The organism is Aliiroseovarius sp. xm-d-517 (assembly GCF_013283135.1).
GTDB lineage: Bacteria > Pseudomonadota > Alphaproteobacteria > Rhodobacterales > Rhodobacteraceae > Aliiroseovarius > Aliiroseovarius crassostreae.
Genome location: NZ_WBXT01000001.1, coordinates 2,948,288 through 3,005,291 on the forward strand (window position 1 = coordinate 2,948,288; position 57,004 = coordinate 3,005,291).

51 protein-coding genes (2 of these 51 cut by a window edge) are annotated in these 57,004 nt (G+C 61.3%); 26 read left to right on the forward strand and 25 right to left on the reverse strand.

Annotated elements, in window-relative coordinates:
* The 3 genes in view from XMD517_RS14055 to oppF are tightly spaced (at most 12 nt apart) and all read left to right on the forward strand, a layout consistent with a single transcriptional unit that may run on beyond the window.
* Positions 1-580, forward strand: partial view of an ABC transporter permease subunit gene (locus XMD517_RS14055; protein ID WP_173485208.1) — the 3' portion only. Its footprint begins 365 nt before the window's first position; 580 of the gene's 945 nt are visible here — the last part of the coding sequence; the start codon falls outside the window, past its left edge; the stop codon is at positions 578-580.
* Between the two features lie 12 nt (positions 581-592).
* Positions 593-1,567 (forward strand): oligopeptide/dipeptide ABC transporter ATP-binding protein, encoded by a 975-nt coding sequence (locus XMD517_RS14060; protein WP_173485209.1) that lies wholly within the window; start codon positions 593-595, stop codon positions 1,565-1,567.
* On the forward strand, positions 1,564-2,559 hold the full coding sequence (gene oppF, locus XMD517_RS14065; protein ID WP_371732366.1) for a murein tripeptide/oligopeptide ABC transporter ATP binding protein OppF: 996 nt from the start codon (positions 1,564-1,566) through the stop codon (positions 2,557-2,559). Before XMD517_RS14060 ends, oppF begins: the two co-directional genes overlap by 4 nt.
* A 230-nt stretch (positions 2,560-2,789) precedes the next feature.
* Here the strand turns inward: oppF and XMD517_RS14070 are convergent, their stop codons facing one another.
* Positions 2,790-2,984, reverse strand: coding sequence for a heavy-metal-associated domain-containing protein (locus XMD517_RS14070; RefSeq protein WP_173485210.1), 195 nt, complete (start codon positions 2,982-2,984; stop codon positions 2,790-2,792).
* Between the two features lie 340 nt (positions 2,985-3,324).
* Between XMD517_RS14070 and XMD517_RS14075 the strand changes: the two genes are divergently transcribed.
* The 3 genes from XMD517_RS14075 to XMD517_RS14085 all read left to right on the forward strand — a co-directional run bounded on the left by XMD517_RS14075 (position 3,325) and on the right by XMD517_RS14085 (position 8,361).
* The gene (locus tag XMD517_RS14075; protein ID WP_173485211.1) at positions 3,325-6,015 is read left to right on the forward strand and encodes a bifunctional acetate--CoA ligase family protein/GNAT family N-acetyltransferase; all 2,691 of its coding nucleotides are present in this window, start codon (positions 3,325-3,327) and stop codon (positions 6,013-6,015) included.
* A gap of 67 nt (positions 6,016-6,082) precedes the next feature.
* Positions 6,083-7,006, forward strand: a complete 924-nt coding sequence (locus XMD517_RS14080; RefSeq protein ID WP_173485212.1) for a histone deacetylase family protein — start codon at positions 6,083-6,085, stop codon at positions 7,004-7,006.
* A gap of 56 nt (positions 7,007-7,062) precedes the next feature.
* Entirely contained in the window at positions 7,063-8,361 is a 1,299-nt protein-coding gene (locus tag XMD517_RS14085) for a hypothetical protein (protein ID WP_173485213.1), read from the forward strand.
* Positions 8,362-8,427: 66 nt separating this feature from the next.
* Here XMD517_RS14085 and XMD517_RS14090 read toward each other — a convergent pair whose 3' ends face one another.
* From XMD517_RS14090 to xdhA, 12 genes are all read right to left on the reverse strand, one after another.
* Positions 8,428-9,495 carry an FAD-binding oxidoreductase gene (locus tag XMD517_RS14090; protein ID WP_173485214.1) on the reverse strand — a complete coding sequence of 356 codons (1,068 nt, stop codon included), beginning with the start codon at positions 9,493-9,495 and terminating at the stop codon, positions 8,428-8,430.
* A complete protein-coding gene (locus tag XMD517_RS14095; RefSeq protein ID WP_173485215.1) occupies positions 9,488-10,423 on the reverse strand; it encodes an aldo/keto reductase in 936 nt (311 codons plus the stop codon). The genes XMD517_RS14090 and XMD517_RS14095 overlap by 8 nt, the downstream gene beginning before the upstream one ends.
* Positions 10,424-10,556: 133 nt before the next feature.
* Complete coding sequence (locus XMD517_RS14100; protein WP_173485216.1) at positions 10,557-10,697, reverse strand: hypothetical protein; 141 nt, start codon at positions 10,695-10,697, stop codon at positions 10,557-10,559.
* Positions 10,698-10,875: 178 nt separating this feature from the next.
* The gene (locus tag XMD517_RS14105; protein WP_173485217.1) at positions 10,876-11,457 is read right to left on the reverse strand and encodes a hypothetical protein; all 582 of its coding nucleotides are present in this window, start codon (positions 11,455-11,457) and stop codon (positions 10,876-10,878) included.
* Between the two features lie 121 nt (positions 11,458-11,578).
* Complete coding sequence (locus XMD517_RS14110; RefSeq protein WP_173485218.1) at positions 11,579-12,658, reverse strand: BMP family ABC transporter substrate-binding protein; 1,080 nt, start codon at positions 12,656-12,658, stop codon at positions 11,579-11,581.
* 1 nt (position 12,659) lies between these two features.
* Positions 12,660-13,442, reverse strand: coding sequence for an ion transporter (locus XMD517_RS14115; RefSeq protein WP_173485219.1), 783 nt, complete (start codon positions 13,440-13,442; stop codon positions 12,660-12,662).
* 15 nt (positions 13,443-13,457) lie between these two features.
* On the reverse strand, positions 13,458-14,381 hold the full coding sequence (locus XMD517_RS14120) for an ABC transporter permease (RefSeq protein WP_055188214.1): 924 nt from the start codon (positions 14,379-14,381) through the stop codon (positions 13,458-13,460).
* 12 nt (positions 14,382-14,393) lie between these two features.
* On the reverse strand, positions 14,394-15,476 hold the full coding sequence (locus XMD517_RS14125; RefSeq protein ID WP_173485220.1) for an ABC transporter permease: 1,083 nt from the start codon (positions 15,474-15,476) through the stop codon (positions 14,394-14,396).
* Positions 15,473-17,011, reverse strand: coding sequence for an ABC transporter ATP-binding protein (locus XMD517_RS14130; RefSeq protein WP_254450036.1), 1,539 nt, complete (start codon positions 17,009-17,011; stop codon positions 15,473-15,475). Before XMD517_RS14130 ends, XMD517_RS14125 begins: the two co-directional genes overlap by 4 nt.
* Positions 16,971-17,966: a xanthine dehydrogenase accessory protein XdhC gene (gene xdhC / locus XMD517_RS14135; protein WP_173485221.1), complete on the reverse strand. Its 996-nt coding sequence runs from the start codon at positions 17,964-17,966 to the stop codon at positions 16,971-16,973. Before xdhC ends, XMD517_RS14130 begins: the two co-directional genes overlap by 41 nt.
* Positions 17,963-20,236, reverse strand: a complete 2,274-nt coding sequence (gene xdhB / locus XMD517_RS14140; RefSeq protein ID WP_173487948.1) for a xanthine dehydrogenase molybdopterin binding subunit — start codon at positions 20,234-20,236, stop codon at positions 17,963-17,965. The genes xdhC and xdhB overlap by 4 nt, the downstream gene beginning before the upstream one ends.
* The gene (xdhA, locus tag XMD517_RS14145) at positions 20,233-21,597 is read right to left on the reverse strand and encodes a xanthine dehydrogenase small subunit (RefSeq protein ID WP_173487949.1); all 1,365 of its coding nucleotides are present in this window, start codon (positions 21,595-21,597) and stop codon (positions 20,233-20,235) included. The genes xdhB and xdhA overlap by 4 nt, the downstream gene beginning before the upstream one ends.
* Before the next feature lie 177 nt (positions 21,598-21,774).
* On the opposite strand from xdhA, the gene XMD517_RS14150 reads away from it, so the two are divergent.
* Positions 21,775-22,137: a VOC family protein gene (locus XMD517_RS14150; protein WP_217360414.1), complete on the forward strand. Its 363-nt coding sequence runs from the start codon at positions 21,775-21,777 to the stop codon at positions 22,135-22,137.
* A gap of 36 nt (positions 22,138-22,173) precedes the next feature.
* Positions 22,174-25,695 (forward strand): DNA polymerase III subunit alpha, encoded by a 3,522-nt coding sequence (dnaE, locus tag XMD517_RS14155; protein WP_173487950.1) that lies wholly within the window; start codon positions 22,174-22,176, stop codon positions 25,693-25,695.
* A 117-nt stretch (positions 25,696-25,812) separates the two neighbouring features.
* On the opposite strand, the gene XMD517_RS14160 is transcribed toward dnaE, so the two are convergent.
* On the reverse strand, positions 25,813-26,022 hold the full coding sequence (locus tag XMD517_RS14160) for a SlyX family protein (protein ID WP_055188226.1): 210 nt from the start codon (positions 26,020-26,022) through the stop codon (positions 25,813-25,815).
* Between the two features lie 177 nt (positions 26,023-26,199).
* On the opposite strand from XMD517_RS14160, the gene hisS reads away from it, so the two are divergent.
* The 3 genes from hisS to hisG are packed head-to-tail and all read left to right on the forward strand — an operon-like array spanning position 26,200 to position 29,469.
* The gene (hisS, locus tag XMD517_RS14165; RefSeq protein WP_173485225.1) at positions 26,200-27,687 is read left to right on the forward strand and encodes a histidine--tRNA ligase; all 1,488 of its coding nucleotides are present in this window, start codon (positions 26,200-26,202) and stop codon (positions 27,685-27,687) included.
* Positions 27,680-28,774, forward strand: a complete 1,095-nt coding sequence (locus XMD517_RS14170; RefSeq protein WP_173485226.1) for an ATP phosphoribosyltransferase regulatory subunit — start codon at positions 27,680-27,682, stop codon at positions 28,772-28,774. The genes hisS and XMD517_RS14170 overlap by 8 nt, the downstream gene beginning before the upstream one ends.
* Complete coding sequence (hisG, locus tag XMD517_RS14175; protein ID WP_173485227.1) at positions 28,771-29,469, forward strand: ATP phosphoribosyltransferase; 699 nt, start codon at positions 28,771-28,773, stop codon at positions 29,467-29,469. Before XMD517_RS14170 ends, hisG begins: the two co-directional genes overlap by 4 nt.
* Before the next feature lie 251 nt (positions 29,470-29,720).
* Here hisG and trpS read toward each other — a convergent pair whose 3' ends face one another.
* Positions 29,721-30,746, reverse strand: a complete 1,026-nt coding sequence (trpS, locus tag XMD517_RS14180; RefSeq protein ID WP_173485228.1) for a tryptophan--tRNA ligase — start codon at positions 30,744-30,746, stop codon at positions 29,721-29,723.
* 111 nt (positions 30,747-30,857) lie between these two features.
* Between trpS and XMD517_RS14185 the strand changes: the two genes are divergently transcribed.
* Positions 30,858-31,586: a rhomboid family intramembrane serine protease gene (locus XMD517_RS14185; RefSeq protein ID WP_173485229.1), complete on the forward strand. Its 729-nt coding sequence runs from the start codon at positions 30,858-30,860 to the stop codon at positions 31,584-31,586.
* Positions 31,587-31,705: 119 nt separating this feature from the next.
* Here the strand turns inward: XMD517_RS14185 and murJ are convergent, their stop codons facing one another.
* The 3 genes from murJ to XMD517_RS14200 form a co-directional block, all read right to left on the reverse strand.
* A complete protein-coding gene (gene murJ, locus XMD517_RS14190; protein WP_173485230.1) occupies positions 31,706-33,250 on the reverse strand; it encodes a murein biosynthesis integral membrane protein MurJ in 1,545 nt (514 codons plus the stop codon).
* Between the two features lie 67 nt (positions 33,251-33,317).
* The gene (locus tag XMD517_RS14195; protein ID WP_173487963.1) at positions 33,318-36,179 is read right to left on the reverse strand and encodes a [protein-PII] uridylyltransferase; all 2,862 of its coding nucleotides are present in this window, start codon (positions 36,177-36,179) and stop codon (positions 33,318-33,320) included.
* Positions 36,088-37,263: a penicillin-binding protein activator gene (locus XMD517_RS14200; protein WP_173487951.1), complete on the reverse strand. Its 1,176-nt coding sequence runs from the start codon at positions 37,261-37,263 to the stop codon at positions 36,088-36,090. The genes XMD517_RS14195 and XMD517_RS14200 overlap by 92 nt, the downstream gene beginning before the upstream one ends.
* On the opposite strand from XMD517_RS14200, the gene rsmI reads away from it, so the two are divergent.
* From rsmI to XMD517_RS14220, 4 genes are all read left to right on the forward strand, one after another.
* The gene (gene rsmI, locus XMD517_RS14205; RefSeq protein ID WP_173485232.1) at positions 37,262-38,209 is read left to right on the forward strand and encodes a 16S rRNA (cytidine(1402)-2'-O)-methyltransferase; all 948 of its coding nucleotides are present in this window, start codon (positions 37,262-37,264) and stop codon (positions 38,207-38,209) included. The two genes, XMD517_RS14200 and rsmI, sit on opposite strands and share 2 nt — an antisense overlap.
* On the forward strand, positions 38,206-38,559 hold the full coding sequence (locus XMD517_RS14210) for a YraN family protein (RefSeq protein WP_055188240.1): 354 nt from the start codon (positions 38,206-38,208) through the stop codon (positions 38,557-38,559). The genes rsmI and XMD517_RS14210 overlap by 4 nt, the downstream gene beginning before the upstream one ends.
* A gap of 112 nt (positions 38,560-38,671) precedes the next feature.
* Positions 38,672-39,619 carry a glutathione synthase gene (gene gshB / locus XMD517_RS14215; RefSeq protein WP_254449645.1) on the forward strand — a complete coding sequence of 316 codons (948 nt, stop codon included), beginning with the start codon at positions 38,672-38,674 and terminating at the stop codon, positions 39,617-39,619.
* Positions 39,620-39,635: 16 nt separating this feature from the next.
* On the forward strand, positions 39,636-40,589 hold the full coding sequence (locus XMD517_RS14220) for an alpha/beta hydrolase fold domain-containing protein (RefSeq protein ID WP_173485234.1): 954 nt from the start codon (positions 39,636-39,638) through the stop codon (positions 40,587-40,589).
* On the opposite strand, the gene XMD517_RS14225 is transcribed toward XMD517_RS14220, so the two are convergent.
* The 4 genes from XMD517_RS14225 to cobU all read right to left on the reverse strand — a co-directional run bounded on the left by XMD517_RS14225 (position 40,559) and on the right by cobU (position 44,306).
* Positions 40,559-42,073, reverse strand: coding sequence for a YifB family Mg chelatase-like AAA ATPase (locus XMD517_RS14225; RefSeq protein ID WP_173485235.1), 1,515 nt, complete (start codon positions 42,071-42,073; stop codon positions 40,559-40,561). The genes XMD517_RS14220 and XMD517_RS14225 overlap by 31 nt on opposite strands.
* Before the next feature lie 157 nt (positions 42,074-42,230).
* Positions 42,231-43,106 carry a glutathione S-transferase gene (locus XMD517_RS14230; RefSeq protein WP_173485601.1) on the reverse strand — a complete coding sequence of 292 codons (876 nt, stop codon included), beginning with the start codon at positions 43,104-43,106 and terminating at the stop codon, positions 42,231-42,233.
* 67 nt (positions 43,107-43,173) lie between these two features.
* Positions 43,174-43,746 (reverse strand): histidine phosphatase family protein, encoded by a 573-nt coding sequence (locus XMD517_RS14235; RefSeq protein ID WP_173485602.1) that lies wholly within the window; start codon positions 43,744-43,746, stop codon positions 43,174-43,176.
* Entirely contained in the window at positions 43,743-44,306 is a 564-nt protein-coding gene (cobU, locus tag XMD517_RS14240) for a bifunctional adenosylcobinamide kinase/adenosylcobinamide-phosphate guanylyltransferase (RefSeq protein WP_173485236.1), read from the reverse strand. Before cobU ends, XMD517_RS14235 begins: the two co-directional genes overlap by 4 nt.
* A gap of 214 nt (positions 44,307-44,520) precedes the next feature.
* Between cobU and XMD517_RS14245 the strand changes: the two genes are divergently transcribed.
* The 8 genes from XMD517_RS14245 (at position 44,521) to XMD517_RS14280 (ending at position 52,757) form a co-directional block, all read left to right on the forward strand.
* A complete protein-coding gene (locus XMD517_RS14245; protein WP_254449622.1) occupies positions 44,521-45,285 on the forward strand; it encodes a ChaN family lipoprotein in 765 nt (254 codons plus the stop codon).
* Between the two features lie 137 nt (positions 45,286-45,422).
* A complete protein-coding gene (coaBC, locus tag XMD517_RS14250) occupies positions 45,423-46,622 on the forward strand; it encodes a bifunctional phosphopantothenoylcysteine decarboxylase/phosphopantothenate--cysteine ligase CoaBC (RefSeq protein WP_173485237.1) in 1,200 nt (399 codons plus the stop codon).
* Positions 46,623-46,672: 50 nt separating this feature from the next.
* On the forward strand, positions 46,673-47,143 hold the full coding sequence (dut, locus tag XMD517_RS14255) for a dUTP diphosphatase (protein WP_173485238.1): 471 nt from the start codon (positions 46,673-46,675) through the stop codon (positions 47,141-47,143).
* Positions 47,144-47,192: 49 nt separating this feature from the next.
* Entirely contained in the window at positions 47,193-48,221 is a 1,029-nt protein-coding gene (locus tag XMD517_RS14260) for a molybdopterin-synthase adenylyltransferase MoeB (protein WP_173485239.1), read from the forward strand.
* Positions 48,214-48,690 carry a GNAT family N-acetyltransferase gene (locus tag XMD517_RS14265; protein ID WP_173485240.1) on the forward strand — a complete coding sequence of 159 codons (477 nt, stop codon included), beginning with the start codon at positions 48,214-48,216 and terminating at the stop codon, positions 48,688-48,690. The genes XMD517_RS14260 and XMD517_RS14265 overlap by 8 nt, the downstream gene beginning before the upstream one ends.
* Before the next feature lie 217 nt (positions 48,691-48,907).
* On the forward strand, positions 48,908-49,699 hold the full coding sequence (locus XMD517_RS14270; RefSeq protein ID WP_173485241.1) for a transporter substrate-binding domain-containing protein: 792 nt from the start codon (positions 48,908-48,910) through the stop codon (positions 49,697-49,699).
* A gap of 51 nt (positions 49,700-49,750) precedes the next feature.
* Complete coding sequence (locus XMD517_RS14275; RefSeq protein ID WP_173485242.1) at positions 49,751-50,554, forward strand: amino acid ABC transporter permease; 804 nt, start codon at positions 49,751-49,753, stop codon at positions 50,552-50,554.
* 184 nt (positions 50,555-50,738) lie between these two features.
* Positions 50,739-52,757 carry a M3 family metallopeptidase gene (locus XMD517_RS14280; RefSeq protein ID WP_173485243.1) on the forward strand — a complete coding sequence of 673 codons (2,019 nt, stop codon included), beginning with the start codon at positions 50,739-50,741 and terminating at the stop codon, positions 52,755-52,757.
* A gap of 260 nt (positions 52,758-53,017) precedes the next feature.
* Here the strand turns inward: XMD517_RS14280 and XMD517_RS14285 are convergent, their stop codons facing one another.
* The 3 genes from XMD517_RS14285 to XMD517_RS14295 are packed head-to-tail and all read right to left on the reverse strand — an operon-like array spanning position 53,018 to position 55,481.
* Complete coding sequence (locus XMD517_RS14285) at positions 53,018-53,935, reverse strand: cation diffusion facilitator family transporter (protein ID WP_055188264.1); 918 nt, start codon at positions 53,933-53,935, stop codon at positions 53,018-53,020.
* A 59-nt stretch (positions 53,936-53,994) separates the two neighbouring features.
* A complete protein-coding gene (locus XMD517_RS14290) occupies positions 53,995-54,984 on the reverse strand; it encodes a hypothetical protein (RefSeq protein ID WP_173485244.1) in 990 nt (329 codons plus the stop codon).
* Positions 54,981-55,481 carry an SH3 domain-containing protein gene (locus tag XMD517_RS14295; RefSeq protein ID WP_173485245.1) on the reverse strand — a complete coding sequence of 167 codons (501 nt, stop codon included), beginning with the start codon at positions 55,479-55,481 and terminating at the stop codon, positions 54,981-54,983. Before XMD517_RS14295 ends, XMD517_RS14290 begins: the two co-directional genes overlap by 4 nt.
* 139 nt (positions 55,482-55,620) lie before the next feature.
* Between XMD517_RS14295 and XMD517_RS14300 the strand changes: the two genes are divergently transcribed.
* Together XMD517_RS14300 and XMD517_RS14305 are read left to right on the forward strand one after the other, a co-directional pair.
* Positions 55,621-56,607, forward strand: a complete 987-nt coding sequence (locus XMD517_RS14300; RefSeq protein WP_173485246.1) for a D-glycerate dehydrogenase — start codon at positions 55,621-55,623, stop codon at positions 56,605-56,607.
* 114 nt (positions 56,608-56,721) lie between these two features.
* Positions 56,722-57,004, forward strand: the 5' portion of a protein-coding gene (locus tag XMD517_RS14305) for a hypothetical protein (protein ID WP_173485247.1). Its footprint extends 227 nt past the window's final position; the window shows 283 of its 510 coding nt (coding positions 1-283); it begins with the start codon at positions 56,722-56,724; the stop codon falls past the right edge of the window.

Sequence of the window (57,004 nt, forward strand, 5' to 3'; positions counted from 1 at the left end):
TGCCTTTGTGGCAGTGATTGTCGGCACGGTTTACGGTGCTACCGCCGGGTTCATCGGCGGACGCACCGACAGCATCATGATGCGCCTCGTCGATATCTTTATGTCGATCCCCTACATGTTTGTGCTGATCCTGCTCTTGGTTGTCGCCGGTCGTTCGATCACCATGATCTTTGTCGGCATCGGCCTGACGGCGTGGCTCGATATGAGCCGCATCGTGCGCGGCCAGACGCTCTCGATCAAGAACCGTGAATTCGTCGAAGCCGCCGTGGCGATTGGCGTTCCCACCTGGCAGATCATTTTCCGCCACATCGTGCCCAACCTGCTGGGGGTTGTGGTGGTCTATGCCACGCTTCTGGTGCCGCAGATGATCCTGACCGAAAGCTTCATCTCGTTCCTGGGTCTTGGCGTGCAAGAGCCGCTGACCTCTTGGGGGGCTCTGATCTCGGAAGGGGTGAAAAGCATGAACTATGGCACGCTTTGGCAGCTGGGTTTCCCGCTGACTTTCTTTGTGATCACCATCTTCTGTTTCTTCTTCATCGGTGACGGTCTGCGCGATGCGCTGGATCCGAAAGATCGCTAAGGGGGCCGCGACATGACACTTCTAGAAGTACGTGACCTGAAGGTCCAGTTTGACACCCCCGATGGCACCGTGACCGCTGTGGACGGGATCAGTTTTGACCTCAACAAAGGCGAGACGCTGGGGGTTGTGGGGGAAAGCGGATCCGGCAAATCGCAGACCGTTTTCGCGATCATGGGGCTTTTGGCTCAAAACGGTCGGGCTTCTGGCTCGGTCAAGCTGGACGGGCAGGAAATCCTGAACCTGCCCACAGCGCAACTTAACAAGATCCGCGCGGAAAAGATCGCAATGATCTTTCAGGATCCGATGACCTGTCTGAACCCGTTCCTGCGGGTTTCTGACCAGATGGCCGAGGTGCTGACCCACCACAAAGGGATCAGCAAACGCGAGGCTGTGAAACAGGCGGTCGACATGCTGGATGCGGTGCGCATTCCCGAGGCGAAAAAACGTGTGACAATGTATCCGCATGAGTTTTCCGGCGGGATGCGCCAACGGGTGATGATCGCCATGTCGCTTCTGTGCAAACCGGACGTGCTGGTGGCGGATGAACCCACAACCGCGCTTGATGTGACCGTGCAGGCACAAATCATGGACCTGCTGGCCGACCTGCAGCGCGACTTCAACATGGCGATCATTCTGATCACCCATGATCTGGGGGTCGTGGCAGGGTCGTGCAAGGAAACGCTGGTCATGTATGGCGGGCAGCAGATGGAATATGGCACCACCGAGGGCCTGTTTGAAATGCCGACCCACCCTTACACGATGGGCCTTCTGCAGGCGGTTCCCCGGCTAGATCTCGAAGGCGCACGTCTGGCTACCATCGCGGGCAGCCCCCCCAACATGATGAACATGCCCAAAGGGTGCCCGTTCTCGCCGCGGTGTGACTTTGCAGATGATCGCTGCGCCGTGGAACGCCCTGCACTGGACGGTGTCGCGGGCCGCAAGGTGCGTCGCCGCGCCTGCCTGAAATCGCTGGAGGACCTGGCATGAAGGACATGAACAGCAAAGACCCGCTCCTTACCGTTCGGGACCTGAAAGTCTGGTTTGATATCAAACGCGAGGGCGCCATGCCCTGGACGCCGTCTGATACGCTGAAGGCCGTGGATGGGGTGGATTTTGACCTGATGCCGGGGGAAACCCTTGGCATCGTTGGTGAAAGTGGGTGCGGCAAGTCGACCCTTGCCCGCGCCATCATGCGGATGGTGCCTGCCGAAGCGGGCACGGTGATGTGGCTGGGTGATGATCTTCTGTCATTGTCCAAACGCGAAATGAACCGCCACCGCAAAGAGATGCAGATGATCTTTCAAGATCCGCTGGCCTCTCTCAATCCACGCATGACGATCGGTCAGATCGTGGCCGAACCGCTCAAAACCCATTTCCCGAACCTGTCCACATCCGAGGTCAAGCAGCGGGTGCGAGAGGTGCTCGACCGGGTCGGCATTCTGCCCAACATGATCAACCGCTACCCGCATGAGTTTTCCGGTGGCCAGTGTCAGCGCATCGGCATCGCCCGCGCGCTGGTGGTGAAACCGCGGATGATCATCTGCGACGAACCGGTTTCGGCGCTGGATGTGTCGATCCAGGCGCAGGTGATCAACCTCCTGATGGACCTGCAGGAAGAAATGGGCCTTTCGCTCATCTTCATCGCCCATGACCTTTCCGTGGTGAAACATATCTCAACCCGCGTCATGGTGCTCTATCTGGGCAATGTGATGGAAGTTAGCGAGGCCGAGCAGCTCTATCGCGCGCCCGGTCACCCCTACACGCAGGCGCTGATCTCGGCGGTGCCGATCCCGGACCCAAAAGCCGAAGCCTCGAAAGAGGTGATGCTGCTGGATGCCGATCTGCCCTCACCACTCAACCCGCCGTCAGGCTGCGTGTTCCGCACCCGCTGCCCGCATGCAAAAGAGATCTGCGGCCAGGAAAAACCGCGCCTTACGGATCGCGGCAATCAACAGCAAGTGGCCTGCCATCTGCTTTGAGCCGCCTGAGAGCACACAATAAAGCCCCCACCTGACCGGTGGGGGCTTTTTCATGTCCCGCGCTTCGCTTGGGATCTGCCTCCGGCGGGGATATTTGTGACAAGAAAAAGACCGTTCTGGCAGCCTCTTTTTCTTGCTTCAAATACCTCGGGGTGAGCCTCGAAGAGGCGAGGGGCAGCGCCCCTTTCTGAATGAGCTCAGCTGGCCCGTCTTTGCCGATGCCGGGTCAGTCAGGCCGGGGCGGCGGGAAACCCGATTTCATTCAGCAGCTCAATCACCCGATCCGTTGACAGCCCCGATACGGCCACCTGACGATTTTCCAAGTCAAAGCTGACCTCAACCCCGTCACCAGCCCCCTCGAGTGCTTTGGTGATCGAGGCTTTGCAATGGCCGCAACTCATGTCGGGGACGTTGAATTTGGTCATGGTTCTGCTCCTACTGGCAGTTCGATAAAGTGAGAGAATTCCGCAATGGGAGTATCAGGTCAAGCTCAGCCTCGCCCTTTGACCTTTTGTCACATCAGCCCATCGTGGCCTGTTGCATACGTGTCGAACATGCACTGCCGTCTTAAGCTGCAGACACTGTTCCGACTGCGGGATACGCGTGGATAAGTCCGCGCTGAGGCCGGATTTTTTGATCTGTCACCACCACATAACGCCTTTTGGTTGATGAAGGTCAAAGCGGTTTTGTGTAGGTCAGTTATGACAAAATCATCCCCGTCACCATGGTGTTGGGCGGGGCAACCGGTTTCTTCAGGAGTGCGCAATGGACGCCCACCCGCTCAACCTGCTTTTCAACCCCCGTTCCGTTGCGGTGTACGGGGCCAGCGTGACCTCAAACTCCGTAGGGGCGCTCACCTATGCCAACCTTCGCGAAGGGGGATTTAAGGGCAGGATTTTCCCGGTAAACCCGAAACATGAGACGCTGGGGGAGGTGCCCTGTTACGCCCGCACAAGCGATCTGCCCGAAGAGGTGGATCTGGCCGTGATTGCCACTCCGGCCCGGGTGGTGCCCAGTATTCTGCGCGATCTTGGTGAAGAAGGGATCAAACATGCGGTTGTCCTGTCCGCGGGCTTTGGCGAAGGGGCGGCGGACAAGATGCAGGGCAAGCGGCTTGAGGCCGAAGCGATTGCCGCCGCGCGGAAATACGGGATCCGTTTCCTGGGGCCGAACTGTGTCGGGCTGACCCGTCCGTGGCTGGGGCTGAACGCGTCTTTCCTGCGCACCCAGGCCCCCGAAGGGCGGCTTGCGCTGGTGTCCCAGTCCGGGGCGCTTCTGTCTGCCATTGCGGATTGGGCCGGCCCGCACCATTCCGGGTTTTCGGCCATGGTCTCTTTGGGCAATTCGATCAATATCGACTTTGGCGATGTGGTGGAGTTTCTGGCGACCGACCCCAAGACCGATGCCATTTTGCTTTATGTCGAAGGGTTGCGGGATGCGCCCGGCTTCCTGTCCGCTGTGCGCCACGCTGCGCGGATGAAACCGGTGATTGTCGTGAAATCGGGCCGCCACGCGGTAAGTGCCGAAGCGGCCCATACCCATACCGGGGCGCTGATTGGGTCGGATGCGGTGTTTGATGCGGCCATCGAACGTGTCGGTGCTGTGCGGGCCGATACGCTGGGTCAGCTTTTTGCCGCCGCCGAAATCCTTGCCAACTCGAAAAAGGCCAGCGGAAAGCGGCTTTGCATTGTGACCAATGGTGGCGGGGCCGGGGTCTTGGCGGCTGACCGCGCGGTGGATCTGGGGCTCGAACTTCCGCCGCTGTCGGACAAGACGAAATCCGCGCTGGATCAGGTGCTGCCCCCGTTCTGGAGCCACGCCAACCCGGTCGATATCTTGGGCGATGCAAGCCCCGAGGCCTATCATGCGGCGGTCAAGGCCGCGATGGCGGATCCGGACAATGATGGCGTTCTCGTGCTCCTGACCCCGCAGGCGATGACCGACCCAACTGCCGTGGCCCATGCGGTGATTGATGCGTTGCCGAAGCGGCGCAAAAAGCCGGTTCTGGCCTGCTGGATGGGCGAAAGCTCGGTGCTGGAGGCACGCAAGCTGCTCAGCGAGAACGGGGTCTCTGATTTCCAGACGCCGGAACGCGCGGTCGAGGGGTTCAGCTATCTGGCTAAACACCATCGCAACCGCAAGCTGGCGCTGGAAATGCCGCGCGCGCTGCCGCCCGAAGCGCAGCCGGATTATGACGGGGCACGGATGATCATCGAAGGCGCCCTGTCCGAGGGGCGCAAGATGCTGTCGGATACGGAGAGCAAGGCGCTTTTGCGCGCGTTCCACGTCCCGGTAAATATCACGATCGAGGCCAGTGATCCGCGCGCCGCATTGGTGGCTGCGGAAACGGTGGGCTTCCCGGTGGCGATGAAAATCAATTCGCCCGATATCACCCACAAGACCGATGTGGGGGGGGTGAAAATCAATATCGCCCATGCGGCCAGCGTGAAACGGGCGTTTCATGAAATAGTCGCCAACGCGCGCAGGGCGCTGCCAGAGGCCGCCATTCACGGTGTCACGGTTGAGCCGATGGCGCAGTTGCGGCAGACCCGTGAGCTGGTGATCGGCGCCAGCCGTGACCCGGTATTTGGGCCAACCATCCTGTTTGGCGCGGGGGGCACCATGGTTGAGGTGATGCGCGACAGCGCGGTGGCGCTTCCTCCGATCAACTCGGTTGTGGCCAACCGTCTGATCAACCGGACCAAAGTGTCCAAGGCGCTGGACCGGTTCCGGGATTACGCCCCGGTGGACCGGGCGGCGGTGGTTGATGTGCTGAAACGCGTCTCGAAGATTGTCAGTGAGCTGCCAGAGGTGCTCTCGCTCGACATCAACCCGCTGATGGCTGGCCCGGATGGGGTGCTGGCTGTGGATGCACGTATCGAGGTGGCCCGCCCGCCGGCCAGTGACGGGATCTATGATCACCTGGCGATCCACCCCTATCCGCGCCACCTGATGCGCCAGACCTATCTGACCGATGGCACGCCGTTGATGATCCGCCCGATCCGCACCGATGATGCGGACCATGTGCAGGAGTTTACCCGCAACCTGTCTGAGGAAGCGCGACTGATGCGTTTCATGGGGCAGGTGAATGAGCTGAGCCCGGAAATGCTGGTGCAATTCACCCAGCTCGACTATCGCCGCGAAATGGCATTGGTCGCCATGGCCGAACTTGACGGGAACGAGGTGCAGGTTGGCGTGGCGCGCTATGTGATCAATCCCGATGGGCGCACCTGCGAATTTGCGGTCGTGGTCTCGGACCGGATCCAGCATCAGGGCCTTGGCACCAAACTGATGAAAGGCTTGTTCCATGCCGCCAGCCAGCATGGGCTGGAAGTGATCGAAGGCTCGGTTTTGAAGAAAAACGAACCGATGCTGCGGTTGATGAAAGAGCTGGGTTTCACCCAGCGCCCCGATCCCGATGACCGTGAACTGGTGATCGTTGAGAGGTGGATCTGACGGTCCGTAAAGGTGCCGTTGCACCGGACAGACCAAAAAGAATGAGGCAGAGGTAAGGGAGGACCAGATGCTGTCAATGATATCACACCCGGAATGCCGGGATCATGACGCGGGGGCGATGCACCCGGAAACCAAGGAACGGCTGGATGCGATCATGAACCAGCTGATCATGTCGGGGATGGATTACGTGATCCGGCACCGGGACGCGCCGCTGGTCACCCGTGAACAGCTCGAACGGGTGCATGCGGCTGAATATCTTGACCGGGTCTATGCGATTGCGCCGGGCGAGGGGATGCAGTCGATCGAAGTGGATGGCGACACGGTGATGAGCCCCGGCACGCTGCGCGCGGCCGAACGCGCCGCCGGGTCGGGGGTGATGGGGGTCGACCTGATCATGTCCGGCGAAGCCAACCCGATCTTCTGCGCCGTGCGCCCGCCCGGGCATCACGCCGAACGCGCCGAGGCGATGGGGTTTTGCCTGTTCAACAATATCGCCGTTGCCGCCGCCCATGCGCTTGAGGCCCACGGGCTTGAACGTGTCGCGATCATCGACTTCGACGTGCACCACGGCAATGGCACCGAGGAGATCTTCAAAGAAGAGCCGCGCGTGCTGTTCTGCTCCAGCTTCCAGCACCCGTTCTATCCGTTTACGGGGCACGAGAAGGAAACCGACAACCTTGTCGATATTCCCCTCTCCGCAGGCGCCGGCAGCACCGAGTTCCGCGAGGCCGTGAGCGACCACTGGTTGCCGCATCTGCATGATTTCAAACCGCAATTGGTGCTGATTTCAGCCGGGTTCGATGCCCATACCGCAGATGACATGTCGTCGGTCAATTTGGTGGATGCAGATTACGAATGGGTGACGCATCGCCTCAAGGAGGTGGCGGATCAACATGCTGACGGGCGGATCCTGTCGATGCTTGAAGGCGGGTATGAACCGGATGTGCTGGCGCGCTCCGTGGTCAAGCATCTGAACGTGTTGCTGGGCTGATCGCCCGGCGCATCCGCCCGAAGGGCGGGACACCAGCAAAGGAAAAGAGGCGCATTATGGCATTCCCGATCTCTCCCGGCGTGTTCCTGCAAGACAACCGTTGCCCGCCCGAATGGCTGGGGAAAGGGGTGGTCCTGTTTGTGGGGCCGTTTGCAAAGGGACCCGTGGGCGTGCCGGTCAGCGTGAAAACCGCGTTTCAGGCAGAGCTGATTTTTGGTGTCGATGACGGCACTTTCGTGACGGCTGCCGCGCTGCGCCAGTTTTTTGAACAGGGCGGGCGCACGGCCAAGGTGCTGCGCGTGGGCATCGGTCACCCAACCCCGGCACATTTGAAAGCCTCAGACAACAGCCGCGTGCAGGTGTTGCCGGCAGAGGATCTTGCTGCGGATCTGATCGCTGGTCAGGTCGGCGCAGTGGCGGAAAAGGGGGGCAGCGGGGGAACGGGCCAATCCGATTTCGACCCCGGCCCGGATCAAATTCTTCCCGGCCAGGCTGGGTGGGAACAGGCTCTGGCCACCCAGATGAAGGCCCCGTGGGGCATGCCTGAAGATGGGCTTTCTGTCCTGCGCGAACTTGCACCCGGACGGGTGGAAATGGTGGCCGCCCCCGTGCTGGCCTTCCTGCCGGCCGCAGACGCCCGTGCGATCTATCGCAAGCTGCATGCGCTTTGTGTTGAGAAAGATATCTTTCTGCTGCTTGATCCCCCGACCTGCGCGGATATTCCCGTGGATCGGTGGTTTGACGGGTTTGGGCTGGGGCGCAGCCAGCATGCGGTTGCACTGGGCAATCTGCTCACAGAAGGTCAGGCCCCCGCGCGGGTCCTGCCCCCCTCCGGGGCCGTGGCGGGCCTGCTTGATCGCGTTGCGCGGCAGCGTGGGGTCTGGGCGCCGGTTACCGGCAAACGCTGCTCTCTGACCGGGATGGGCGTGGCGCCGGGCGGATTGGATCCCCGCGCAGCACGGTGCAATATCAATGTGCTGCGCGATCTGGGAGAAGGCGTGGTTTTGCCTCCTGATGGAGTGTTCAGCCGGGCCGGGCATGACGCGCCACGGCTGCGGGTTCTGAGATTGCTGCGCAAAACCCGGCTGACCCTGCGGGCGGAACTGGTGCGCCTGATGGTTGCACGGGATATCGACAGCCGCCGATCTGAAGCGCGGTTGATTGCCGAGGCGTTGATGACGCAGCTTTGGGCGGATGGCGCCCTGAAAGGGGCCAAACCGTCCGAGGCCTTCCGCGTCTCAACCACGAAACCAGCCCCTGACAGTGACCTGTTTGAACTTTGCGTCGGGCTCGCACTGCAGAGCGCGGGAAAGTTTCACTGGGAGGCCATCAAAGTGGACGCACGGGGAAACTGAACGGCAGTGAGGGAAGCTGAGCGGCTTTGATAGGCATGGATGGGCGCTGATGCGCGGGAAGCGAACTCAGCTGAACCGATCCGGGGTCAGGGTGCGGACGATCTCCTCCGGCAGATCCGGCTGACGCCCCGCAACAAGGTCCGCCAGCAATTGTGACGCGGCAGGGGCGGATTGCATCCCGTATCCCCCTTGTCCGGCACACCAGATAAAGCCCTGATCCGCCGGGGCAGGGCCCAGCACCAGCGACCGATCCGGTGCAAATGTGCGCAACCCTGCCCAATTCGCCAGTATTCGTGTGACAGGTGTCGTGACATGCTCTTCGTAACGGGCAAGGCCCTCGGCCAGAACCATGTCATCCGCCCAGGCATCCTGCGGGGGCAGGGGATCTTCATCCGCGGGTGATACGATCAGCGCGCCCGCATCCGGCTTTGCATACCAGCTTTCCCCGGCTCCCATGAACATCGGCCAGTTGCTTACATCCTGCCCGTCCGGGGCGGGCAGGCGGGCCATGGAGCGGCGATAGGCCTGCAGCCCCACCGGAGCGACCCCGGCCATGTTGGCAATGTCATCCGCCCATGGACCGGCGGCATTGACCAGAATATGCCCGTCATGGCACCCGTTTGTGGTTTCGACCTGCCAGCCATGTGTCAGGCGGGTGATGCCGGTGACCCGCGCCCGTGTTTGGATCTCTCCGTTCTGGCGCAACTCACGGGCAAAGCCGTTCAACAGCAGGTCGGTGTCCAGATCCCACGCTTCGGGGTGATATCCTGCGCCGACAATCAGATCCGTGTTCAGGATCGGGACCAGATTACGGGCATCTTCTTTCGTGATCCGGGGCAGACGCAGTTCTGTCAGGTCGTTTTCAAACAGGCTTTCCTGTCCTTCGAGGGCAAGCACCATCAACCCGCGTGGGGTCAGCACATTTGCCGCCTCGTGATGGGGGCGTGAGGCCTGGCTGAGAAGTTTTACACCTGGCGCGCCGTAATTCTCTTCGAACATTGCCGCAGACCGGCCCGAGGCATGGTAGGCCAGCCCATCTTCCGCTTCGAGCACCAGAACGCGGCCCAATGTGGACAGGCGGGCGCCTGCGGAAATCCCGGCAATGCCGCCGCCGATAATGATAAAATCAAACATGTTCTTCCAAACGATCCGTTGCTGGGGGTGGGGATTGGGTGAGGGCGGACAGACGCGCATAAAGGGCCACGTCCATCGGGTATTTCAGCCCGTCAAGTGAGGGGCGCAGCTGTTCGGCTGAGCGGGCGGAGAGGATGGGGGCAGGGCGCGTCGGGTGGGCTGCGGCCCAGGCCACGGCCAGGGTGGCTGGATGGGTGCCGAGGGTTCTGGCGATCTCGCTCACCCGCTGTGCCGCTTGGTGCATCCAGCCCGGCCCATAACGGATGGCATAATCATCGTCTTCGGTCAGCCGTCCAGCCCCACCTTCGGCATATTTCCCGGTCAAAAGCCCGCCGCCAAGCGGTGAATAGGTCAGCGGCAGGATGCCTTCGGCGGCGCACATCGGCAGGATCTCTACCTCGGCCTGACGTTTGACCAGGGAATACATCGGTTGCAGCGCATCAAGTCTGGTGCCCATGGAATGCGCGATGCACTGGGCTTTCATCGCCTGCCATGCGGCATAGTTTGAGACGGCCAGATAGCGCACCGCCCCCTCCTGCTGCAACTCGGCCAGGGTTGCGATCTGCGCCTCGAGCGGCAGGTTCGGGTTGAACCGATGCAAATAGAGGAGGTCGATCACCTCCTGCCCCAGCCGCCTGCGTGACAGGTCAAATTCTTCGCGCAACGCGGCCAGATTGTCAGGGGTTCGGTAGCCGATCTTGGAGGCGATGATCAGGCGCTCGCGATGGGGTTTGATCAGGGCGCCAAGGATCTTTTCCGATGCGCCGCCAGTGTACAGATGGGCCGTGTCAAAATGGGTGATGCCCGCCCCAAGACAGGCGTCGAACATCGCCGCCGATGCAGCCTCGTCGGCCTTGGCGCCAAATTGCATCGTGCCAAAGGCGCAGCGCCCGGCGGGTGTGCCATCAAGAGAAATCAGCTTGGTCATGGCGCGACACTGCCTTGGAATTGTCGGAAGGGAAAGGGAAAAACCGCCCTCGTGCAAAGACGAGGGCGGCAAGCAGGCCACCGGGCGGGGACAGGTCAGGAAGACATCCGGCGGCCCAACTTGTTTCGAAGGGTCAGTCCCGCAGCAAGGCGGTGTCTGCGTTGTGGCTGTCGTGGCCAGATGTGCAATCCTGACCGGCGGGGGAAAACGCGCTGATCCCTTTCAGGGGCAGGGCGATGGCGATGAGGACGGATAGAAGCAGAGCTTTTTGCATGATGAAGGTCCTGTGTGTGCGTCTGAAACTGATACGCGGCACACAGATGTTTCCGTCTCTGAAACCTTGCGGGATAAACCTGGGACACTTGTTTGCCCGCTTGTTCTGGTCCCCATGCGCATTACGAGCAAAAAACACCCCCGCCGAGGGCGGGGATGTCGAGAGGCCTTATCAGGGGTCAACCGCGACCGAAATCGGATTGGGTGATGACACCGTCCTGATTGCGGTCCTGCCGGGTGAACCATGGCTCCAGCCCTTGCAGGAATTCCTCCCGCGTGACCAGACCGTCGCCATCCAGGTCGGCATTTTGGCGTTCCATCGAACGGGCGGCACCATGTTCACCCATTCCCTGTCCCATTCCAGAGCCATTCCGCTGACCGTTTCCCTGGCCTTTGCCCTGACCATTACCCTGGCCATTGCCTTGGCCATGCCCCATGCCTTTGCCCTGACCTTTGCCTTGACCCTGACCTTTGCCCATCCCCTGCCCAGCAGACAGGCCATGCTCCTGCATGTCCTGCGCGCGGGCCTGATCAAAAGGCTCATATTCCTCGGCGCTGAGGACGCCATCGTCATTGCTGTCAAAAGTGTAGAAAATGTCGCCGCGTCGCTCTCGGGCCTCGTCCAGCGTAACCTGCCCGTCTTCGTTCAGGTCCCACATTTCGATGAAATGGGCACCGGGCTGGTTCTGAGCCATAGCAGGGAGGGCGAGGGCTGCAAGAAAGGCGGCCGTTGCGGTGGTGGTGAGAAAGGCGCGTGTCATGGCAGGTCTCCGTTCATGTCCATATATTCATGATACGGAATGTCGGTGGGTTTCCGTCGCGCCCGGACCAAGAAAAAAGCCCCGCACAGGGCGGGGCTTTCGAGGATCCTGAAACAGGAGATCAGTTTGAGGGGATCTCTGCGTCAATGCCTTCGACGTAGAAGTTCATGCCAGCCAGCGTGCTGTCATCTGCGACCTCGCCATCAGCCAGCCATGCGCTGCCGTCCTGCTTGTTCAGCGGGCCGGTAAAGGCGTGGTATTCGCCCGAGGCGAGCTGGGCAACCAGTGCTTCGGCTTCTGCCTTCACCTCAGCCGGAACCGCATCGGTGATCTCACCAATGCCCACCATGCCAGCGCCAATGCCGTCCCAGGTGGCAACCGACTGCCAGGTGCCATCCATCACGGCTTTGGTGCGGGCGACATAGTAGGGGGCCCAGTTGTCGATGATCGACGAGACACGCGGGAAGGGGGCGTATTCCGCCATATCCGAGGCCTGACCGAAGGTGATCACGTTGCCAGCTTCCTTAGCGGCAGCCTGCGGTGCGGTTGAATCGGTGTGCTGCAGGATCACGTCGGCGCCTTGCTCGATCAGGGCCTTGGCAGCATCCGCTTCCTTGGTCGGATCAAACCAGGTGTAGGCCCAGATGATCTTGAACTGCACATCCGGGTTCACCTTCTTGGCATGGATAAAGGCCGAGTTGATGCCGCGGATCACTTCCGGGATCGGGAAAGAGGCGATGTAGCCAATGGTGTTGGTCTTGGTCATCTTGCCCGCAATGTGGCCCTGAACCGCGCGACCTTCATAGAAGCGGGCCGAGTAGTTCGACACGTTCGGCGCGGTTTTATACCCGGTGGCATGTTCAAATTTCACGTTCGGGAATTTCTGCGCGACGTTGATGGTCGGATCCATGTAGCCAAACGAGGTGGTGAAAATCAGGTCTGCCCCGGCCAGCGCCATCTGGGTGATCGCACGTTCCGCATCCGCCCCTTCCGGCACGCTTTCCTGATAGATGGTCTCAACCTTGTCGCCAAAGGCTTCTTCCACGGCCAGCCGGCCCTGGTTGTGTTCATAGGTCCAGCCGCCGTCACCCACGGGGCCCACGAAAATGAACCCGACTTTGGTCTTGTCTTCGGCTTGCGCCGCGCCCGCCAGTCCCGCGACCAGTGCTGCACCGGCCAGCAGTGATTTCAATGCACGCATATTATTCTCCCTTGGTGGATTGAGCAGTTTTCGATTGGTTTTCTTTGTCCGCCTCCGAGGCGGAATTCGCAAGTTTTTTCTGGATGTTGGTATCGGCCTCAAGAAGCGCCGTGGTGATGATGGCGCTGGGCACGGCAATCACGCCCAGGCCCAGAAACAGCACAAATGTGGTAAAGACCCGTCCGCCCGCGGTGATCGGAACCATGTCGCCATAGCCCACAGTGGTAAAGCTTGCCACCGCCCACCACAGGCTTTGCGGGATCGAGGAAAACACCTCGGGCTGGGCATCATGTTCGAAGATATAGATCCCGACCGAGGCCACATAGAGCATGAGCCCTGCAATGATGCCAAAGATTGCCAGCTCGCCGCGCACTTCCTGAAAGGCGGTGGCCAGCCGCTCCATCGCGTGGCTGCCGCGAAACAGTTTGACAAGCCGCACCAGACGCAGCAGGCGGAAGATCCGCACGGCTTGCCATTGCGGGGTCAGAAGGGCGATGGCGGGCAGAATGGTGAGCAGGTCAACCAGCCCCCAGAAGCTGAAGATATAGCGCAGCCGGGGGCGGGTGCAGGTCACCCGCAGAAGATATTCTGCGGTAAAGATCCCCAGAACCAGCACTTCAAAGCCAAACAGGATGTGACGCAGGGTTTTGGGAAGCCCCGGTTCGGTCTCCAGCGCAATGGCCACGGCGGACAGCAGGATCAGCGCATCCATGCCGCGCGCCACGATCCCCCCGAATGTGGGGTGGCTGCCGTCCAGGATGTCGATGACCTCTTGCCGTTTCACGTGATTGCCTGCGCCTTAATGTGTTGCATGGAAAATCCTGCCGAGGGCCCCCGGTGCGCCGTGATCCCCTTTCATCGAGATCGCCACGAGGACGAGAATTGTGATGACGAAGGGGGAACTGGCCAGCACTTCAACCGGGATCGGCACGCCCGCCGCCTGCAGGTTCAGCTGCAGCACCGAAATGCCGCCAAACAGATAAGCGCCCAGCAGCACCCGCCAGGGGCGCCAGGAGGCAAAGACGACAATCGCCAGCGCGATCCATCCCGCGCCAGCCGTCATCCCATCCACCCATTGCGGCACCCGCACCAGAGAGATATAGGCCCCGCCCATCCCGGCACACGCGCCACCGAAGGCAATCGCCATCAGCCGTACCCGGATAACCTTGTAGCCCAGCGCATGGGCGGCGTCGTGGTTTTCCCCCACACCGCGCAGGATCAGGCCCGCCCGTGTATGGGTCAGCCCATACCAGACCACCGCAATCAGCAGCACGCTGAAATAGACCATCGGGTCATGCCGGAACAGAACCGGACCCAGAACCGGAATATCAGCCAGCAGAGGGATCTCAAATTTCGCCAGCGTCTCGACCTTCATCCCCTCATAGGGTTTGCCAATCAGCGATGACAGTCCAAGGCCAAACAGCGTCAGCCCCAGCCCGGTTGCCACCTGATTTGACAGGAGGTACTGGGTCAGCACGCCAAACAGCATCGACAGGCCCGCCCCGGCCAATGCGGCCGCCAGAAACCCGAGGGCGGGGTTTTCACTGTTGATCGTCACCGCAAAACCCACCACGGCGCCGGTGATCATCATGCCTTCGACACCCAGGTTCAGAACGCCCGCTTTCTCGACCACCGCTTCGCCGATTGCGGCCAGCAGGATCGGGGTCGCCGCCACCATAAGCGAGGCCAGAAGCAGGAGTGGATTGATCTGTGACAGGTCCATGATCTTTCCTCCTTACACGGGTTTTGCCGCAAAACGGATGCGGTAATTGGTCAACATGTCCATCGCCAGCAGGAAGAACATCAACATCCCCTGAAACATCTGGATCGCGGCCGCCGGCAGGCCCAGCATCAGTTGGGCCAGCTCTCCCCCAATATAGGTCAGCGCCATCAAAAGCCCTGCCAGCAGAATGCCAATCGGGTTCAGCCGGCCCAGAAAGGCCACGATGATTGCGGTGAACCCGTAGCCTGAATTGAAATCAATCGAGATCTGGCCCGCAGGTCCCGACACTTCGAACAGCCCGGCCATCCCCGCAAGTGCCCCGGAAATGCCCAGGCAGAACAGCACCAGCCGGGTGGGGTTCACACCGGCAAAACGGGCGGCTCGGGGGGCTTCTCCGGTCAGGCGCACCTGGAAGCCCAGCATATGGCGGGTCAACAGCACATAGGCAAAGATCACCGCGATAAAGGCAAAGACCACCCCCCAATGCATGCCCGTGTTTGCGATCAGTTCGGCATTATGGGCGGCCGGAAAATCGCGGAAATTGCGCGAGCCGGGAAAGCCCATTCCGTCCGGGTTTTGCAACAGCCCCTGCGACACGGACGCAAGCAGCGCCTCGGCCACATAGACCAGCATCAGCGACACCAGAATCTCATTCGTGCCAAATCGCACTTTCAAAAAGCCGGGGATCATCGCCCAGGCCCAGCCTCCCAGCGCACCCGCAAGGACCATGGCCGGGAAAATCAACGGGTTGGTGGTGGGGTAAAAGGCAAGCCCCACACCGGCGCCGCAGATGGCCCCGATGATGTATTGCCCTTCGGCGCCAATGTTCCAGACACCCGCGCGAAAGCCCAGCGACAGCCCGATCGCAATCAGGATCAGCGGGGCGGCTTTCACCAGCAGCTGGGGGCGTGAATAAGGCCCGAAAGTTTCGTGAAACAACGGATCCCAGAAAATCGTGCGAATGCTCTCCAGCGGGTCCTTGCCCAGCATCCAGAACATCAGCCCCCCGGCAAGCATCGTCGCCACAACGGCCAGAACAGGTGTCAAAGTGGCCCAGGCCCGCGACGGCGAGGGGCGTTTTTCCAAACGGATCATGTGGCGGTCTCCTCTTCACCGTTTTCTTCCCCGCCGCCCATCATCAGGCCGATGGTTTCAACGGTCAGCCCTTTGGTTGGCACCGGCTCAGCCAGTTTGCCTTCGTAAAGGGCGGTGAACCGGTCCGAGATTTCCAACAACTCGTCCAGGTCCTGACTGATCACGATCACAGCCGCGCCCTGCGCTGCAAGATCCAGAAGCGACTGGCGGATGGCCGCCGCTGCGGATGCATCCACGCCCCAGGTGGGCTGGTTCACCACCAGAACCTCGGGCTTTTGCAGCACCTCGCGGCCAATCACGAATTTCTGCAGATTGCCGCCGGACAGGGAGCGCGCGGCATTTTCCGGACCGGGGGTGCGCACGTCAAAGGCCTTGATCACGTCGCGGGCGAAGGTTTCGGTCTTGCCCCAGCGCAGGAACCCCCGCTTGGTCAGGCGTTGACGCACGGCTGCGGTCAGCAGGGCGTTTTCGGTCAGGCTCATGTCAGGCGCGGCGGAATGGCCAAGGCGCTCCTCCGGTGCGGACAGAACCGCCAGGGCGCGGCGCTCATTCGGGCGCAGATTGGCAATGCAGGTGCCCTTGAGGCGCACCTCCCCATGAGACAGCCACGCCTCACCGGACAAGGCCGACAGGAATTCGTCCTGCCCGTTGCCTGCAACGCCGCCAATGCCCACAACCTCGCCTGCCCGCACGGTCAACGAAATGTTTTTGAGGTCGGTGCCAAAGGCAGTGTGGGATTTCAGGCTGACCTGATCCATCTCCAACACCACCTCTCCCGGCTCGGAGGGCTCTCGCTCCGGGACATGCAGACTGGTCCCCACCATCATCTCAGCCAGTTCACGTGCGGATTTCCTGCGCGGATCACAGGTGTCGACCACCTGACCATGGCGCAGGATCGTGGCATGTTCACACAGGGCGCGAATTTCCTCGAGCTTGTGTGAAATATACAGGATCGCGGTGCCTTCTGCGGTCAGTTTGCGCAGGGTTTTGAAAAGAATTTCAACCTCTTGCGGGGTCAGGACCGAGGTGGGCTCGTCCATGATCAACAGTTTCGGATCCTGCAGAAGACAGCGGATGATCTCGACGCGCTGCCGTTCCCCGGCCGAAAGCTCCCCAACAATGCGCTTGGGATCAAGCGGCAGGCCATAAGCCTCGCTCACCTGTCGGATCTGTGAGGTCAATTCACGCGGCTTGGGCGGGTTGTCCATGCCAAGGGCGATGTTTTCCGCCACCGTCAGCGCGTCAAACAGCGAGAAATGCTGAAACACCATCGCCACGCCAGAAGCGCGCGCCGCAGCGGGGGTGTGGGGGGCAAAAACCTGCCCTTTCAGGCGCATCTCGCCGCTGTCCGGTTTCACCAGCCCATAGATCATCTTAACCAGGGTCGACTTTCCAGCGCCGTTTTCGCCCAGAAGGGCATGGACCTCTCCCTGCAGAATGGAAAAGGACACATCGTCATTGGCCTTGACGCCCGGATAGGCTTTGCTCAGCCCCTCAAGCGTCAACAGCGCGTCCTGCGCGCGCATCTCCTCCATCGGTCGGTATCCCCCTGTTCTGAAACCCGTTTTGGTTCGTCTTATCAACCGCGCCTTTCATTAGCGCGGTCGCCACCCCAATCGCAATGGCCTGCGGGTGTTTGCCAAGGCCCGGATCGCCGATCGGGCAGGTTATTTGATTGATTTGTCCGTTTCCATGGCCAAGGTCCCGCAGCCGGGCCCGAAAACGCGCCCATTTGGTGGCTGATCCGATCAGCCCAAGCCCGCCATGGCCGTGCAGGAGAATCGCATGGCAAAGGTCGAGGTCGAGCTGATGCGAATAGGTCAGCACCAGATGCTGCGCGTGTTGCGGAGCATAGCGGACCAGCTCATTTGGGGCAGCGGCTGGCAGTGCCGTGACCCCGTCCGGGATCTGTTCCGGGAACCGTTCCGGTCCCGTGTCCACCCATGTGATCACAAAATCAGACAAGGGAGCGAGCGTGTTTATCAAAGCGCGGCCCACGTGACCCGCTCCGTAAATCCACAGTGGTTGGCGGGCGGTTGTGATTGGTTCGATCATCCACCCCTGCACCAGCTGGGCCGTGGGCACCACACCACGGTCGCGCGCCTGCTGCAGGGCACGATGCACTGCAAGTGGCGGGTCTTCTTCATGAAGGCTGCGTGCGTAAACACTATTATTCTTCAATGAGTTGATCTGCTCAATGTCGAAGCATTCGCTGAGCAGACTTACCGCCCCTCCGCAGCATTGCCCAAGGGCCGGACCAAGCGGGTAGCGGTCAAATGTGCGACCCCCCTTCAACAACTGGCGGGCCTTTCGGGCCGCGCGCCATTCCAGCTCTCCGCCGCCAATGGTGTCTGATTGACCCTCTGCCCAGACCAGCATCGCTGCCCCGACGTCGCGCGGGGCGGATCCTTTCACCTCTGCCACCACCACCCGCACCACGGGGCCGTGATCACAAATGGCGCGTTCAAGGGCGGGAAGGTCGAAACTCATGACTGCACCCGTCCGATTGCGGCCAGCACCTCTTCGGCCGTGGCGGGGGCGTTCAGGTCATGAAACCCCGTGCCGCAGGCCGCAACCGCGTCTGCCAGCGCCAGCCAAGCCGAAATGCCCAGCATGAAGGGTGGCTCTCCCATGGCTTTGGAGCGGCCCACCGTGTCTTCGGGGTTCGGTTCATGCCAGAGGTCCACGGTGAACTGGCGAGGCCGGTCGGAACTGGCGGGGATCTTGTAGGTCGAGGGGGCGTGGGTGCGCAGCCGACCGGTGTCGTCCCAGACCAGTTCTTCGGTGGTCAGCCAGCCCGCACCCTGCACATAAGCCCCTTCGACCTGGCCGATGTCCAATGCGGGGTTCAGGCTGTTTCCGGTGTCGTGAATGATGTCCGCGCGCAGGATCCTGTTTTCGCCGGTGAGGGTGTCAATCACCACTTCGCTCAGCGCCACCCCATGGGAAAAGTAGAGAAAGGGGCGTCCGCGCCCGGCGGTGCGGTCCCAACTGATCCTGGGGGTTTTGTAGAACCCGGTGGCGGACAGGCTGACCCGGGCAAGATACGCCATCTGAGCGGCCTCGGCGAAAGATAGCGGCGCGCGTCCGGCGGCCTGCACCCGCCCCTCGGTGAACACCACATCCCCCGGGGCCACCGACCAGTATGTGGCGAGGTGGGTGCTGATCCTGTCGCGGATGGTCAGGCAGGCCGCGCGCACGGCCATCCCGTTCAGGTCCGACCCGCTTGAGGCCGCCGTGGCCGAGGTGTTGGGGACTTTGGCCGTGTCCGTGGCGGTGATCCTGATTGCGGACAGATCCACCGCAAAGACCGAAGCGGCCACCTGCGCCACTTTCTGAAACAGCCCTTGCCCCATCTCGGTGCCGCCATGATTGAGGTGAACCGAGCCATCCTGATAGACATGGACAAGCGCGCCGGCCTGATTGAGGTGGGTCAGGGTGAAGCTGATCCCGAACTTGACCGGCACAAAGGCCAGCCCCTTTTTCAAAACGGGGTTCCGGGTGTTGAACGCGTCGACGCCCGCGCGCCGTTTCACATATTCCGCGCGTTCAAGGAGCGCTTCGGTCATCGCCGGGATGTGAAAGCCTTCGATCTCCTGCCCGTAATGGGTTGTCTGCCCGTCGGCGTAGAAATTCACTTGCCGGACGGCGATCGGGTCAAGCCCCCTTGCGCGCGCCACATGGTCCAGGATCCGCTCAATCCCCAGCACGCCCTGCGGCCCGCCAAAGCCACGAAAAGCGGTGGCGGATTGGGTGTGCGTTTTCAGACGGTGGCTGGTGATTTCCACGTTTTCAAGGTGATAGGCGTTGTCTGTATGCAGCATGGCGCGGTCGGCCACGGGCAGCGACAGGTCCTGCGCCCAGCCGCAGCGCGCCATCTGCGTGATCTCAAGCCCGAGGATCTTGCCCGCCTCATCCACGCCCACGCGATAAGCAATACGGAAGTCATGCCGCTTGCCGGTGATCATCATGTCATCGTCGCGGTCATAGCGCATCTTGCAGGGGCGACCGGTCTGGCGTGCGGCAATCGCACAGGCCACGGCCAGCGCATTGCCCTGGCTTTCCTTGCCGCCAAACCCGCCGCCCATACGCCGGGTTTCGACCCGCACCGCATGCATGGGCAGGCCAATCGCGTGCGCCACCTTGTGCTGGATTTCGCTGGGATGCTGGGTTGAGCTGTGCACCAGCATGTCACCATCTTCACCAGGAAGGGCAAGGGCGGCCTGACCTTCAAGATAGAAATGCTCCTGCCCGCCCATCTCGAAGCGACCTTCGATGATGTGGGGGGCGTGTTTCAGGGCCAGGCTGGTGTCGCCGCGCGACCAGACCACCGGGCCCTCTTCGAACCGGCTGTCGGCGGCCAGCGCCTGATCAATGGTCAGGATGGCGGGCAGGGGATCAATGTCGATCTGTCCAAGGCGCGCCGCCTTACGGGCGTTCAGATGGCTGTCGGCGACGACCAGAAAGATCGGTTGGCCGAGGTAAAACACCTCATCCACCGCCAGCAGGGGCTCGTCATGGATCGACGGCGAGACGTCATTTTCAAAGGGCAGATCGTCTGCGGTCAGCACCGCGACCACGCCGGGCGCAGCGCGCACGGCGGAAAGGTCAACCTTGGTGATCTTGCCGCGGGCCACGTCGGACAGACCGAAACAGAGGTGCAATGTGCCGCTGGGCGTCGGGATGTCATCCACGTAACGCGCGGCTCCGGTCACATGCAGATGGGCCGCGTCATGCGGGAGCGGTTTTCCGATGCTCATGACGTCACCTCCAGCACATTGGCGGCGGTGCCGTTTTCCTCTTCGAAATAGCGGATCAGCATATTCTGGGCGGTTTTCAGGCGATATTCTGCACTGGCGCGCATGTCCGTCAGAGGTGTGTAATCCTGTGCAAAAGCGGGCATGGCGGCAGTGATGGTGGCACGGGAAAAGGGCTTGCCCATCAAGGCCTGTTCCACTGCTTTCGCCCGTTTTGGCGTGGCTGCCATGCCGCCAAAGGCAATACGGGCGCCGGTGATCTTTCCGCCTTCCACGGTCAGGTTGAACGCGCCCAATACGGCAGAAATATCCTGATCAAACCGTTTTGAAAGCTTGTAAACTCGCAGTCCCCGCGCGTGGCGGGGCAGGGAGATGGCTTCGACAAACTCGCCCGGTGCGCGGTCCTGTTGGCCATAGGCGATAAAGAAATCTTCCAGCGGGAGGGTGCGCCGGGTGCCCCCCTTGTTCAGGGTCAATTCCGCGCCGATTGCAATCAGCGGTGGAGGGCAGTCGCCAATGGGGGATCCGTTGGCGATGTTTCCGCCCAGCGTGGCCACATTGCGCACCTGTTTCGAAGCAAACCGGCGCAACATCTCGGCGAAATGCGGGTGGTGGTCCGCCAGCAATTGTCGGGTGCGTTCGATGGTTACACCCGAGCCGATGCGGATCTCGTCCTCACCAACATGGATATTGTGCAACTCCTTTACGCCGCCCAGAAAAATCACCGGGTCCAGATCCTGAAGCCCCTTGGTGGCCCAAAGGCCCACATCGCTGGCCCCGGCAATCAGGGTGGCGTCTGGACGGGCGGTGCAGGCCGCTTGCAACTCAGCCAGGTTGCCCGGGCGCTGGGTGTCATGGGTGGGATCCGGCAGGCAGATATTCGGCACGCCAAACCCCTCGGGGACGGGGTCCTGCCACGCTTTTTCCGCCGCGCGAATGATCGGAGCATAGCCGGTGCAGCGGCACAAGTTGCCCGCCAGCACGTCGTCGTGATTTCGATCCCCGGTCAGGTGAGAAGTGGCCAGGGACATCACGATCCCCGGTGTGCAGAACCCGCATTGCGACCCGTGTTCCTCGATCATCGCCTGTTGCACCGGGTGAAGCTGCTGTTCACGGGCGACCCCTTCGACAGTGGTAAGCGATTTGCCGTCCAGTTGCCCCATGAAAAGGATGCAGGCATTCACGGCGCGCGCGCCTTCCTCGTCGGCCAGCATCACCGTGCAGGCGCCGCAATCCCCTTCGTTGCACCCTTCCTTGGTGCCGGTCAGCCCACGCGTTTCACGCAGCCAGTCCAGCGCGGTTTGCGCCGGGTTCACGCCCGGCACATGCACACTCTCTCCGTTCAGAAGAAAGGTGATATCCATGGAATAATCCCGCCGCCTTACCCTGTTGTGGTCCCGTTTTGCGCGCCCTCGATGCGGCGTAGATTGCGCGCGGGAAAATATTGTTAACAAGGTAAGCGCAGAAAAATTGATCTGGCAAGAGATTCTTGCAGCTTATTGTATGCAATAGTATACAGCGCGCGTATGCCAAGGAATTTCATGATGTTGACCGCTCTGCACCACGTCCAACTTGCGATGCCGAAAGGGCAGGAAGAACAGGCCCGTCACTTCTATACCGACCTTCTTGGGCTGCCAGAGCGGCCCAAACCCGCACGTCTTTCCGGGCGGGGCGGCGTGTGGTTTGAAACTGGCGCGCTGCGATTGCACCTTGGAGTCGAGGAAGATTTTCAGCCTGCCCGCAAAGCGCATCCCGCCTTGCTATGCAGCGATCTTGATGCACTTGCCGCGCGGCTGGAACAGGCGCAGGTCCCCGTGAGGCGGGACCATGATCTGCCAGGGTTTCGCCGTTTCTACACCGCTGACCCGTTTGGCAACCGGATTGAAATTCTGGAAGCAATCTGACTTTCGCTAACCGGGCGGGGCGGCTAGGGTTGCGGGATGAGTGATATGCCCCGATTCATCCACCTCCGCACCCATACGCAATACTCGCTTCTCGAAGGCGCCGTTCCGGTCAAGAAACTGCCCGGACTTTGCGCCGATATGGGCATGCCTGCCGTTGCCGTGACCGACACGAACAATATGTTCGCTGCGCTGGAGTTTTCCGAAACCGCGGCAGGCGCGGGCATCCAGCCGATCATCGGCTGTCAGGTAGATGTCTGTTTTGACCCGCCCGCACCGGGGGAAAAACCCCGTGGCCCGGCGCCTGTTGTGCTATTGGCGCAGAATGAAGGCGGGTATGAGAACCTGATGAAGCTCAATTCATGCCTCTATGTGGACAAGCATGAGGACCTGCCGCAGGTGCAGCTGGATGAGCTGGAGGCGCATTGCGAAGGGCTGATCTGTCTGACCGGAGGGGCCGAGGGCCCGGTGGGGCAGCTTTTGCAGATGGGCAATCTTGACAAGGCCGAGGCGCTGATGAGCCGCCTGTATCGCGCTTTCGGGGATCGCCTTTATGTCGAGTTGCAACGCCATCCCGGAGAAGGTGGGCTGCCCACCGCGGGGGAGCGGGCCACCGAACGGGGGTTTGTTGAAATGGCCTACGCGATGGGCATCCCGCTGGTGGCCACCAATGATGTCTTCTTTCCCAAGACCGATCTTTACGAAGCGCATGATGCGCTGATCTGCATCAAGGAAGGGGCCTATGTGGATCAGGCCGAGGGCCGCCGCCGTCTGACGCCGCAGCACTATTTCAAAAGCCCGCAGGAAATGGTCACGCTTTTTGCGGATCTGCCCGAAGCCGTTGAGAACACGGTGGAAATCGCCCGCCGCTGCGCGTTCAAGGCCTATAAGCGTGCGCCGATCCTGCCGCGCTTTGCCGATGACGAGGTGGCCGAACTGCGCCGCATCGCCAATGAGGGGCTGCAAAAACGGCTGGCAGTGATCCCGCACGCGGTCAGTGTTGAGGAATACCAGAAACGGCTGGATTTTGAGCTGGGCATCATCGAGGGCATGGGCTTTCCCGGCTACTTCCTGATCGTGGCGGACTTTATCCAATGGGGCAAGGATCACGGCATTCCGGTGGGTCCGGGGCGGGGGTCCGGTGCAGGTAGCCTCGTGGCCTATGCGCTGACCATCACCGACCTTGATCCGTTGCGCTATTCGCTGCTGTTTGAACGGTTCCTGAACCCCGAACGGGTGTCGATGCCCGACTTCGATATCGACTTTTGCATGGATCGCCGGGAAGAGGTGATCAAATACGTGCAGGAGAAATATGGCCGCGACAAGGTGGGCCAGATCATCACCTTCGGTGCGCTTCTATCCAAGGCCGCCGTGCGCGACGTGGGGCGCGTGTTGCAGATGCCTTACGGGCAGGTGGACCGCCTGTCGAAACTGATCCCTGTTGAGGGCGTAAAGCCTGTGTCGATCAAGGAAGCGATTGAACAGGAACCGCGTCTGCGCGAGGAAGCGCGGTCAGAAGAGGTGGTGCAGCGCCTGTTGGATTATGGCCAGCAGGTTGAGGGGCTTCTGAGAAACGCATCGACCCACGCCGCCGGTGTGGTGATCGGTGACCGGCCGCTGGACGCGCTGGTGCCGCTTTACCAAGACCCCCGCTCCGACATGCCAGCGACCCAGTTCAATATGAAATGGGTCGAACAGGCCGGGCTGGTGAAGTTCGACTTTCTGGGCCTCAAGACCCTGACCGTCATTCAAAACGCCGTTGACCTGATCAAAGGACAGGGGCGCGACATTCATATCGGCCCGGATGGCGCGCAGCTTTATGATCCGCCGGAAGGTGCGGTGAATGAGATCAACGCCATCCCGCTGGATGACAAAGCAACCTACAAGCTCTACGCCTCGGCCAAAACGGTAGCCGTGTTCCAGGTGGAAAGCTCGGGCATGATGGATGCGCTCCGGCGCATGAAACCCACCTGTATTGAGGATATCGTGGCGCTGGTGGCGCTTTACCGCCCCGGCCCGATGGAGAACATCCCGACCTATTGTGAGGTCAAGAACGGCCTCAAGGAAATTGAATCTGTCCACCCGCTGATTGACCATATTCTTGAGGAAACTCAGGGCATTATCGTTTATCAGGAACAGGTGATGCAGATTGCCCAGGTGATGGCGGGCTATTCGCTTGGCGGCGCTGACCTGCTGCGCCGCGCCATGGGTAAGAAGATCAAGGAGGCGATGGACGCCGAGCGGCCTAAGTTCGAAAAGGGGGCTGCCGAAAACGGGGTCCCTGCCAAGAAGGCGTCCGAGGTTTTTGACCTTCTCGAAAAATTTGCCAATTACGGTTTCAACAAATCCCACGCGGCGGCCTATGCGGTGGTGAGTTACCAGACCGGATGGCTCAAGGCGAACCACCCGGTTGAATTCATGGCCGGCGTCATGAACTGCGATATCCACCTGACTGACAAGCTGTCGATCTATGCCGAAGAGGTGCGCCGTGGGCTGGATATCGAGATCATTCCGCCCTGCGTGAACCGCTCTGTTGCGACCTTCAGTGTGAAAGATGGCGCGGTTGTCTATGCGCTGGGCGCGCTCAAGAATGTCGGGGTCGAGGCGATGCAGCTGGTGGTCGAAGGGCGCAAGGTCGACGGGGTCGATAAGCCTTTTGCCACGCTTTATGATTTCGCCCGCCGGGTGGATCTGAAAAAAATCGGCAAACGCCCGATGGAGATGCTGGCGCGGGCGGGCGCTTTTGACCAGATCGACCCGAACCGCCGCCGGGTGTTTGACGTTCTGGACGCGCTTGTGGCCTATTCCGGTGCGGTGCATGAACAGCGGGCCTCCAATCAGGTGTCGCTGTTTGGCGAAGCAGGCGAGGACCTGCCGGAGCCGAAAATGCCGCCGGTGAATGACTGGTTGCCCAATGAGCGGCTGGCGGAAGAACATAAGGCCATTGGCTTTTACCTGTCAGGGCACCCGCTGGATGACTACCTGCCTGCCTTGAAGCGCAAGGGGGTGATGACACTTCAGGAATTGCGCGAGAAGGCCGAACGCAACGGCGCGGTGGTGGGCAAGGTGGCGGTGATCGTCGGCGGATTGCAGCAGCGCAAATCCGGGCGGGGCAATCCGTTTTTCCGCATGAATATCTCTGACCCGACGGAACAGGTGTCGGGTATGGCGCTGTTTGCCGATGATTTCGAAGCCTGCCGTAAGGTGTTTGATGAGACCTTGCAGGTGGTGATGACGTTGGAAGGGCGGTTCAATGATGGGCAGTTCGACCCGATTGCACGCTCGGTTGCGCCGATTGAGGCGGTGGTGGCGGATGCGGGCGGTATGGCGCTGAAAGTGTATCTGGATGAGCCGGGAGCGGTGGCGATGGTTGCCAACCTGCTGAACGAAGCGGCGGAGACCGCCAGGAATGTGCGCCCCGGCGAGGTGAGCCTGTGCCTGCTGGACCCGACCCTGCCCGGAGAGGTCGAGATGACCATTGGCCGGTCCTATCCGCTGAACCCGCAGATCAAGGGGGCGCTGAAGTCACTGGATGGTGTGGTGGATGTGGAAGAGGTGTAGCTGCCGTGCCTGATTGCCCTTTCGGGCGCTCAGACTTGGCGGTGGCCTCGCTTCGCTCGGCGGCCTCCGGCGGGGATATTTGTTGCAAGAGGAAGAGGGGAGGCCGCTTAATGCCGCTTAATAATGCGGCGGGCGTTCGTCGCCAAGGATCACCCCGCCCGTGCCGCCCGCTTCGCGCTGGGCTTCTCGCTCCATCAGCATCTGCACCCGATGGGTCATTTGGGCCAGTTCGATATCCTGACGGGCAATGACATCCGACAGCTCTTCGACCTGTTTGGTCAGATGGGCGACGGTTTCTTCCAGATGGGTGAGGCGATCTTGTGACATGGGGTCGGAATATCGGGTTTTGCGCCTGCTTCCTAGCCCGAAAACAGCGTGGCGCGGGAAACGCCGCCCTCACATGTGAAGATTGCGTAAAACATGGGGCTTTCCGCGCCGCTTGCCTTGCCCCAACGCCCCCCATCGGCTAGACCGCCCGCGTAAGCAAACAATGGGACCAAAGCGATGGCCAAGCAAAAGAAACAGCCCCGCCCCAAGGCAGAGACGCCCAAGGGGTTTCGTGATTACTTCGGCACCGAGGTGACACGGCGCAAACATATGCTGGATCAGATTGCGGCTGTCTATCATCGCTATGGGTTTGATGCGCTGGAAAGCAGTGCGGTTGAGACCGTTGAGGCGCTGGGCAAATTCCTGCCGGATGTGGACCGCCCCAATGAGGGTGTATTTGCGTGGCAGGAGTTTGACGAGAAGGGCAACGGTGACTGGATGGCCCTGCGCTATGACCTGACCGCGCCACTTGCCCGCGTCTATGCGCAGCATCGCAATGAGTTGCCCACCCCCTATCGCCGTTATGCAATGGGACCGGTCTGGCGCAATGAAAAGCCGGGGCCAGGGCGGTTTCGCCAGTTTTATCAATGTGATGCGGATACGGTGGGCACCTCGTCCATGGCGGCCGATGCCGAGATCTGCGCGATGCTGGCGGACACTTTGGAAACCGTCGGCATTCCGCGCGGCGATTATCTGGTGCGGGTGAATAACCGCAAGGTCATGAATGGCGTGCTTGAGGTGATGGGGGTCGAAGATGGCCCCGTGCGCGAAGCTGTTCTGCGTACCATCGACAAGTTCGACAAGGTGGGCGAGGCAGGCGTGCGTGAGCTGCTCGGCAAAGGTCGTCTGGACGCCTCGGGGGCCTATATTGATGGGGTCGGGCTGGAGCCGGAAAATGCGGAACCTGTGATTGCCTTCCTGACCTCGAAAGGCGCAGACGCTGCGGAAACGCTCGCAAACCTGCGCGCGGCCGTGGGCGACAGTGCCATAGGGGCCGAGGGCATTGCCGAACTGGAACAGATTGCAGAGCTGCTGGTTGCGCAGGGCTATGGCCCCGACCGGATCGAGATTGACCCCTCGGTCGTGCGCGGCCTTGGCTATTACACCGGCCCGGTGTTCGAGGCGGAACTGACTTTCGAAATCCTCGATGAGAAAGGCCGCAAGCGCCAGTTTGGGTCTGTGGCCGGGGGCGGGCGTTACGACGACCTCGTTGCGCGTTTCACCGGGCAAAAGGTGCCCGCCGTGGGCGTGTCAATTGGCGTCGACCGTCTGCTTGCCGCGCTGGAGGCCAAAGGCCGCCTGAAAAATGACGGGCAGGGGCCGGTGGTTGTGACCGTGATGGATAAAACCCGTCTCGCGGATTATCAGGCGATGGTGGGCGAGCTGCGTCAGGCGGGCATCCGCGCCGAGGTCTATCTGGGCAATCCGAAGAACTTCGGCAACCAGTTGAAATATGCCGACAAGCGCAACTCACCAGTCGCGATCATCGCTGGCAGTGATGAATTTGAGGCGGGCAAGATCCAGATCAAGGATCTGGTTCTGGGGGCCAAAATCGCCGAAAGCGCCACGCTTGAGGAATGGAAGGAACGCCCGAGCCAGTTCGAATGCGCGCGCGCCGATATGGTTGCCAAAGTGCGCGAAATCCTTGAGGCCGACAATGGATAAAGCCCTGATCAGAGCCGAGGCCGCCCGCCTGCTGGAGGTGTTCGAAGGCAAGGGCGCACAGGTGATCGAAGCAGACATCCTGCAGCCCGCCGAAATCCTGCTTGACCTTTACGGCGAAGACATCCGCGCGCGCGCCTATGTGACCCATGATCCGGTCCGCGGTGAGGTGATGATGCGCCCGGATTTCACCGTGCCTGTGGTGCAGATGCATATGGCGGAGGGGGCGGAACCGGCCCGCTACGCCTATATGGGAGAAGTGTTTCGCGCTCAGGATGACATCACCAACCGTACCTCCGAACAGTTCCAGGTCGGCTATGAGGTGTTTGACCGCGAAGCCCCCGCTGAGGCGGATGCCGAAGTGTTTGCGATCATGCAGGACGTGCTGGCGCCCCTGAACCTGCGTGCGGCCACTGGGGATCTGGGGTTGTTGCTGGCTGCGGTGCGGGGGTTGAAGACCACCGACCGGCGCAAGGCCGCCCTTGAACGTCACATCTGGCGTCCCCGCCGTTTCCGCGCGCTTCTGGATCGTTTCGCGGGCCGTGCCCCAATGCCCGAAGGCCGTGCGGCCCTTCTGGCCAGAGAGCACCCGATGGATGTGGACGCCCCTCAGATCGGGTTGCGCACCCAGTCCGAGATCGCAGCGCGTGTCGATACGTTGCGCGAAGATGCCCAGGCGGCGCCGATCTCCGCAAGCGAGGTTGAGCTGCTGGATGATCTGCTGGCCCTTCGTGAAACCACATCCAACGTATTGGAGCATCTGCGGGACATCGCCGTCGACATGCCCGCCATCGCCCCCGCCGTTGACCGGATGGAGCTGCGCTGTGAGGCGTTGGTAAAGCGCGGGGTGGATGTTGACCGCCTCGATTTCGAAGGCAGCTATGGCCGCACCTCGATGGAATATTACGACGGGTTCGTCTTTGGCTTCTATGCCGAAGCCCGCCCCGACCTGCAGCCGGTGGCCACCGGGGGGCGCTATGATGCGCTGACCCGCGTGCTGGGGCATCAGAACGGGGAACGTCGCGACATTCCCGCCGTGGGTGGTGTGATCCGCCCGGAACTGTCCCTTTTGCTGGGAGCCGCATCATGAGTGTGAAACTGGGAGTGCCCTCAAAAGGGCGCTTGATGGAAAAGACCTTTGACTGGTTCGGCAGCCGGGGCATCGAGCTTGCCCGCACCGGGTCAGACCGCGAATATGCGGCTGCGGTGCGTGGCATTGACGGCATTGAACTGGTGCTGCTGTCCGCCGGTGAAATCCCCCGCGAACTGGCCGCCGGACGTATTCATCTGGGCGTGACCGGGACCGATCTGGTGCGTGAAAAACTGCCCAGCTGGGCCGATAAGGTGACCGAGCTCGCTCCGATGGGGTTTGGCCATGCGGACCTGATCATCGCGGTGCCCAAATGCTGGGTGGATGTGAACACGCTGGATGATCTGGATGCGGTGGCGGCGCAGTTTCGCGCCAATCATGGCTTCCGCCTGCGGATCGCCACGAAATATCACCGCCTGATCCGCGATCACCTGCGCGACCACGGCGTGGCGGATTATCAACTGGTCGACAGCCAGGGGGCAACCGAAGGCACGGTGAAAAACGAAACCTCCGAAGCGGTGGCCGACATCACCTCAACCGGCGAGACGCTCCGCGCCAACCACCTGAAAATCCTCGGCGATGGTCCGGTGCACAAAAGCCAGGCCACGTTGTTCAAGTCGCGAAAAGCCCTCTGGGACGAAGCGGATCGGGCCACGCTCAAAACCCTGACCAGCAAGCTGGGCATCAACGGCTAAACCGGCGACACACGCAAAACGCCCTTCCGAAATGGACAAATCTTGTAAAGGCGGCCAGTTACCGGGCCGCCTTTTTTCCGAGCATCGCGTTGCCAAAGCTGTCTTGCCCCAGGCCGCGCCACGCGGGCACACGGATCACCACCAGATGCGACGCCACCCCCATATATGAGAAGGACGCGGAAATCCCGCGCCCTCTTCCTCTTGCCAAAAATATCCCGGGGGTCCGGGGGCCGCGCCCCCGGCCGGACCATTTACCGTTTGCGCGAGCGCAGGAACCCGGTGATGTCATAGGCTTTCTCAAGGATCGGCTGGGCAATCGCCTCGGCCTTATCCGCGCCTTCGCCAAGAATGCGGTCGATCTCCCCCTTGTCATTCATCAGCCGCGCCATTTCCGCCGAAATCGGCGCGAGCTTTTCCACCGCCAGATCCGCCAGTGCCGGTTTAAACTTGCCCCAGCCTGCGCCCGCATATTCCGTGATCACCGCCTCGGGGGTCACATTCGACAGGCTTGCGTAGATCTCAACCAGATTGCGTGCCTCGGGGCGGTCCTTCAATCCGTCCAGCGTATCCGGCAGCGGTTCCGGGTCGGTCTTGGCCTTCTTGAACTTCTTCGCAATCGTGTCCGCATCATCGGTCATGTTGATGCGCTCCATGTCACTTTCGCCGGATTTCGACATTTTCTTCGATCCGTCCCGCAGGTTCATCACCCGCGTGGCTGGGCCATCAATGATCGGCTCGGGCGAGGGGAAGAACTCCCCGGCCTTGAAGTCATGGTTGAATTTCTGCGCAATATCGCGCGTCAGCTCCACATGCTGCTTCTGGTCCTCTCCCACGGGCACATGGGTGGCGTGATAAAGCAGAATATCCGCCGCCATCAGCGACGGGTATGCATAAAGGCCAAGTGAGACCTTCTCGGCATTCTTGCCCGCCTTGTCTTTGAACTGGGTCATCCGGTTCATCCAGCCCACCCGCGCCACGCAGTTGAAAAGCCAGGCCAGCTCTGCATGGGCCGAAACCTGCGATTGGTTGAACAGGATCGACTGGGTCGGATCAATGCCCGCCGCCAGATAGCCCGCGGCCACCTCGCGGGTGGCATCGGTCAATTCTGCCGGATCCTGCCAGACGGTGATCGCATGCAAATCCACCACGCAATAGATGGTTTCATATGCCTGCCCCTGCATGTCGACGAACCGTTTGATCGCGCCAAGGTAATTGCCCAGCGTCAGACCGCCCGATGGTTTGATGCCCGAGAAAACGCGCGGCGTATGTGTGGTCATGAGGGTGCTCCGTTTGAAGGATCTGGATTTTCCGTGCCCCCTCGCTTACCCATGCTCCAGGGCCACGTCAAGAAGCCCCCCTTTGTGTAGCACCGATCAAGGCAGAAGAGCATGAATGCGACCCCGAAGAGAACCGACGAGACGCGCGATCCCCCCCATGATACCCCTCCTGGCCCCGCAGTAAATCCGCTGCCCCCCGTGGTGATTGCCCTGACCGTCTTCATGATCGGGATCGAAATCCTGTTTGCCGCAGGCAGTTCTGGTCTCATCGGCGGTCCCGCGGCCCTTGGCTGGCGTATTTCTGCAATCGAAGATTGGGGCTTTCGCGCGCCCCTGTTCAGCTGGATGATCGAACGTGGCGATTTCCCACTGCGCGATCTTGCCCGCTTCGTGACCTACCCGTTCCTGCATCTCAGTTTTCAGCACCTCCTGTTTGTGCTGGTCTTTCTGCTGGCGCTTGGGAAAATGGTGGGTGAGGTCTTCTCGGCCCCCGCTTTCCTTGCCGTCTTCTTTGGATCCTCGGTTGCGGGCGCGCTTGCCTATTGGGCGGTGTGGGATAGCGCCATTGTGCTTTATGGTGGCTACCCCGCAGTCTACGGCCTGATCGGGGCCTATACCTTCCTGATCTGGACCAGGCTCGCCCTCACGGGCGGCAACCAGATACAGGCGTTCAGCCTGATTGGCTTTCTCTTGGGGATCCAGCTCGTCTTTGGCCTTCTGTTTGGCGGTGGCATCGACTGGGTGGCTGAGCTTGGCGGCTTCTTTGCCGGCTTCGGCCTGTCGTTTCTTGTCAGCCCCGGTGGCTGGCGGCGCGTGTTGATGCGCCTGAGACAGCGCTGACCCGCCCGCCCCCTTTTTTCTTGTTAAAAATATCCTGGGGTGAGGGCGAAGCCCGAGGGGCAACGCCCCTTACCCGCGCCCCTTACCCGCATTGGGATCCTTGACCCTGCTTGATCCTGTCAGCCGCCGCGCCGGAAGGCCGCTTTCAGCTCGTGTGGGTAAAACGCGCCCAGCATACGGCCGAAAAGGAAGTAGCTGACCATCCCAATCGCAATCAGCACAAGCAAGGCAAGATACCGCCAGCCGGGGGCGGCAAGGGTCGGGCCCAGCACAAGGCAGGACATCCAGAGCACGCCGCCCATGGCAATCGCGGCAAAGCCAATACGCCAGATCCGGCGGCGAAAACGGGCGTCAAACCGGGCGACCTCGCCCAAACGCCGTCCGCCCAGCATCAGAAGCACCGCCATGAACCAGCCGGCAATCGTGGTGGCAAGCGCCGGGGCAACCCAGCCAAGCACCGGGGCCAGCCCGATGGCCAGCACCGCGTTTACCCCCATCGACCATAGCGCATAGCGAAAGGGGGTTCGGGTGTCCTCGCGGGCATAAAACAGCGGTTGCAGGAATTTCTGCAATACAAAGGCGGGAAGGCCCAGCCCGTAGATTGCCACAGCCATCGCAATGGCCGCCGTGTCATCCGCACCGGTCTGTCCGCGCTCAAACAGGACGGAAACAAGCGGCAGGGGCATGACAATAAGCGCCACGGCCGCCGGGATGGTCAAGGCGAGAGAGATCTCACCTGCCCGCGAAAAGGCGGCCCGCGCCCCGTCCTGATCATCGGCTTTCAGGCGCCGGGCAAGATCCGGCAACAGCACGATCCCCACCGCAATCCCCACCACGCCAAGGGGCAGCTGGTAAAGCCGGTCCGCGGCGTAAAGCCAGCCCACGGCCTTTTCGAAATTCGACGCCACCTGCTGCCCGACCAGAAGATTGATCTGCATCACCCCCCCGGAGAGCGCCGCAGGGATGGCCACCACAACCAGTTTTTTCATTTCCGGTGTCCAGCGCGGGCGACCGGGCCTGATCGAAATCCCGGCGCGGGCTGTTGCCACCCAGACGATGGCCAGCTGCACGATGCCAGCCACCGGCACCATCCAGACCACCCACCAGATCACCTCTCCGCCCAGAAGCGACCCGGCAAGCATCGCCCCGATCACCAGGATGTTCAGAAAGACCGGCGCGGCGGCTGCGGCGGCAAAACGACCGGTGGCATTGAGCACACCGGAGCACAGCGCCGCGAGCGAGATGAACAGGATATAGGGGAACATCACCCGACCATAGCCAACCGTCAGGTCGAAACTCTCGGTTCCGGCAAACCCACCGGCAACCGCCCAGACCAGCGCCGGCATGAACAACAGGGCAAGCCCGGTGAGCAGTATCAGCACAAACAAAAGCCCGCTCATCGCCTGAGAGGCAAACCCGCCCGGATCATCACCCGCTTCATAGCGTTTGGAAAACATCGGCACGAAGGCTGCGTTAAATGCGCCTTCGGCAAAGAAACGGCGAAACATGTTGGGCAGGCGAAACGCGGCGACAAAAGCGTCAAGCACCGGGCCGGGGCCGATATAAGCCAGCAGGAATACCTCGCGCACAAGGCCCAGAACGCGGCTCATCAGGGTCCAGAACCCGACGGTCAGCACCCCGGAGATCAATCGGATCGGTTTCATTCCAGTTTCATGCCTGTCTTCTTGCCCGCCTTGATGCCCAGTTTTAGGCCCGGTTTCATGCCCGATTTCATGATTGTGCCCGCTCAGCCGCGCGTTCGATCGCCTCGCGCAGCCGTTTCTCGAGGGTTTGCTGCTTGCTTTCCGCGTGGAATTTCAGTCCGAACATGTCTTTGACGTAAAAACTGTCAACCACCTGTTCCCCATAGGTCGCGATCACGGCCGAGGCGATATAGACGTTGGAATTGGCGAGGGTCCGGGTGAGGTCGTAAAGTAGTCCGGGCCGGTCGCGCGTATCCACCTCGATGATCGTGTAGATCTCGGACCCTTCATTGTCGAAGGTGATTGTCGTGGGCACCTTGAAGGCGCGTTCCCGTTTCTTGATCTTGTCGCGCCCGGCCATGGCTTCGGTTGCCACAACCTCGCCTTTCAGCACCTTGTCGACCATTTTGATCAGCCGCGCCTTTTTCGAGACGTCAAACGGGCTGCCATCGGCCTCCTGCACCCAGAAACAGGCGGTGGCATAGCCATCATTTGAGGTATAGGTGCGCGCATCCACGATATTGGCGCCCACCAGCGTCAGGGCACCGGCAAGGCGTGAAAAGATCCCCGGATGATCGGCCAGAACGTAATAGACCCGGGTCACATCCCGGTCGTGATCCGGCTCCAGCTCAACCCGCACCTCGTCATCGCCAATGCCCCGCAGCATCTGGGCAAACACCGTATGAGCGGTGACATGCAGCCCCTGCCAATAGGCGTCATAATGGCGTTTGGTCTCGCGTTTGAGGTCCTTTGGATCCCAATCCGACAGCGCTTCGCGCAGGGCCCGTTTGGCTTCGGCGCCACGGTTCTCGCGGCTCAGCTCTTCCATCCCGCCTTCCAGCACCCGGTGGGTCTGGTTGTAAAGGGTGCGGATCAACGTGGCTTTCCAGTTGTTCCAGGTGTCCGGGCCAACGCCGCGAATGTCGCAGACGGTCAGGACGGTCAGCAGGTTCAGGCGCCGGACCGACCGCACCGCCTTGGCAAAGTCGCGCACCGTGCGCGGATCGGCAATGTCGCGTTTCTGCGCCATATCGGACATGAGAAGGTGATAGCGCACCAGCCATTCCACCGTTTCGCATTCCTTGGCGGTCAGCCCCAGACGCGGGGCCACCTTGCGGGCAATCTGTGCGCCCAGCACCGAATGGTCTTGCGGGCGCCCCTTGCCGATATCATGCAGCAGCATCGCCACCATCAGCGTCTTGCGGTTGACGCCTTTGTTGATGATTTCCGAACTGATCGGAAGCTCGTTTTCCAGCTCGTGGCGTTCGATCCGGGCAAAGTTGGAGATCACCTGAATGGTGTGTTCGTCCACCGTATAGGAATGATACATGTTGAACTGCATCATCGCCACGATCGGTTCAAACTCGGGGATGAACGCCGCCAGCACGCCAAGCTCGTTCATGCGTCGCAACGCGCGTTCGGGGTTTCCGTGTTTCAACAGCAGGTCGAGGAAAATCCGGGTCGCTTCCTTGTCGGCGCGCATCTCGTCGTCGATCAGGTGCAGGTTGGCTGACACCAGCCGCATCGCGTCCGGATGGATCAGCATACCGGTGCGCAGACCCTCTTCGAACAGGCGCAACAGGTTCAGCTTGTCGGACAGGAAGCTGACGGGTTTGGCTACATCCAGCCGGCCCTGATTGACAACAAACCCGGATTTGACCTTTTTGCGCCGTTTCAGAAACCGCATCAGGGCGGGCTCCTGCTTCAGGTGCTGCGCCTCAAGCGCGGTCAGGAAGATGCGGGTCAGCTCCCCCACCTGCGTGGCATGGCGGAAATAGGTCTGCATGAAATGCTCAACCCCGCGCCGGCCATCCTTGTCCCGAAACCCAAGCCGGTCGGCAATCTCGACCTGCAGATCAAAGGTGATCTGCTCGGTGGGGCGTCCGGTCAGAAGGTGCAGCTGGCAGCGGGTGGCCCGGAGGAACTCATCCGCGCTGCGAAACGTGTCATATTCCTCTTCCGTGAAAACACCCAGCCCGACAAGATCGGACGTGTCCACAACCCGGTGCTGATATTTCGCAACCCAGTAAAGCGTCTGCAGATCGCGCAGCCCGCCCTTGCCCTCTTTCACATTGGGTTCCACAACGTAACGCTGTCCGCCCTGTTTCTTGTGACGGGCGTCGCGCTCGGCAAGCTTGCCTTCGATGAATTCCGGCAAAGTGCCCTTGAAAAGCTCCGACCAGAGGCGGTCGGTCAATTCACCCGCCAGCGCCGCGTCGCCACAGATGGCGCGCTGTTCCAGCAGAGCGGTGCGGATGGTGATATCTTCGCGCCCCAGCCGCAGGCAGTCGTCGATGGTGCGCGCGGAATGGCCCACTTTCAGGCGCAGGTCCCACAGCATGTAAAGCATGCTTTCGATCACGCTTTCGGCCCAGGCGGTGATTTTGTAGGGCGTCAGGAACAACAGATCCACGTCGGATTGCGGCGCCATCTCGCCACGCCCATAGCCGCCCACCGCGCAGACTGCCATACGTTCCGATGCGGTGGGGGTTTGCAGCCGGTGCAGCACTTCGGTGGCCACGCGGAACACGGTGCACACGATCCCGTCGGTCAGGTGGGCGTAAGAGGCGGTGGCGGCATAGGCGGCAAAGGGGGTTTTTTCCAACGCCGCCGCAATGGATTTCCTGCCGTCCTTCATCGCGCCCCGCAGCGCGGCAACGGTCAGCTTGCGCCGCTCGGCATCGTCTTTTGCCTCCTCCAGCGCAGGAACAAGATCCCCCCACAACGCCGCCGCGTCGAAAATTGCGGCGGGCGGGCAGATCAACTGATCTGTCTGGGCATATGGCAGGGCAGCGGGCTCAGAAACCAGCACCGGCAAAACTTCTCGGCGCAGGGTCGATGACCACAACTTGGTTGTTCTGGATCTGGGCCACTGCCAGACCCCGCTCATTGGTGCCATCGCCACGCAGGCGGAAGATGCCGTTGACCCCTGCAAACCCCTGTGCCTGTGTCAGTGCGGTTGAGGTGAGCGCGTTGGCTTTGCCTGATTTGGCCAGGGCACCAATGGCGGCAATCCCGTCATAGGCCAGCCCGGCAATCGGGTGCGGAGGGGCGCCGTATTTGGCCTGATAGCGGGTGCGGAACTGATTGTTCAGGGCCGGGTCGGGAATGGCAAACCAGCCGCCCTGCAGGCCGGGCAGGCTCAGGGCATTGGCCGGGATGTCCCAACGCTGCAGCCCGATCAGCTGCACGCTGCCCGCCGCCACACCGTTTTCAGGCAGCAGTCCGGCAAGGAAGGGCAGGGCGCCAGAGGTGCCCGAGGTCAGGAACAGGGATTGCGCCCCCGAGGATTTCACCTCGCGGCTGATGCCCGGGATCGCGTTCACGATCCCATTCTGCGACAGCTCAAATCCACGAACACCAGCCAGTGTCGCCCCTTTTGCCGCGATGGCGTTCTGAATGGCGCGGCTGCCATCGGTCTCGGCGCCATCATCGCCATGCACCACCATGATCCGGCCCTTGCCCTGCGTCTTGGCATAGCTCACCAGTCGGTTGGCGGTGTTGTTGAACGTATTGCCCAGCACAAAGACATTGCCGCCAGCGATGGACGGGTTGTTCGAGAAGCTCAGAACGTTCACGTTCCGTCGGGCCACCGCAAGCCCCGCCGCGTTGGCATTTTTCGCAAATACCGGCCCCAGCAGGATCTTGGCCCCGTCATTCACCGCCTGCACCGCCATGCGGGCGGCCTGATCCGGGTTGCCGGCCGTGTTGTAGACGCGCAGATCAATCGTCACACCCGAAAGCTCCGACATCGCAAGGCGGGCCGCATTCTCCAGCGAACTGGCCAACACCGTGTCCGTGGATGACCCCGATCCCCCAGGCACCAGCAAAGCCACCGGCACAGGTTTCGACGGATTGATCCGTTGGCCCCCTCCGTTTGACGTATCAATGGTACAAGCGGTCAGAAAAATGGCTGAAGCAATTGAAATCGCGACCCCGGCTGACTTGCGGGCGCGCTGGAAAACAGCGAACATGAAACATCCTCTCCCGGATACAAGCTGGACGGTCCCGCCGCCCATTGCAGACGCCGACATAATAATCACCTTGCTCGATAGGTCCAGTGTGAAACCCGAAATCTCTCCCCTTGATGCAGGCCTCTACCTGGTGGCAACCCCCATCGGAAATGCCCGCGATATTACCCTGCGCGCCCTTGATATCCTGGCCTCTGCCGATGTGATCGCGGCAGAAGATACCCGCACTGCGCGTAAGCTCATGGATATTCATGGAATTCCGGTCAGGGGCCGCCCGATGATCCCCTATCACGATCACTCCGGGCAAAATGGCCGGGACGGGATTCGCAAGCTGATCGCAGAGGGGCGCTCGGTCGCTTATGTCAGTGAGGCCGGTACGCCACTTGTTGCCGATCCGGGATATGCGCTGGCGCGTGATGTGGCCCAGAACGAAGGGCTGGTGACGGCCGCGCCCGGGGCCTCTGCCGTTTTGACGGCGCTTAGCCTTTCCTCGCTTCCCTCCGACAGGTTTCTTTTTGCGGGCTTTCCGCCAGCGGCCAAAGGGGCGCGTAAAACCTGGTTGTCCGACCTGCTGACCACCGAGGCCACAATTGTCCTTTACGAAAGCCCCAAACGGATCAACCGGCTGTTAATGGATTTGTGTTCTCTTCAAGCGGGTCATCGCCCCGCCGCCATTTGCCGGGAGCTGACAAAACGATTTGAAGAGGTCTTGCGTGGCAACGTGCAGGAACTGTCCGAAATACTTGAGGATCGCACCTTGAAGGGTGAGATCGTTCTGGTCATCGGGCATGTCGCCGCGGCACCGGGGGAAGAGACGCTGGAACAGGCTTTGAGAAGAGCAATGAAAGATATGTCGAAAAAAGATGCGGTCGCTTTTGTTACGGAAGCTTTGGGTCTTCCGCGGCGAAAGGTATATCAGGTGGCGCTGGAACTGGAGCGTGAGGAATGAGCGGAAAAACCTCCTACCTGGCGGGGATTGCGGCGGAAAACGCCGTGAGTGTGGATTATGCGCAAAAGGGGCATGATATCGCTGCGCGCCGCTGGCGTGGAAAGGGCGGAGAGATTGATCTGGTTGCAAAGGATGGGGACGGTTTCATTTTCATCGAAGTGAAGAAGGCCCGGGATTTTGCCCGTGCCGCCGAAAGGCTGACAAAACGGCAGCTGTTTCGGATTTACAATGCTGCAAGTGAATTTGTGGCTCAGCAGCCAAAAGGGATGCTGACACCAATTCGAATTGACGTGGCCCTGGTCAATCAATTCGGCGAACGCAAGATTATCGAAAACGTCTCGGCCTATTAACTCAGGCACAGTGGGTCTGCGGAGGGATTGCGGGAATTTGCAGGGCGCCCCATTGATCTCCTGCAGCGGCTGCTCCATTTAGGACAAAACGCATAAGGAGCCGCCCATGTCATTGAAAGTTGCCCTTCAGATGGACCCGATCGATCGGGTAGATATTGACGCCGACAGCACGTTTCGCATTGCAGAAGAGGCGCAGAAGCGTGGGCATGAGTTGTTTTTCTACACGCCTGAGCATCTGAGCTTCCGGGAAGGGCGGGTGATGGCGCGTGGCCATAGGATCACATTGCGCCGGGAATATGGCAATCACGTCACCATGGCGCCGGTCGAGGATGTCGATCTAGCCGATTGGGATGTGGTCTGGCTGCGCCAGGATCCTCCTTTCGACATGGGCTACATCACCTCCACCCATATCCTTGATATGATCCATCCGCAGACTTTGGTGGTCAATGATCCCTTCTGGGTGCGCAACTATCCGGAAAAACTGTTGGTTTTGCAGTTTCCTGACCTGACACCACCCACGATGATTGCACGTGATTTTGAGACGTTGAAATCATTCAAAGACAGGCATGGCGACATCATTCTGAAACCCCTTTACGGAAACGGTGGCGCCGGGGTTTTCCGCCTCGACCACAATGATCGCAACCTCGCGTCGTTGCATGAGCTGTTCACCGGCATCAATCGCGAACCGTTGATTGCGCAGAAATTCCTGCCGGATGTATCCAATGGTGACAAGCGTATTATCCTGGTGGATGGTGAGCCGGTTGGGGCCATCAACCGTGTGCCCGCCGAGGGGGAAACCCGCTCGAATATGCATGTCGGCGGCCGCCCCGAAAAGATCGGCCTGACCGAGCGCGACCGCGAAATCTGCGCCGCGATCGGCCCGTTGTTGCGGGAAAAGGGCCAGATCTTTGTGGGCATCGACGTGATCGGCGACTATCTGACCGAGATCAATGTGACCTCCCCGACCGGCATTCAGGAACTGGAACGGTTCGACGGCACCAATACGGCGGAAAAGATCTGGCAAGCGATTGAGACCAGGATTGAGGCCGGGATCGGCTGATCGTCGGGGACATAACATGAGCCGCCGTCTCCTCTGGCTGAACCGCAGTCTGCGGTGGACCGTCAAGCCTGTCCTGCGCCGGATGGGCCAGCCGACCCGCGTGCGCTGGGCACTGGATTTCGGAACAGAGCTTCTGTTTCGTCCGCCTCCGCAGACACAACGTTGGCCAGAGACGATTGCAGGCATTCCCTGCCTCTGGGTCACAAATCGTGCCCAGACCCATCCACCAGAACCCGAACGGGTGCTGCTCTATCTGCATGGTGGGGGGTATATTGCCGGCTCGCCCAAAGCCTACACCCACCTGCTTGCCCGCCTGGCCCGGCTGACCCGGATGCAGGTTTGCGCTCCCAACTATCGCAAAGCCCCCGAGGCCCCCAGCCCGGCGGCGTTCGAGGATGCGGTGGCGACGTTCAACGGGCTGGTTGCAAAAGGATATGCCCCCGAAAACATCACCATAGGGGGCGACAGTGCAGGCGGCGGCCTTGCGCTTGCGCTTCTCGCACATATTAACGCGCAAGGCATTGTTCCTGCGTCTGTTTTTGCATTTTCACCTTTTACGGATGCAAGTTTTTCGGGCGGTTCGATGCATGAGAACGCCACCCGCGACCCGTTGCTGCCACCTGCCCGCAAGGATCAGGTGGCGGACTGGATCCTCGCAGGCATGTCCCCGCAAGATCCGCGCATTTCCCCACTTTTTGCGAGCTTCAGATCCCCCTTGCCGCCCGTGTTCCTGCAGGTCTCCGACACGGAAATCCTGCGCGATGACACAGTGCGGATGGCGGAAAAACTGCGGGCTGCCGGGGGGCGTGTCACTGTGGACCTCTGGCCTGATCCGCCCCATGTCTGGGTGTTCTTTTCCCGGCTCCTGCCGGAAGCGCGAGAGGCCTTGCGCCGGGTGGCTGCCTTTGTCTCCGATCCGCAGGACATTGCCCAGGTGGATCAGGAGGTTGAGGCAATCGACAACCGATAGCTTGCCGCTTCTGCCACATGGTGGCGGGCGACCTGGTCGCTCCCCTCAAGATCGGCAATGGTGCGTGCCACGCGCAAGATCCGGTGATAGCCGCGTGCCGACAGGCCGAACCGGTCGGCGGCCCTGATCAAAAGCTCGCGCCCTTCTGCATCCGGCTGGGCAACCTGGTCGAGCAGATCGCCGCTGATATCTGCATTCACCCGCACCTGAGCGTGGTCGCGATACCTCTCCTCCTGCAGGGCGCGGGCACGGGTGACGCGCTCTGCAACATTGGCCGAGCCTTCCCCATCCGGGGGCAGATCCAGATGCTGCATCTCAACGCGGGGTACGTCCACACGCAGGTCAAACCGGTCCAGAAGCGGCCCTGATAGCCGCCCAAGATAATCATCTCCGCAGCCGGGCGCTCTTGGGCAGGCCAGATTGGCATCGCCCAGTTGTCCGCATTTACAGGGGTTTGCGGCAGCGATCAGCAGGAATTTGCACGGGTAGGTAATATGGGCATTGGCGCGGGCGACCATGACCTCTCCGGTTTCGATCGGCTGGCGCAGGGTTTCCAGCGTCTGGCGGTTGAATTCGGGCAATTCATCCAGAAACAGGACGCCGTTATGGGCCAGGCTGACCTCCCCCGGACCTGCGCCGCGCCCGCCGCCGACAATGGCGGCCATTGATGCGGTGTGGTGGGGATCACGATATGGGCGGGTGCGGGAAATGCCCCCTTCCTGCAGCAGGCCCGCAAGCGAATGCACCATCGAGGTTTCCAGGGCTTCGGTGGGGGAGAGCGGCGGCAGGATCGTGGGCAGGCGCGCGGCAAGCATGGATTTCCCTGAGCCGGGCGGGCCGATCATCAGCATGTGGTGGCGCCCCGCAGCCGCAATTTCGAGCGCGCGTTTGGCGCGGGCCTGCCCCCTTACATCGCGCAGATCCCTGCCGCCCTGCGGTGTCTGCAATGTGCCCGGGTCAGAGGGGGGCAGGGGGGATTGTCCGGTGAAGTGCTGGATCAGGGCGGTCAGCGTGGCGGGGGCCAGAACTTTGGTGGCACCCACCCAGGCCGCTTCCGGTCCGCACGAGCGCGGGCAGATCAGTGTCCGGTCCTCTTCGGCGGCGGCCATGGCTGCGGGGAGGGCGCCAATCACGGGCAGGAGCGCACCGTCGAGGGACAATTCTCCCAGTGAAATGGTGCCTGCCACCTCCTCTTTCGGCAAGATGTCGATGGCGGCAAGCAGGGCAAGGGCGATGGGCAGGTCGAAATGCGACCCGATCTTCGGCAGGTCGGCGGGAGAGAGGTTGATGGTGACGCGCTGGGCGGGCAGGGCGATGGACAGGGCCGACAGGGCGGCGCGCACCCGTTCCTTTGCTTCGGACACCGCCTTGTCGGGCAGGCCGACGATGGAAAAGCCGGGCAGGCCGGGGGTCAGGGCGCATTGCACCTCGACCGGGCGGGCACGAATGCCTTCGAAGGCGACGGTATAGGCGTGGGCGACCATGATGTTTCCAACCCTGAGAAGATTGGAATGACGCTATCGTAATCTTGGTGAAGAAAAGGTTAACGTGACCTGTTTCACGGCAATTGAGCGGGCAAGGGGCGCTGCCCCTCGCCTCTTCGAGGCTCACCCCGAGGTATTTGAAGCAAGAAAAAGGGGGTCAGGTGGTTTCTGCCGCCATGGTCATGAATGCGGGCCAGGCTTCGGGATCGTTCAGGGTCTTGTCCCGACAGGTCGGGTTGCAAAAGCCCCAGATCTTGCCCTCCATCTCCAGAAAATCGGTGACTGGATCGCCTGAGTAGGGGCAGTGGTGGTTGAGCGACGGGCCGTTGCTTGGGCGGGCGGCGCGGGGGGCTGGGCCAGGCCAGTCCGCCAGTGGGCGTCCGTCGATATAAGGCACCGGGTCATAGGAGATGGTCAATCCGAGGGCTCGCCAGCGGCGGAAGGACAGGTCGGCGAGGTGGAGATCCACATAGGTGTGTGCCTCTTCACCGACCGACAGGCCAAACCCGGCAATCCGTGCGGCCACCGGGGCAAAGAACACGTCCGCCAGGGAATACGCGCCGAACAGCCAGGGCCCGTCCGCACCGTGGCGGCTGCGCGCCAGTGACCAGAGCTGTTCGAGCCGGTCAAGATCAGCCATGACAGCCTCTGACGCGGTGAAATCCGTGACCAATCCCAACAGTTGCATCGGGCAGTCGGTTCTGAGGGCGCCAAAGCCGGAATGCATTTCGGCCACCATCCAGCGGGCAAGCGCCCGTGCTGCGGGGTCTTCTGGCCACAGGCCGGCCTCGGGGTGGCGTTCATGCAGGGTTTCCGCCATGGCCAGCGTATCGCCCACCACAACCCCATCGGGGCAACGCATGGCGGGCACAAACCGGGCAGGGGCAAGTGGGGCCAGGTCATCCTGTAACGTCCCGGAATAAAGCCCTACCCGCGTTGTGTTCACGGGTAGGTCGAATTTATCAAACATCAGCCAGCCCCGCAGGGACCAGCTGGAAAAGCTGCGATCGCCAATGAAAAGGTCGTAAGTCATATTGTCCATGCAGGCAGCATGGCGGCGTCGGGTGGTGTGCGCAAATGGAGATTTGTGACGAGGCCCATCAGGGCAGGTGATTGATGGTGCACACGGACCAGTCGCGCCCGTCCCAGTCGAGCCGTGTGGCGGACAGGTTGTCAATCTTATGGCCAAGCGCCTGATAGGGGGTCATCCGGCCTGCCATGGCGATCTGGGTCAGGATCACGCCGAAATGGGCCACCGCGATGATATGGCGATGCTGACCGTTCAGTTGCGCGACCACGCCACTGACCCGTGTCGCCAATTGGTTCCAGCTTTCGCCTTCGGGGGCGGCCACGTCACCGGGTTCTTCCCAAAAGCGGCGGGCCAGGTCGGGGTCCTGGGCGGACATATCGCTCCAGTGCATCCCGTCCCACAGGCCGAAATCAAATTCGCGCAGGTTGCGATCATGCGGCAGGCGTGGTCGCTGTCCCTGCAGGGCGTTGGCCGTGTCAACCGCCCGGATCAGGTCGGATGAGATCACCGCGGCATCGGATGGAAGGTGGTCGGACAGGCGCCGGATCGCTGCGGTGTCGGACAGGTCCGCGGGCAGATCGCGCCATCCCACCATGTTCCTGGCATGGGTTGGTCCATGGCGCACCCACCACCAGCTTGTCACCGGCATTGGGGCACCTCGGGCAAGCTCCCTTTGAGGGCAAAGGGGAGGCCGGCCATCACCCCCACCACCAGATCGGACCTTGCGGCAAGGCGCTGGTTCAGCTCTCCCTGGGCCTGGCGAAACTGGCGGGCAAGCCTGTTTTCGGGCACAATCCCCGCGCCCACCTCGTTTGAGACCACCACCACGGGGGCGGCGCAGCTGGTCAGGGCGGAAAACAGTGCCGCCTCGGCCGGGGACAGGTCGGGGTGATCCGGATCGGGCTGGGCAAACAGCTGATTTGACAGCCACATGGTGGCGCAGTCGAACAGCACCACCTCGTTGTGGTCCGCATCGGCGAGGGCCGGCGACACGTCGCCCGGCGCTTCGATCGTGCGCCAGCCCGCCCCGCGCCGGTCCTGATGCCGGGCGATCTTCGCCTCCATCTCGCCATCAAAGGCCTGGGCGGTGGCAATATAGACCATTGGGCGCGCGGTTGCCGCGACAAGATGCTCCGCATAGTGTGACTTGCCCGAGGCGGCGCCACCCAATACCAAGGTCAGAGGGGGAAGTGTGATGCTCATGCCCCCAGATAACAAACCCAACGGCCCGGGACCAGCCGAGATGCGACGCTTTCCCATTGGGCCGCGATCAGCCGGAGCGGAATTCATGCGGTTTCTAAAGTGTTTCGAGATTTGGTTGCATAACAGCATAATCTCGAAACGCACGAAACACCGAGAAGGCGTGGGCGTTTCCACTTCTTATTGTGGTCTATCAATAAGTAGAAACGCTTTAATCTTGTTTGCTTTTCTGTGGCCGCAATTGGCCTTGGCGCAGGCGGGGGGCAAGGTGATGCAGGCCTCGGATGTGGTGATCCTGGGTGAGGTGCATGATAATCCCACCCATCACGAGGCGCAGGCGCGATTTGTGCGGGCGATCTCGCCCTCGGCGCTTGTGGTTGAGATGCTGACCCCGGAACAGGCGGAAGAGTTGATGGCGGATCCCGAGGGGTATCGGGACCGCTGGAACGCGTCCGGCTGGCCGGATTACGACCTGTATCTGCCGGTGTTTACGGCGGCGGACGTGCCGATCTTTGGGGCCGCCGTGCCGCGGGATGTGGCGCGGCAGGTTTACACGGATGGGGGAGCCGCGCATTTCAGCGGGGATGCGGGCGCCTATGGGCTGACGGCCCCCCTGCCGGATGATCAGCAGGCCGCGCGGCTGGATCTGCAGTTTGCCGCCCATTGCGAAGCGATGCCGCGCGCCGCCCTTGGCGGCATGATCGAAATGCAACGTCTGCGGGATGCAACGCTTGCCAAGGCGGCCATCGACGCGTTTGAGGTCCATGGCGGTCCGGTGGTGGTGATCACCGGCAATGGTCATGCGCGTAAGGATTGGGGGGTGCCCAGCCATCTGGCACGCCTGCGCCCGGATCTGACGGTGTTCAGCCTTGGTCAGGGTGAGGATGGCGGCACGCCGGAAGGGGGTTTTGACCTCGTGCTGGATGCGCCCGCTGCTCAACGGCCGGACCCGTGCCTGCAATTTGGCAAAAGCGCGCAATGATCGCGGAATGGAAGCGGAGAACTGAGCCGAGCCACCAACCCGTCCATTAAAGCGGACCATTGAACCCGGGGGCGCAACCGCTTAACACTTTGGGGAAATCACCTGAAAGGTGAAAGATCGACCGAAAGGGTGACGCCATGCTGGCAGGCAAACATATCCTCCTGATCATTGGTGGCGGTATCGCGGCCTTCAAATCGCTGGACCTGATCCGCCGGCTGCGCGAACGCGGCGCGGAGGTGACACCGGTGATCACGCGGGCGGGGCAGGAATTTGTAACCCCGCTGTCGGCCTCTGGTCTGGCCGCGCGCAAGGTTTATACCGAGCTTTTTGACCTGACGGACGAGGCCGAAATGGGCCATATCGAACTGTCGCGTGCGGCGGACCTTCTGGTGGTGGCCCCGGCGACGGCGGACCTGCTGGGCAAGATGGCGGGGGGGCTGGCCAATGATCTGGCGTCGACGCTTCTGATGGCGACCGACAAGCCCGTTCTGGTGGCTCCTGCGATGAATGTGCGGATGTGGGAACATCCCGCCTGTCAACGCAATGTGGCGACACTGATCGGGGATGGGGTGCGGTTTGTTGGCCCCAATGAAGGGCCGATGGCCTGCGGTGAGTTCGGCCCCGGTCGCATGGCGGAACCGCTGGAGATTGCTGCCGCGATCGAGGCGGCTCTGAAAGATGGACCCCTCAAAGGCAAACATGTGCTGGTGACATCCGGCCCCACCCATGAGCCAATTGATCCGGTGCGCTATATTGCCAACCGCTCCTCCGGGGCGCAGGGCACCGCCATTGCCAAAGCCCTGTCGGCACTGGGGGCCGAGGTGACCTTTGTCACCGGGCCCGCCGATGTGCCGCCGCCCGATGGGGTGCGCGTGGTCAGGGTGCAATCTGCGCAGGAGATGCTGGCGGCGGTCGAGACGGGCCTGCCTGCGGATGCTGCCGTGTTTGCAGCTGCGGTTGCGGACTGGCGTGTGGCTTCGGCCAGTGACAGCAAGATCAAGAAGGATGGCAAAGGGTCGCTTCCGGTTTTGGAATTTGCGGAAAACCCGGACATCCTCAAGACCGTGAGCCGGATGGAAACAGGGCGCCCGTCGCTGGTGGTGGGGTTTGCCGCCGAGACGGATGATGTGATTTCCAATGCCACCGCAAAGCGTGTGCGAAAAGGCTGTGACTGGATTGTGGCCAATGATGTCAGCCCGGAGACGGGCATAATGGGCGGGGCGGAAAACGCCGTGACGCTGATTTCCGATACGGGAGCTGAGGCCTGGCCGCGTATGGGCAAGGATGAGGTTGCCCGCCAGCTGGCACTGCGGATTGCCGAGGCGTTGACGCAATAGAATTCTGGCCTCCGGCGGGGATATTTTGGCAAGAGGAAAAGGGCGCGGAGATGGATCAACCTGTGGTCAGGGTGCTGTGGGAAGACTGGGCGGATCGCACGATTGTGCTTCCCTCTTATGAAACTGCAGGGGCGGCGGGGGCGGATATTCGTGCCAATCTGCAACCCGAAGATCGTGCGGAGGGGCTGGTGCTGGCGCCGATGGGGCGGGCCATCATCCCCACCGGGATCCGGGTGGAAATCCCTGCGGGGTATGAGTTGCAGCTGCGCCCGCGTTCGGGGCTGGCCATCAAACACGGGATTTCCCTACCTAATACGCCGGGCACCATTGATTGTGATTATCGCGGCCCGCTTGGGGTGATCTTGATCAATTACGGCGATGTCCCCTTTGTGGTAGCGCATGGCGAACGGATTGCTCAGGCGGTGATCGCCCCGGTTCTTCAGGCACGCTATCAGGTGGTCGAGGGGCTGAGCGAAACCGACCGTGGGGACGGTGGGTTTGGGTCGACCGGGCGGCATTGACGAAAGTCTGGGTCTGGCGGGCCAGCCAGGCGGAGCAAATGAGGGCAAGATGAGCTGGGTTCTATTCATAGCGGCGCTGATTTGGCTGGGCGGGGCCTATGTCGGCCTGTCTGTTGCGCGGCGTTGGGTCATGACGGCGCTTTTGGCGCTGGTGGTTCTGCTGACCCTTCTGGTTTTGCCAGAGGGCAACATGCTGGTGCGCGCGCTGGGGGGCAGTTTTACCAGCTGGGCCGTCGGGTTTGGTCTGGTGGCGGTGATCGGTCTTTATGGTGCCGGGGTAAAGTGGTTGAAATCCCGCGCACCCGCCGCCCCGGTGGCCGCGCAGGAGGGTCCGTTTTCGGACACGGAACTGGACCGCTATGCCCGCCATATTGTGCTGCGCGAAATTGGTGGCCCCGGTCAGGTTGCGCTGAAAAATGCGCGGGTTCTGGTGGTTGGGGCAGGGGGGCTTGGCTCTCCGATCCTGATGTATCTGGCCGCCGCCGGTGTGGGCACGATCGGAGTGATCGACGATGACGTGGTGGACAATTCCAACCTGCAGCGACAGGTGGTGCATCGTGATGCGGATATCGGCACGCCCAAGGTCTTTTCAGCCGAACGGTTCATGCGGGCGCAGAACCCGGCCATTGACGTGTTGCCCTATAATCGCCGCCTGACCGAGGACATCGCCGAAGAGCTGATTGCCGATTTTGATCTGGTGCTTGAAGGGTCCGACAATTTTGCCACCCGCTACCTTGTCAACAGCACCTGCGCCAAGCTGGGCAAGCCGATGATCGGGGGGGCGCTCAGCCAGTGGGAAGGGCAGATTTCCCTTTTTGATCCAGCCCGGGAGGCCCCCTGTTATCAATGCATTTTCCCCGAAGCCCCCGCCCCCGGTCTGGCGCCGAACTGTTCGGAAGCGGGGGTGGTTGGCCCCTTGCCCGGTGTGATCGGGTCGATGATGGCGGTGGAAGCGATCAAGGAAATTGCCGGTGCGGGGGCCGGGCTGCGCGGCAAGATGTTCATCTATGATGCCATGTATGCCGAAACCCGGGTGATCCGCCTGTCGAGGCGCAAGGGCTGTGCGACCTGTGGCTGATCTGTCCCTTGCCCCCCTGAGCGAAGAGGATGCGCCCGCCCTGTTCGCCTTCGAGGTGGAAAACCGCGCCTGGTTTGAAACATGGGTCGGACCGCGTCCGCACACATATTGGGAAGTCACCTCGCTGGCGCAGGTGATCCGCGCCCAGTTGGTCGGGGATGACGCGATGTTCCTGATCCGTCGCGGCGACGAGATCCTTGGCCGGTTGAACCTGACGGCGCGGGAGGGTGGCGTGGCCCAGCTGGGATACCGGGTCGGAGAACGCCATGTAGGGCAGGGAGTGGCCAGCGCTGCCGTGGCCCAGGCCCTTGAATGCGCGCGCAAACTTGGTCTCTGGGCGTTGGAGGCACGTGTGGCGAACGACAATCCTGCCTCTCGTGGTGTTCTGGAGAAGAACGGTTTTCTCGAAACCGGGCAAATCGAATTTGCCGGACATCAGATGACGCTGTTTCGCCGGGACCTTGATTAAAGCGTTTCAGGATAAGCCTGTGACACATGGTTGTTCCCCAACGCTTTGACCCCAACATAAGAAGGCCTGCCCGGTCCCATGGGCCTGCGGGGGACACAGGGGGGCAGGTTGGTTCCGGCAAGAAGAAAGGCGGGGCCTGCCCCCCCCACTTGCCAAACTCCTCCGCTTCGCCCTAGGGTCCTTGGGTTACTTTCTTTTACGATCCCGGGGGGATATCATGAAACGTCTTGCAACTGTTGGTGCCATTGCCATGGCGCTGTTTTCGACCGTATCGATGGCTGCGGACCTGCCTGATCTTGGCGGGAAGACCGTGGTGGTGGTGACCGAAAACGCCTATCCTCCGCTTCAATTTGTGGATCCGAATTCCGGCAATGCGATTGGGTGGGAATATGACGCGATGGCGGATATTGCCGAGCGGATCAATATCTCGGTGGAATATGAAAATATTTCGTGGGATGCGATGATCCCCGCCGTGTCCGAGGGGCAGTTTGACATGGGCATGACCGGCATCACCATTCGTGAAGACCGCGCCGAGAAGGTGGATTTCTCAGACCCGTATCTGCGGTCTGAAATGATGATGATCGTGCGCGCCGACGAAGACCGGTTTACCGATGCCAAGAGCTTTGCCGCAGAGGAGGATTTCCTGATGGCCGCCCAACCCGGCACCACGCCGTTTTACGTGGGGGTCTATGATGTTCTTGATGGCAACGAGGCCAATCCGCGGATCAAGCTGTTTGAGACCTTCGGGGCAACGGTTCAGGCGCTGAAAACCGGGGATGTGGATCTGGTCCTGTCCGACAGCACCGCCGCCAATGGGTATGTGGAGGCGTCGAACGGGGGGCTGAAGATCATTGGCGAGACGCTTGGCACCGAGGATTTCGGCTTCATCTTCCCGAAAGGCTCAGAACTGGTTGCGCCGATGAATGCGGCGATTGCGGCGATGCGTGCGGATGGCACGCTTGAGGCATTGAACAAGAAGTGGTTCCTCGACTACAAGATCGGCCAATAATCATGTTTGCGGTGGGGGCTTCGGCCCCCATTTTTCCTGAGGTCGATCCCCATGGTCCCACCCCCAAAGCCGGATGAAGACTTTCCCTGGTGGCTGGTCTTTGCCGTCGGACTGGCAGGTCTGTTCCTTTTTTATATCGTCAATGACGGGATCTACCTGCAGGTGCTGCGCACCCTCGGCAAAGGGGTGGGGATCACGGTCTTTGTCACGTTGGTTGGCTTTGTCTGCGCCAGTGTGATTGGCCTTGGACTTGCCGTGGCCAGCATGTCGCGCTTTCAGATCCTGCGCCAGATGGCCCGGTTTTATATCGAGATCATCCGCGGCATCCCGATCATCGTGCTGCTGCTTTACGTCGCCTTTGTCTTTGCGCCCGCGCTGGTGGCGCTGCGAAACTGGCTGGGGGATATGGTGGGGATGGATCCGATCCGCACCCGCGAATTTTCCCTGTTGTGGCGCGCCATCGTGGCGCTGACCATCGGGTATTCGGCATTTATCGCCGAAGTGTTCCGGGCCGGGCTTCAGGCGGTGGAAATCGGCCAGATCGAAGCGGCCAAGGCGCTGGGCCTGAATGGCTGGCAAAGGTTTCGCCATATCATCTGGCCTCAGGCCTTTCGCATGATCCTGCCGCCGCTGGGCAATGATTTTGTGGCCATGGTCAAAGACAGCTCGCTTGTATCCGTGCTTGGTGTGGCTGACATCACCCAGCTGGGCAAGGTGACTGCAGCAGGAAATTTCCGGTACTTCGAGACCTATAACGTGGTGGCCTTTGTCTATCTTCTGATGACGGTAAGCCTGTCGCTGGTGCTGCGCCGGCTGGAGAAGCGGTTACGGGCGAAGGGCGAGGTGGACGCCTAGGCCAGACCGCCCAGACCGCCCAGGCTGGCCAGACGGGGTCTGGCAAAAAGGGCCTGGCAAAAGGGGCGCTGCCCCTCGCCGCTTTGCGGCTCACCCCGGGATATTTGTGGCAGGGGAATGAGCCGGGTGTTTGGGCTGGAAGTTTTGGTCGGCGACGCATAGCTTTCGGGCAAAGGAGATCCGCATGACCAATCCGTTGCTTGAAACCTGGAAAACCCCGCATGGGCTGCCCCCGTTTGATCTGATCAAGGATGCAGATTTTGAGCCCGCCTTTGAGGTCGCGCTCGCGGAGGCGCGCGCAAATATTGAGGCGATTTCCCAATCGGCAAACCCGCCCAGTTTCGTCAATACGATCGAGGCTCTGGAGCGCGCGGAAGAGAAGTTGAACCGGGTTCTGGGTGTCTTTTATTCCGTGGCCGGGGCGGACAGCACGGACAAGCGCGAGGAGCTGATGCGGGTGTTCGGACCGCAGCTTGCGGCTTTCGGCTCGGAAGTGTCCTCCAACAAGGCGTTGTTTGGCCGCATTGAAGATCTGTGGGCGCGGCGCGAGAGCCTTGGCCTGAACGCCGAACAGATGCGGGTTCTGACATTGACCCGGCGTGGTTTCGTCCGGTCCGGTGCGCAGCTTGAGGGCCAAAAGGCAGAGCGGCTCAAAGAGATCATGCAGCGCCTGTCGGTGCTTGGCACCGAGTTTACCCAAAACCTGTTGGCTGCCGAACGAAGCTGGTTCATGGAACTGGAAGAAGAGGACCTGGTCGGCCTGCCGGATTTCGTTGTGGTGGCGGCGCGGGCAGCCGGGGAAGAGAAGGGCTGTCAGGGGCCGGTTATCACCACCTCCCGCTCTCTGATCACACCGTTTCTGGCCTTTTCCCCGCGCCGGGATCTGCGTGAAAAGGCATTTGCCGCCTGGGTGTCGCGCGGAGAAGGGGACGGGGCCGCGGACAACCGGCTGATTGCGCGTGAAACGCTTGCTCTGCGCGAAGAACGCGCCAGGCTGCTGGGCTATGACAGTTTTGCCGCGTTCAAGCTGGAAACCGAAATGGCCGGTGGCCCGGTGGCGGTGCGGGACATGCTGATGGCGGTCTGGGAGCCGGCCCGGGCGGCCGCACTTGAAGATCAGGACGTCTTGACCGAACGCTTGCGGGCGGATGGGATCAATGGGCCGCTCGAAGCGTGGGACTGGCATTATTATTCCGAGGCCCGCCGCCGAGATGAGCATGATCTGGACGAGACAGAGCTGAAATCCTATTTCCAGCTGGAGCGTATGATCGAAGCGGCATTTGACTGTGCCAACCGGCTGTTCGGACTTGAATTCGCCGCAATGGACGCGCCGCTTTACCACCCGGATGCCCGCGCGTGGGAGGTGACGCGGGATGGGCGCCTGATGGCGGTATTTGTGGCGGATTACTTTGCGCGCGGATCAAAGCGTTCGGGCGCATGGTGTGGCGCGATGCGCAGTCAGCAAAAGCTTGCCGGGGATATCCGCCCGATCGTGACCAATGTCTGCAATTTCGCAAAACCCGCCGACGGGCAACCCGCGCTGCTCAGCTGGGATGATGCGCGCACCCTGTTTCATGAATTTGGCCATGCGCTGCATCATATCCTGTCGGATGTGACCTATGAAAGCGTGTCGGGCACCTCGGTGGCGCGCGATTTCGTGGAACTGCCCAGCCAGCTTTTCGAACACTGGCTAGAGGTGCCCGAGGTGCTGGAACGCTTTGCGACCCACGCGCAAACGGGTGAGGCGATGCCCGCCGACCTGCTCAAACGTCTGTTGGCTGCCAGCAGCTATAATACCGGTTTCCAGACGGTCGAATACACGGCATCCGCATTGGTGGATCTCGATTTCCATGATGGGGTCGCCCCCGAGGACCCGATGGCCGCCCAGGCCGCGACGCTGGCCCGGATCGGCATGCCAGAAGCGATCCGAATGCGCCACGCGACCCCCCATTTTGCCCATGTCTTTGCAGGGGATGGCTACAGCTCGGGCTATTACAGCTATATGTGGTCCGAGGTGATGGATGCGGATGCGTTTGCAGCGTTCAAGGAGGCAGGTGGCGCGTTTGATGCCGCGACCGCAGAGAAGCTGGAGACCCATATCCTGTCCCGAGGAGGGTCCGTTGATGCCAAGGAACTCTACCTTGCCTTCCGAGGCAAAATGCCGGGGGTTGAGGCGCTTTTGAAAGGGCGTGGCCTGGTTTGAGACGGGTTTGAGACCGGATTGAAACGCACCTGAATGTGCGTTTCGACCGCTTATTTTCTGGTCATAAATATCCCGGGGTGAGCCGCAAGGCGGCGAGGGGCAGCGCCCCTGCCGAGCGGTGCGAGGCTTCATCCGTTTCGCGACAAACCTGTCTCAGGTTCAAACCGAAACGCTGCAGCCCAAGCCCGTTGGGGGTGGGGCGCCCAGTTGGATGCAAGGCGTAAGGACACGGAAACCCGCCGCCGCGCCCCCTTTCCCGGTCAGCGGTGGGGACCACGTGACGGATCCTCCGGGTGCGGCTGCACCCCCACCGGGTCCTTGTGCAGCATCACGTCGCTCATCGGATAGGCACGCAGGATCGCGCGGCGCAGGCTGGCACCAATTGCATGGGCCTCGTCCAGCGACTGCGCCCCGTCCAGTTCGATATGCATATTGACGAAAACCACCGATCCGGAGCGGCGCGTTTTCAGGTCGTGATAGCCGTGAATGCCGGGATGCGTGCGGGCAATCTCTTCAATCCCGCGCACCATGTCATCGGGTGCGGCCCGGTCCATCAACCCGTCCCAGGCGGTTTTGAAAATACGAACCGCCCCCACGGCCAGCAACAGGGCCGCGCCGATTGCGACCACGCTGTCGATGCTTTCCATGCCAAACAGCTGGGCCGCCCAAAGCGACAGGATCGCGCCGATATTGGGGATAAGGTCGCCAAGGTAATGCAGGCTGTCGGCCTTGACCACGGCAGAGCCCGTGCGCGCCGCCACATGGCGTTGCCACAGAACCAAGGCAAGGGTCAGCGCAATTGAAATCCCCATCACCACCATGCCTTTGTGAAAGGCAAGAATCGGCGCAGGTTCATTTGAAATCAACCGAGCCACCGCTGCCCAGGCAATCACCCCGGCGGAGACGAGAATGAACAGGGATTGACCAAGGGCCGCCAGATCCTCGGCCGCCGTATGGCCAAATGTGTGATCTTCATCCGCCGGGCGGGCCGCATACCAGATCGCGGCCAGTGCCCCCAGTGACACCATCAGATCCATCGCCGAATCCGCCAGTGACGCGGCCACGGACAGGGCGTTGGTCTCTCCCAGCGCCCAGAGTTTCAGGGCCACCAGCGTGATGGCGACCGTGCTCGATGCGAGCCCTGCGGAAAGGTTCATGCGGGTGCTGTGCGTGTCCATGTCTTTGGGCTACCGCGTCAGTTAAATAGTTGCAACCTTGTGCTGAGCGGTGGGCGCGATCAGCGCCACATCACCTTGTCGTAAAACCGCGCCATGAACCGTTTTACAAAGACATCTTTGGCGGGTTCCAGCCCGTGTCGCACCAGCGCCCAGTAGAAATATTTCTCATAGGGAAAGTCGAACATGCCCAGCGTGCCGAATTCCAGCGCCTCGCGCAGGTCGCCTGCGGTTTTCGCCGTGAGTGCCGCCTGCCAGTAGGGGGATTTGGCGCAATAGATCACCGGGCATTTCTGCATCAATGCCTCAAACCCCTGTGTCGCGTTCTGGGTCACGGCCAGATCAGAGGCCTCAACCAGATCATGCACGGAGGCATCGGTCAGGCGCACGTTCTGGTAATCTTGGGTGATTGCCATGATGCGCCGCCGCTGATCCTTGCCAATGGCCGGGTCCAGCTTGACATAGACCAGCGCCTTCGGGTCGAACTCGGCCGTGATCCGGATCATGTTTTCGCTCGACAGGTAACAGCTTTGCGCGTCGTCATCCCGGCTGGCCTGACAGAACACCGTGGCCTTGGCGCCCTGCAGGCTGCCATGCATCCGCTCTTCCTGCACCGACAGTGACACGTTTTCGCGCAGCATATAGCCGGTGACCCCGTTGAAGAAATAGGTGGCGCGTTCTTCGTCGATGCTGCTGGCGTCGAATTCGCTCAGCCGCAGCGCCGACTGCCACTCCGCGCCCAGCTCGTCCAGATGCCAGAACCCCCAGACAGGGGCGCGCCACAGATGCAGGATCCGCGAACCAAACCGGGCATTGTCCCCGAGCATGATATGGGCGGCATCGGGATCGTCCAGCACCCTGCCCGCGGCCGGGCTGTCCAGCCTGACCCGCTGCACCGGGATCGAGCGCCGTGCGAACGCCTTTTGGATCTGGTCGAAAATCGGGTGTTCCTGCGCCTCAATCGAATTCATCCAGGCGGCATCTGCATGAAACACGACGCGGCGGGATCCGGTGGCGCGGGCCTTGTTGGGATGGGTCAGAAGCTCAATCATTCGATCACCTCGTCGGGATTGACGCCCCAGATATTGGGTTTGGTGGTCCAGCCGCGAATGCCATCCGCCTGCAACCTGCACCAGACCGGCCCGCATTTCTCGACCCGTGCGATGACACCGGCTTCCAGATAGGCATTGACCTGCGCGCTTTCATCCGCGCGGGAATAAAGCGGGGTCAGGTCGGTGTCGATGATCACATGCCGCACCCCGGACAGGAGCGAGTAATGCACCCAGCCGCCCACCCCGTCCCGGTCGCGTATCTGACGCCAATGGCCAAATTCCCCCACCACTTCCAGCGGCAGACCGCGATGTTTGAACACCCAGTCAATCCGGTGGCGCAGGGACGGGCCGCGCCGCACATTCCCTTCGCTCGCCTTAAGCGACACATAGCGTGGGATCGGGAGATTGGTGACTTTGCCACGCGGGATTTCATCTGCCAGCGTGCCCAGGGGCATGACGCTTATGAATGCCGAAAGCAAACCTGCAAAAAATCGCATCAGAGTTCTTTTTGTCTATTGCAGCCCCCGCTCCGCGCAATATTATTGCGCATGCGTCATCGTTGCTGCTTGTGCCTCACCTCATTTGCAGGCAGTTTGGCAGGGAGACGCGGAAAAGGGAAGTAAAGGGAGTGCCATAATGGCTGCGGAACGTCTGAGTGTTGTTGTCACGCGACGGTTGCCCGAGGTTGTCGAGACCCGGATGAAAGAACTTTTTGACGTCACGCTGCGCGACAGCGAGACCCCGATGACGCGTGCAGAGCTGGTCGAGGCCATGAAAAACTGCGACGTGCTGGTCTCCACGGTCAATGACCAGATCGACGCCAATATGCTGGCTGCAGCCGGAGAGCGCCTGCGCCTGATCGCCAATTATGGTGCCGGTGTGGATCATATTGATGTGGGCACCGCGCGTCAGCGTGGCGTTCTGGTGTCCAATACCCCCGGTGTGTCGGCGGATGACACGGCGGATATGGCGATTGCGTTGATCCTTGCGGTCACGCGCCGCATCCCCGAGGGCATTCGTGAGATGGATAGCGGCAAGTGGCAGGGTTGGTCTCCGACCGCGCTTCTGGGCAACCGCATTCAGGGGCGTCGCGTGGGGATCATCGGCATGGGCCGTGTCGGTCAGGCCGTGGCAGAACGCGCCCGCGCCTTTGGCATGCAGATCCACTATCACAACCGCAGACGCCTGCATAAGGATATCGAAGCGCGATATGAGGCCACCTATTGGGAAAGCCTTGATCAGATGGTGTCGCGTATGGACGTGATTTCGGTCAACTGCCCGCACACCCCTTCTACCTTCCACCTGATGAATGCCCGCCGACTGAAGCTGCTGAAGCCCGAAGCGGTGATCGTGAACACCTCGCGCGGCGAAGTGATCGACGAAAACGCGCTGACGCGGATGCTGCAGGCGGGTGAAATCGCAGGGGCCGGGCTCGACGTTTACGAAAATGGCGAAGAGATCAATCCCGGACTGCGGGATCTGCCGAATGTCGTGTCTTTGCCGCATATGGCCTCGGCCACGGTTGAGGGCCGGCTGGAGATGGGGGAGAAGGTGCTGTTGAACATCAAGACCTTCGAAGATGGCCACCGCCCGCCGGACCAGGTTGTTCCGGGGATGCTGTAACACGGGCCATGCCCCAGGCAGGTCCTGCGACCTGCGGACAAAACCCAGGAGAAAGGGCCAGGGAAAGGGGTCGTGCCTCTTTCCCTCCCCGATTGGGGTTGCTAGGCTTTCACCATGTTTCGAGTGCTTCAACTGATCCTGATGGTTGGATTGGCCTGCCTGTTGGCGGGCCTTTATGGCATGGTGCATAATCAGGTCAGCTACAGCGTTGGCCCGGATTATTTCCACGCGTTCAAATTCATCCAGTTCCGCATCTCGCCTGAGCTGGCCCCGCGTATGGGCGCCGCCTGGGTGGGCTGGCAGGCCAGCTGGTGGATGGGAGTGGTGATCGGACTGCCAATTGCGCTTTTGTCACTGGCGATCCCGGATGGGCGCGCCGCCTGGCGGGCCTTTGCGG

Coding starts and splice junctions, on each gene's coding strand:
- XMD517_RS14060 (WP_173485209.1), top strand. CDS start 593: ATGACACTTCTAGAAGTACGTGACCTGAAGGTCCAGTTTGACACCCCC.
- oppF (WP_371732366.1), top strand. CDS start 1,564: ATGAAGGACATGAACAGCAAAGACCCGCTCCTTACCGTTCGGGACCTG.
- XMD517_RS14070 (WP_173485210.1), bottom strand. CDS start 2,984: ATGACCAAATTCAACGTCCCCGACATGAGTTGCGGCCATTGCAAAGCC.
- XMD517_RS14075 (WP_173485211.1), top strand. CDS start 3,325: ATGGACGCCCACCCGCTCAACCTGCTTTTCAACCCCCGTTCCGTTGCG.
- XMD517_RS14080 (WP_173485212.1), top strand. CDS start 6,083: ATGCTGTCAATGATATCACACCCGGAATGCCGGGATCATGACGCGGGG.
- XMD517_RS14085 (WP_173485213.1), top strand. CDS start 7,063: ATGGCATTCCCGATCTCTCCCGGCGTGTTCCTGCAAGACAACCGTTGC.
- XMD517_RS14090 (WP_173485214.1), bottom strand. CDS start 9,495: ATGTTTGATTTTATCATTATCGGCGGCGGCATTGCCGGGATTTCCGCA.
- XMD517_RS14095 (WP_173485215.1), bottom strand. CDS start 10,423: ATGACCAAGCTGATTTCTCTTGATGGCACACCCGCCGGGCGCTGCGCC.
- XMD517_RS14100 (WP_173485216.1), bottom strand. CDS start 10,697: ATGCAAAAAGCTCTGCTTCTATCCGTCCTCATCGCCATCGCCCTGCCC.
- XMD517_RS14105 (WP_173485217.1), bottom strand. CDS start 11,457: ATGACACGCGCCTTTCTCACCACCACCGCAACGGCCGCCTTTCTTGCA.
- XMD517_RS14110 (WP_173485218.1), bottom strand. CDS start 12,658: ATGCGTGCATTGAAATCACTGCTGGCCGGTGCAGCACTGGTCGCGGGA.
- XMD517_RS14120 (WP_055188214.1), bottom strand. CDS start 14,381: ATGGACCTGTCACAGATCAATCCACTCCTGCTTCTGGCCTCGCTTATG.
- XMD517_RS14125 (WP_173485220.1), bottom strand. CDS start 15,476: ATGATCCGTTTGGAAAAACGCCCCTCGCCGTCGCGGGCCTGGGCCACT.
- XMD517_RS14130 (WP_254450036.1), bottom strand. CDS start 17,011: ATGGAGGAGATGCGCGCGCAGGACGCGCTGTTGACGCTTGAGGGGCTG.
- xdhC (WP_173485221.1), bottom strand. CDS start 17,966: ATGAGTTTCGACCTTCCCGCCCTTGAACGCGCCATTTGTGATCACGGC.
- xdhB (WP_173487948.1), bottom strand. CDS start 20,236: ATGAGCATCGGAAAACCGCTCCCGCATGACGCGGCCCATCTGCATGTG.
- xdhA (WP_173487949.1), bottom strand. CDS start 21,597: ATGGATATCACCTTTCTTCTGAACGGAGAGAGTGTGCATGTGCCGGGC.
- XMD517_RS14150 (WP_217360414.1), top strand. CDS start 21,775: ATGATGTTGACCGCTCTGCACCACGTCCAACTTGCGATGCCGAAAGGG.
- dnaE (WP_173487950.1), top strand. CDS start 22,174: ATGAGTGATATGCCCCGATTCATCCACCTCCGCACCCATACGCAATAC.
- XMD517_RS14160 (WP_055188226.1), bottom strand. CDS start 26,022: ATGTCACAAGATCGCCTCACCCATCTGGAAGAAACCGTCGCCCATCTG.
- hisS (WP_173485225.1), top strand. CDS start 26,200: ATGGCCAAGCAAAAGAAACAGCCCCGCCCCAAGGCAGAGACGCCCAAG.
- XMD517_RS14170 (WP_173485226.1), top strand. CDS start 27,680: ATGGATAAAGCCCTGATCAGAGCCGAGGCCGCCCGCCTGCTGGAGGTG.
- hisG (WP_173485227.1), top strand. CDS start 28,771: ATGAGTGTGAAACTGGGAGTGCCCTCAAAAGGGCGCTTGATGGAAAAG.
- trpS (WP_173485228.1), bottom strand. CDS start 30,746: ATGACCACACATACGCCGCGCGTTTTCTCGGGCATCAAACCATCGGGC.
- XMD517_RS14185 (WP_173485229.1), top strand. CDS start 30,858: ATGAATGCGACCCCGAAGAGAACCGACGAGACGCGCGATCCCCCCCAT.
- murJ (WP_173485230.1), bottom strand. CDS start 33,250: ATGAAACCGATCCGATTGATCTCCGGGGTGCTGACCGTCGGGTTCTGG.
- XMD517_RS14195 (WP_173487963.1), bottom strand. CDS start 36,179: ATGAGCGGGGTCTGGCAGTGGCCCAGATCCAGAACAACCAAGTTGTGG.
- rsmI (WP_173485232.1), top strand. CDS start 37,262: ATGAAACATCCTCTCCCGGATACAAGCTGGACGGTCCCGCCGCCCATT.
- XMD517_RS14200 (WP_173487951.1), bottom strand. CDS start 37,263: ATGTTCGCTGTTTTCCAGCGCGCCCGCAAGTCAGCCGGGGTCGCGATT.
- XMD517_RS14210 (WP_055188240.1), top strand. CDS start 38,206: ATGAGCGGAAAAACCTCCTACCTGGCGGGGATTGCGGCGGAAAACGCC.
- XMD517_RS14220 (WP_173485234.1), top strand. CDS start 39,636: ATGAGCCGCCGTCTCCTCTGGCTGAACCGCAGTCTGCGGTGGACCGTC.
- XMD517_RS14225 (WP_173485235.1), bottom strand. CDS start 42,073: ATGGTCGCCCACGCCTATACCGTCGCCTTCGAAGGCATTCGTGCCCGC.
- XMD517_RS14230 (WP_173485601.1), bottom strand. CDS start 43,106: ATGACTTACGACCTTTTCATTGGCGATCGCAGCTTTTCCAGCTGGTCC.
- cobU (WP_173485236.1), bottom strand. CDS start 44,306: ATGAGCATCACACTTCCCCCTCTGACCTTGGTATTGGGTGGCGCCGCC.
- coaBC (WP_173485237.1), top strand. CDS start 45,423: ATGCTGGCAGGCAAACATATCCTCCTGATCATTGGTGGCGGTATCGCG.
- dut (WP_173485238.1), top strand. CDS start 46,673: ATGGATCAACCTGTGGTCAGGGTGCTGTGGGAAGACTGGGCGGATCGC.
- XMD517_RS14260 (WP_173485239.1), top strand. CDS start 47,193: ATGAGCTGGGTTCTATTCATAGCGGCGCTGATTTGGCTGGGCGGGGCC.
- XMD517_RS14270 (WP_173485241.1), top strand. CDS start 48,908: ATGAAACGTCTTGCAACTGTTGGTGCCATTGCCATGGCGCTGTTTTCG.
- XMD517_RS14275 (WP_173485242.1), top strand. CDS start 49,751: ATGGTCCCACCCCCAAAGCCGGATGAAGACTTTCCCTGGTGGCTGGTC.
- XMD517_RS14280 (WP_173485243.1), top strand. CDS start 50,739: ATGACCAATCCGTTGCTTGAAACCTGGAAAACCCCGCATGGGCTGCCC.
- XMD517_RS14285 (WP_055188264.1), bottom strand. CDS start 53,935: ATGGACACGCACAGCACCCGCATGAACCTTTCCGCAGGGCTCGCATCG.
- XMD517_RS14290 (WP_173485244.1), bottom strand. CDS start 54,984: ATGATTGAGCTTCTGACCCATCCCAACAAGGCCCGCGCCACCGGATCC.
- XMD517_RS14295 (WP_173485245.1), bottom strand. CDS start 55,481: ATGCGATTTTTTGCAGGTTTGCTTTCGGCATTCATAAGCGTCATGCCC.
- XMD517_RS14300 (WP_173485246.1), top strand. CDS start 55,621: ATGGCTGCGGAACGTCTGAGTGTTGTTGTCACGCGACGGTTGCCCGAG.